Source organism: Streptomyces sp. NBRC 110028 (genome assembly GCF_001417735.1).
GTDB lineage: Bacteria > Actinomycetota > Actinomycetes > Streptomycetales > Streptomycetaceae > Streptomyces.
The window spans coordinates 1-56,693 of sequence record NZ_BBUZ01000025.1 but is presented as its reverse complement, the minus strand read 5'-3'; the positions used below and the strand labels follow the sequence as shown (position 1 = coordinate 56,693).

The 56,693-nt window shown below is 71.3% G+C and carries 52 protein-coding genes and 1 pseudogene (1 of these 53 running past the window's edge); 25 read left to right on the top strand and 28 right to left on the bottom strand.

The features are described from left to right. From pcaH to ASC60_RS12765, 7 genes are all read left to right on the top strand, one after another. A protein-coding gene (gene pcaH / locus ASC60_RS12795; RefSeq protein ID WP_055550182.1) for a protocatechuate 3,4-dioxygenase subunit beta crosses the window boundary here: on the top strand, positions 1–507 show its 3' portion. 261 nt of this gene lie to the left of the window's left edge; the window shows 507 of its 768 coding nt (coding positions 262–768); its start codon lies off the left edge, out of view; its stop codon occupies positions 505–507. Next, positions 507–1,088 (top strand): protocatechuate 3,4-dioxygenase subunit alpha, encoded by a 582-nt coding sequence (gene pcaG / locus ASC60_RS12790; RefSeq protein ID WP_055550180.1) that lies wholly within the window; start codon positions 507–509, stop codon positions 1,086–1,088. Before pcaH ends, pcaG begins: the two co-directional genes overlap by 1 nt. Continuing rightward, positions 1,075–2,361, top strand: a complete 1,287-nt coding sequence (gene pcaB / locus ASC60_RS12785; RefSeq protein WP_055550178.1) for a 3-carboxy-cis,cis-muconate cycloisomerase — start codon at positions 1,075–1,077, stop codon at positions 2,359–2,361. Before pcaG ends, pcaB begins: the two co-directional genes overlap by 14 nt. 264 nt (positions 2,362–2,625) lie before the next feature. Beyond that, positions 2,626–3,822: a 4-carboxymuconolactone decarboxylase gene (pcaC, locus tag ASC60_RS12780; RefSeq protein ID WP_055550176.1), complete on the top strand. Its 1,197-nt coding sequence runs from the start codon at positions 2,626–2,628 to the stop codon at positions 3,820–3,822. Between the two features lie 91 nt (positions 3,823–3,913). Then, positions 3,914–5,179 carry an ABC transporter substrate-binding protein gene (locus ASC60_RS12775; protein WP_199830948.1) on the top strand — a complete coding sequence of 422 codons (1,266 nt, stop codon included), beginning with the start codon at positions 3,914–3,916 and terminating at the stop codon, positions 5,177–5,179. Then, positions 5,179–6,081 carry a carbohydrate ABC transporter permease gene (locus ASC60_RS12770; RefSeq protein WP_055550174.1) on the top strand — a complete coding sequence of 301 codons (903 nt, stop codon included), beginning with the start codon at positions 5,179–5,181 and terminating at the stop codon, positions 6,079–6,081. Before ASC60_RS12775 ends, ASC60_RS12770 begins: the two co-directional genes overlap by 1 nt. Continuing rightward, entirely contained in the window at positions 6,081–6,953 is an 873-nt protein-coding gene (locus tag ASC60_RS12765) for a carbohydrate ABC transporter permease (RefSeq protein WP_055550172.1), read from the top strand. Before ASC60_RS12770 ends, ASC60_RS12765 begins: the two co-directional genes overlap by 1 nt. Before the next feature lie 2 nt (positions 6,954–6,955). Here ASC60_RS12765 and ASC60_RS12760 read toward each other — a convergent pair whose 3' ends face one another. Next, positions 6,956–7,642, bottom strand: a complete 687-nt coding sequence (locus ASC60_RS12760) for a FadR/GntR family transcriptional regulator (RefSeq protein ID WP_055550170.1) — start codon at positions 7,640–7,642, stop codon at positions 6,956–6,958. Between the two features lie 181 nt (positions 7,643–7,823). On the opposite strand from ASC60_RS12760, the gene ASC60_RS12755 reads away from it, so the two are divergent. Together ASC60_RS12755 and ASC60_RS12750 are read left to right on the top strand one after the other, a co-directional pair. Next, entirely contained in the window at positions 7,824–8,987 is a 1,164-nt protein-coding gene (locus ASC60_RS12755; RefSeq protein ID WP_234356922.1) for an aminotransferase class V-fold PLP-dependent enzyme, read from the top strand. 26 nt (positions 8,988–9,013) lie between these two features. After that, the gene (locus tag ASC60_RS12750) at positions 9,014–10,504 is read left to right on the top strand and encodes an APC family permease (protein ID WP_055550166.1); all 1,491 of its coding nucleotides are present in this window, start codon (positions 9,014–9,016) and stop codon (positions 10,502–10,504) included. Here the strand turns inward: ASC60_RS12750 and ASC60_RS12745 are convergent. The 4 genes and pseudogenes from ASC60_RS12745 to ASC60_RS44025 all read right to left on the bottom strand — a co-directional run. Then, on the bottom strand, positions 10,490–11,596 hold the full coding sequence (locus ASC60_RS12745; RefSeq protein WP_063787124.1) for a helix-turn-helix transcriptional regulator: 1,107 nt from the start codon (positions 11,594–11,596) through the stop codon (positions 10,490–10,492). The two genes, ASC60_RS12750 and ASC60_RS12745, sit on opposite strands and share 15 nt — an antisense overlap. 357 nt (positions 11,597–11,953) lie before the next feature. Further along, positions 11,954–12,670 carry a RibD family protein gene (locus tag ASC60_RS12740; RefSeq protein ID WP_055550164.1) on the bottom strand — a complete coding sequence of 239 codons (717 nt, stop codon included), beginning with the start codon at positions 12,668–12,670 and terminating at the stop codon, positions 11,954–11,956. Between the two features lie 40 nt (positions 12,671–12,710). Then, positions 12,711–13,673, bottom strand: a complete 963-nt coding sequence (locus tag ASC60_RS12735) for a hypothetical protein (protein WP_055550161.1) — start codon at positions 13,671–13,673, stop codon at positions 12,711–12,713. Positions 13,674–13,775: 102 nt separating this feature from the next. Continuing rightward, a pseudogene (locus ASC60_RS44025) lies at positions 13,776–13,913 on the bottom strand (helix-turn-helix domain-containing protein); the annotation flags it as partial. A 137-nt stretch (positions 13,914–14,050) separates the two neighbouring features. On the opposite strand from ASC60_RS44025, the gene ASC60_RS12725 reads away from it, so the two are divergent. From ASC60_RS12725 to ASC60_RS12715, 3 genes are all read left to right on the top strand, one after another. Continuing rightward, positions 14,051–14,476 carry a hypothetical protein gene (locus ASC60_RS12725; RefSeq protein ID WP_055550157.1) on the top strand — a complete coding sequence of 142 codons (426 nt, stop codon included), beginning with the start codon at positions 14,051–14,053 and terminating at the stop codon, positions 14,474–14,476. Then, the gene (locus ASC60_RS12720; protein WP_055550155.1) at positions 14,473–14,664 is read left to right on the top strand and encodes a hypothetical protein; all 192 of its coding nucleotides are present in this window, start codon (positions 14,473–14,475) and stop codon (positions 14,662–14,664) included. The genes ASC60_RS12725 and ASC60_RS12720 overlap by 4 nt, the downstream gene beginning before the upstream one ends. Before the next feature lie 474 nt (positions 14,665–15,138). After that, positions 15,139–15,939 (top strand): phosphotransferase, encoded by an 801-nt coding sequence (locus ASC60_RS12715; protein WP_055550152.1) that lies wholly within the window; start codon positions 15,139–15,141, stop codon positions 15,937–15,939. 102 nt (positions 15,940–16,041) lie between these two features. Here the strand turns inward: ASC60_RS12715 and ppdK are convergent, their stop codons facing one another. Continuing rightward, on the bottom strand, positions 16,042–18,768 hold the full coding sequence (gene ppdK / locus ASC60_RS12710; protein WP_055550150.1) for a pyruvate, phosphate dikinase: 2,727 nt from the start codon (positions 18,766–18,768) through the stop codon (positions 16,042–16,044). A gap of 491 nt (positions 18,769–19,259) precedes the next feature. Between ppdK and ASC60_RS12705 the strand changes: the two genes are divergently transcribed. Beyond that, a complete protein-coding gene (locus ASC60_RS12705) occupies positions 19,260–20,579 on the top strand; it encodes a hypothetical protein (RefSeq protein WP_055550148.1) in 1,320 nt (439 codons plus the stop codon). Positions 20,580–20,585: 6 nt separating this feature from the next. On the opposite strand, the gene ASC60_RS12700 is transcribed toward ASC60_RS12705, so the two are convergent. The 5 genes from ASC60_RS12700 to dusB all read right to left on the bottom strand — a co-directional run bounded on the left by ASC60_RS12700 (position 20,586) and on the right by dusB (position 29,847). Next, entirely contained in the window at positions 20,586–24,068 is a 3,483-nt protein-coding gene (locus ASC60_RS12700) for a tetratricopeptide repeat protein (RefSeq protein WP_055550146.1), read from the bottom strand. Beyond that, a complete protein-coding gene (locus tag ASC60_RS12695; protein ID WP_055550144.1) occupies positions 24,068–25,033 on the bottom strand; it encodes a MoxR family ATPase in 966 nt (321 codons plus the stop codon). The genes ASC60_RS12700 and ASC60_RS12695 overlap by 1 nt, the downstream gene beginning before the upstream one ends. Positions 25,034–25,048: 15 nt before the next feature. Beyond that, positions 25,049–27,277 carry a caspase family protein gene (locus ASC60_RS12690; protein WP_055550142.1) on the bottom strand — a complete coding sequence of 743 codons (2,229 nt, stop codon included), beginning with the start codon at positions 27,275–27,277 and terminating at the stop codon, positions 25,049–25,051. After that, positions 27,274–28,605, bottom strand: coding sequence for a hypothetical protein (locus ASC60_RS12685; protein WP_055550140.1), 1,332 nt, complete (start codon positions 28,603–28,605; stop codon positions 27,274–27,276). The genes ASC60_RS12690 and ASC60_RS12685 overlap by 4 nt, the downstream gene beginning before the upstream one ends. 90 nt (positions 28,606–28,695) lie before the next feature. Continuing rightward, positions 28,696–29,847 (bottom strand): tRNA dihydrouridine synthase DusB, encoded by a 1,152-nt coding sequence (gene dusB, locus ASC60_RS12680; protein WP_055550138.1) that lies wholly within the window; start codon positions 29,845–29,847, stop codon positions 28,696–28,698. 189 nt (positions 29,848–30,036) lie between these two features. Between dusB and ASC60_RS12675 the strand changes: the two genes are divergently transcribed. Continuing rightward, entirely contained in the window at positions 30,037–31,530 is a 1,494-nt protein-coding gene (locus ASC60_RS12675; protein WP_055550136.1) for an MFS transporter, read from the top strand. Here the strand turns inward: ASC60_RS12675 and ASC60_RS12670 are convergent. Then, positions 31,497–32,375 (bottom strand): helix-turn-helix transcriptional regulator, encoded by an 879-nt coding sequence (locus ASC60_RS12670; protein WP_055550134.1) that lies wholly within the window; start codon positions 32,373–32,375, stop codon positions 31,497–31,499. The genes ASC60_RS12675 and ASC60_RS12670 overlap by 34 nt on opposite strands. A 117-nt stretch (positions 32,376–32,492) precedes the next feature. Here ASC60_RS12670 and ASC60_RS12665 point away from each other — a divergent pair, with 117 nt between their 5' ends. The 3 genes from ASC60_RS12665 (at position 32,493) to ASC60_RS12655 (ending at position 35,830) form a co-directional block, all read left to right on the top strand. Further along, the gene (locus tag ASC60_RS12665) at positions 32,493–33,983 is read left to right on the top strand and encodes an MFS transporter (RefSeq protein ID WP_055551037.1); all 1,491 of its coding nucleotides are present in this window, start codon (positions 32,493–32,495) and stop codon (positions 33,981–33,983) included. A gap of 218 nt (positions 33,984–34,201) precedes the next feature. Then, entirely contained in the window at positions 34,202–35,224 is a 1,023-nt protein-coding gene (locus ASC60_RS12660) for an aldo/keto reductase (protein ID WP_055550132.1), read from the top strand. A gap of 18 nt (positions 35,225–35,242) precedes the next feature. Further along, a complete protein-coding gene (locus ASC60_RS12655) occupies positions 35,243–35,830 on the top strand; it encodes a TetR family transcriptional regulator (RefSeq protein WP_055550130.1) in 588 nt (195 codons plus the stop codon). 173 nt (positions 35,831–36,003) lie between these two features. Here the strand turns inward: ASC60_RS12655 and ASC60_RS44020 are convergent, their stop codons facing one another. From ASC60_RS44020 to ASC60_RS12640, 3 genes are all read right to left on the bottom strand, one after another. Continuing rightward, positions 36,004–36,225 (bottom strand): hypothetical protein, encoded by a 222-nt coding sequence (locus tag ASC60_RS44020; RefSeq protein WP_199830947.1) that lies wholly within the window; start codon positions 36,223–36,225, stop codon positions 36,004–36,006. An 8-nt stretch (positions 36,226–36,233) separates the two neighbouring features. After that, positions 36,234–36,536, bottom strand: coding sequence for a hypothetical protein (locus ASC60_RS12645; protein ID WP_055550125.1), 303 nt, complete (start codon positions 36,534–36,536; stop codon positions 36,234–36,236). Between the two features lie 145 nt (positions 36,537–36,681). After that, entirely contained in the window at positions 36,682–38,064 is a 1,383-nt protein-coding gene (locus ASC60_RS12640) for a glycine--tRNA ligase (protein WP_055550123.1), read from the bottom strand. A 153-nt stretch (positions 38,065–38,217) separates the two neighbouring features. Here ASC60_RS12640 and ASC60_RS12635 point away from each other — a divergent pair, with 153 nt between their 5' ends. The 4 genes from ASC60_RS12635 (at position 38,218) to ASC60_RS12620 (ending at position 41,470) form a co-directional block, all read left to right on the top strand. After that, positions 38,218–39,177, top strand: coding sequence for a metal ABC transporter substrate-binding protein (locus tag ASC60_RS12635; RefSeq protein WP_055550121.1), 960 nt, complete (start codon positions 38,218–38,220; stop codon positions 39,175–39,177). A gap of 23 nt (positions 39,178–39,200) precedes the next feature. Next, positions 39,201–40,028 (top strand): metal ABC transporter ATP-binding protein, encoded by an 828-nt coding sequence (locus tag ASC60_RS12630; RefSeq protein WP_055550119.1) that lies wholly within the window; start codon positions 39,201–39,203, stop codon positions 40,026–40,028. Position 40,029: 1 nt separating this feature from the next. Next, a complete protein-coding gene (locus tag ASC60_RS12625; RefSeq protein WP_055550118.1) occupies positions 40,030–40,905 on the top strand; it encodes a metal ABC transporter permease in 876 nt (291 codons plus the stop codon). A gap of 139 nt (positions 40,906–41,044) precedes the next feature. Further along, entirely contained in the window at positions 41,045–41,470 is a 426-nt protein-coding gene (locus ASC60_RS12620) for a Fur family transcriptional regulator (RefSeq protein ID WP_055550112.1), read from the top strand. A gap of 10 nt (positions 41,471–41,480) precedes the next feature. Here ASC60_RS12620 and ASC60_RS12615 read toward each other — a convergent pair whose 3' ends face one another. Genes ASC60_RS12615 through ASC60_RS12605 form a run of 3 tightly spaced genes read right to left on the bottom strand, consistent with a single transcriptional unit; the run spans position 41,481 to position 42,844 of the window. Beyond that, complete coding sequence (locus tag ASC60_RS12615; RefSeq protein WP_079038359.1) at positions 41,481–41,939, bottom strand: VOC family protein; 459 nt, start codon at positions 41,937–41,939, stop codon at positions 41,481–41,483. Beyond that, positions 41,908–42,375, bottom strand: a complete 468-nt coding sequence (locus ASC60_RS12610; protein WP_055551033.1) for a helix-turn-helix transcriptional regulator — start codon at positions 42,373–42,375, stop codon at positions 41,908–41,910. The genes ASC60_RS12615 and ASC60_RS12610 overlap by 32 nt, the downstream gene beginning before the upstream one ends. Before the next feature lie 10 nt (positions 42,376–42,385). After that, positions 42,386–42,844, bottom strand: coding sequence for a hypothetical protein (locus ASC60_RS12605; protein ID WP_055550109.1), 459 nt, complete (start codon positions 42,842–42,844; stop codon positions 42,386–42,388). Between the two features lie 153 nt (positions 42,845–42,997). Here ASC60_RS12605 and ASC60_RS12600 point away from each other — a divergent pair, with 153 nt between their 5' ends. Next, positions 42,998–43,672 (top strand): hypothetical protein, encoded by a 675-nt coding sequence (locus ASC60_RS12600; RefSeq protein WP_055550107.1) that lies wholly within the window; start codon positions 42,998–43,000, stop codon positions 43,670–43,672. Positions 43,673–43,704: 32 nt separating this feature from the next. Here the strand turns inward: ASC60_RS12600 and ASC60_RS12595 are convergent, their stop codons facing one another. Beyond that, positions 43,705–44,157, bottom strand: a complete 453-nt coding sequence (locus ASC60_RS12595; RefSeq protein WP_055550105.1) for a DUF2000 domain-containing protein — start codon at positions 44,155–44,157, stop codon at positions 43,705–43,707. Positions 44,158–44,206: 49 nt separating this feature from the next. Here ASC60_RS12595 and ASC60_RS12590 point away from each other — a divergent pair, with 49 nt between their 5' ends. Next, positions 44,207–45,103, top strand: coding sequence for an AraC family transcriptional regulator (locus tag ASC60_RS12590; protein WP_234356921.1), 897 nt, complete (start codon positions 44,207–44,209; stop codon positions 45,101–45,103). Here ASC60_RS12590 and ASC60_RS12585 read toward each other — a convergent pair. The 8 genes from ASC60_RS12585 to ASC60_RS41605 all read right to left on the bottom strand — a co-directional run bounded on the left by ASC60_RS12585 (position 45,084) and on the right by ASC60_RS41605 (position 54,507). Next, the gene (locus ASC60_RS12585) at positions 45,084–45,572 is read right to left on the bottom strand and encodes a hypothetical protein (RefSeq protein ID WP_055550103.1); all 489 of its coding nucleotides are present in this window, start codon (positions 45,570–45,572) and stop codon (positions 45,084–45,086) included. The two genes, ASC60_RS12590 and ASC60_RS12585, sit on opposite strands and share 20 nt — an antisense overlap. A 4-nt stretch (positions 45,573–45,576) precedes the next feature. Further along, positions 45,577–49,845 carry a DUF6531 domain-containing protein gene (locus tag ASC60_RS12580; protein WP_159043242.1) on the bottom strand — a complete coding sequence of 1,423 codons (4,269 nt, stop codon included), beginning with the start codon at positions 49,843–49,845 and terminating at the stop codon, positions 45,577–45,579. Continuing rightward, positions 49,842–50,201, bottom strand: coding sequence for a hypothetical protein (locus ASC60_RS12575; protein WP_055550101.1), 360 nt, complete (start codon positions 50,199–50,201; stop codon positions 49,842–49,844). The genes ASC60_RS12580 and ASC60_RS12575 overlap by 4 nt, the downstream gene beginning before the upstream one ends. Before the next feature lie 125 nt (positions 50,202–50,326). After that, the gene (locus ASC60_RS43705; RefSeq protein WP_055550099.1) at positions 50,327–51,748 is read right to left on the bottom strand and encodes a cytochrome P450; all 1,422 of its coding nucleotides are present in this window, start codon (positions 51,746–51,748) and stop codon (positions 50,327–50,329) included. Positions 51,749–51,821: 73 nt separating this feature from the next. Then, positions 51,822–52,682, bottom strand: a complete 861-nt coding sequence (locus ASC60_RS12565) for an isoprenyl transferase (RefSeq protein ID WP_055550097.1) — start codon at positions 52,680–52,682, stop codon at positions 51,822–51,824. A gap of 45 nt (positions 52,683–52,727) precedes the next feature. Next, positions 52,728–53,474 carry a DNA repair protein RecO gene (gene recO / locus ASC60_RS12560; protein ID WP_055550095.1) on the bottom strand — a complete coding sequence of 249 codons (747 nt, stop codon included), beginning with the start codon at positions 53,472–53,474 and terminating at the stop codon, positions 52,728–52,730. 310 nt (positions 53,475–53,784) lie between these two features. After that, a complete protein-coding gene (locus tag ASC60_RS12555) occupies positions 53,785–54,165 on the bottom strand; it encodes a beta/gamma crystallin-related protein (RefSeq protein ID WP_055550094.1) in 381 nt (126 codons plus the stop codon). 30 nt (positions 54,166–54,195) lie between these two features. Beyond that, the gene (locus tag ASC60_RS41605) at positions 54,196–54,507 is read right to left on the bottom strand and encodes a hypothetical protein (RefSeq protein ID WP_159043241.1); all 312 of its coding nucleotides are present in this window, start codon (positions 54,505–54,507) and stop codon (positions 54,196–54,198) included. Between the two features lie 82 nt (positions 54,508–54,589). Between ASC60_RS41605 and ASC60_RS12550 the strand changes: the two genes are divergently transcribed. Beyond that, positions 54,590–55,312, top strand: a complete 723-nt coding sequence (locus tag ASC60_RS12550; protein ID WP_234356920.1) for a Clp protease N-terminal domain-containing protein — start codon at positions 54,590–54,592, stop codon at positions 55,310–55,312. 17 nt (positions 55,313–55,329) lie between these two features. On the opposite strand, the gene ASC60_RS12545 is transcribed toward ASC60_RS12550, so the two are convergent. Then, positions 55,330–56,070 (bottom strand): class I SAM-dependent methyltransferase, encoded by a 741-nt coding sequence (locus ASC60_RS12545; RefSeq protein WP_055550093.1) that lies wholly within the window; start codon positions 56,068–56,070, stop codon positions 55,330–55,332. 413 nt (positions 56,071–56,483) lie between these two features. On the opposite strand from ASC60_RS12545, the gene ASC60_RS12540 reads away from it, so the two are divergent. Continuing rightward, positions 56,484–56,687 carry a hypothetical protein gene (locus ASC60_RS12540; protein WP_055550092.1) on the top strand — a complete coding sequence of 68 codons (204 nt, stop codon included), beginning with the start codon at positions 56,484–56,486 and terminating at the stop codon, positions 56,685–56,687. The last annotated feature ends 6 nt before the right edge of the window (positions 56,688–56,693 follow it).

The following is a 56,693-nucleotide window of genomic DNA, read 5'->3' as shown; positions in this document are numbered from 1 at the left end:
GAACCGCTCGGCGAGCGCATCACCGTCTCCGGGCGGCTGCTGGACAGCCACGGACGGCCGGTGCGCGGCCAGCTCATCGAGCTGTGGCAGGCCAACGCGGCCGGCCGCTACGCCCACCTCCGCGACCAGCACCCGGCGCCGCTGGACCCCCACTTCACCGGCGTCGGACGCACCTTGACCGGCGACGACGGCTCGTACCGCTTCACCACCATCAAGCCCGGCGCCTATCCATGGCGCAACCACGAGAACGCGTGGCGCCCCGCGCACCTCCACTTCTCCCTCTTCGGTACGGCGTTCACCCAGCGCCTCGTCACCCAGATGTACTTCCCTGGCGACCCGCTCTTCGCCTACGACCCGATCCTGCAGTCCGTCACGGACGAATCGGCGCGGCAGCGGCTGGTGGCCACCTACGACCACGGGCTGTCCCAGCCGGAGTGGTCGCTGGGCTACCGCTGGGACATCGTGCTGGACGGGCCGTCGGCCACCTGGATCGAGGAAGGCCGCTGATGACCCAGCTCTCCCCCACCCCCTCCCACACCGTCGGCCCCTTCTACGGCTATGCGCTCCCCTTCCCCGGCGGCGGCGACCTCGCCCCCGTGGGCCATCCCGGCACCATCACCGTGCACGGCCGGGTCCACGACGGGGCGGGCGCGCCCGTCCCGGACGCCCTGATCGAGCTGTGGCAGGCGGGCCCGGACGGCTCGCTGTCCGGCGCGCCCGGATCGATGCGCCGCGACCCGGTGACCGGCGGCTTCGCCGGGCGCAACGGTGTCGACTTCACCGGCTTCGGCCGCATAGCCACCGACGCCGACGGCCACTGGACGGCCCGTACGCTCCGCCCCGGCGCCCCCGCCCCGGCCCCCTACATCAGCGTGTGCGTCCACGCCCGCGGGCTGCTGCACCACCTCTACACCCGCCTGTACTTCCCCGAGGACGGCCAGGCCCACGCCTCCGACCCGCTCCTCGCCGCGCTGGATCCGGCGCACCGGGAGACCCTGGTGGCGACGGCTGAGCCGCAGCCGGGGACGTACCGCTTCGACATCCGCCTGCAGGGTGAGGGAGAGACGGTTTTCCTTGAGTTCAGGTGACGACGCGGGGCTGCTGGCCCCCGTACGGGCCGGATCCGCGGCCGAGGACGCCACCGGCGATACGGCGTTCCTCCAGGCCATGCTCGACGCCGAGGCCGCCCTCGCCCGGGCGCTGGCCCCGGCCGACGCGGCGGCCGCGGTGACGGGCGCGGCCCGCGCCGGGCTGTACGACGTGCACGACCTCGCCCGGCGGGCCCGCTCCGGCGGCAACCCCGTCATCCCGCTGGTCGCCGACCTCACCGCGGCGGTGGCCCGCGACGACGGCGACGCCGCGGCGTACGTCCACCGGGGCGCCACCAGCCAGGACATCCTGGACACCGCCACCATGCTGGTCGCCGCCCGCACCCTGCCGCTGATCACCGCCGACCTCGACCGTACGGCGGCGGAGCTGGCGCGGCTCGCCGCCGCCCACCGCGCCACCCCCATGCCGGGCCGCACCCTCACCCAGCACGCCGTCCCCACCACCTTCGGCCTCAAGGCGGCGGGCTGGCGTGCCGTGGTCCTCGACGCCCGCGCCCGGCTCGCGGGGCTGCGCCCGGTGGCCCAACTGGGCGGCGCGGCGGGCACGTTGGCCGCCTTCGACGACGGCATCCCGCTGCTGGCCCGCTTCGCGGCGGAGACCGGGCTCGCCGAACCCGACCTGCCGTGGCACACCCTGCGCACGCCCATCGCCGACCTGGCGTCCGCGCTGGCTTTCACCACTGGCGCGCTGGGCAAGATGGCGGCCGATGTGCTGGTGTTGTCCCGTACGGAGATCGGTGAGGTGGCGGAGGGCACGGGCGGCGGCTCGTCCGCGATGCCGCACAAATCCAACCCCGTGCGCGCCACCCTCATCGCCTCCGCCGCCCGCCAGGCCCCCGGGCTCGCCGCCACCCTGCTCGGCTCCCTCGCCGCCGAGGACGAACGCCCCGGCGGGGCGTGGCACGCGGAGTGGCAGCCGCTGCGGGACCTGCTGCGGCTCGCGGGCGGCGCCGCCGGGGACGCCGCGGAACTCGCTTCCGGCCTGCGGGTCTTCCCCGAGCGCATGGCCGCGAACCTGTCGCTGACGGACGGGCTGATCGTCAGCGAACGCCTCATCGCCGCGCTTGCCCCGGCGCTGGGCCGGGCGGGGGCGAAGCGGATGCTGACGGAAGCGGCGCGGGATGACAGGCCGCTGTCCGAGGCCCTGTCGGACGTGCTCCCGCCGGACCGCCTCCGCGAGCTGCTGGACCCCACCACCTACACAGGCGCAGCCCCAGCCCTGGTGGAGCGCGCCCTGGACCGCGATGCCTAACGCCTCCGGCGGCTGTCCCCCACCCCGCCCCTTCCCGAACCGGGGGCGTCGCCCCCGGACCCCGGGGCATCGCTGCCGGGCGCGGGCCGGTGGGCTGGGTCGTGCCCACCCGTTCCGCCCTGCGGAACGATGGCCCACAACCCAGCCTCTCCGGCGTTTGAGGAGCGGGGCCCGGGGCGGAGCCCGGTTTCGGGGAGGGGCGGGCCAGGGGACAGACACCCGCCGCAACCACCCACGCACCCGCACCCCCGAAAGAGCCACCCCGTGACCCACACACCCCAGGAACTCCACGCCACACTCGACGGCCCCGCCACCGCCCCGCCCCTCATCCTCGGCCCCTCCATCGGCACGTCCCTCGCCGTCTGGGAGCCCCAACTCCCCGCCCTCGCCCGCGCCCACCGCACCCTGCGCTGGGACCTGCCGGGCCACGGCGGGTCTCCGGCCGGGCTCCTCCCTGGCGACGGCAGCGCGAAAATCGCCGACCTCGCCGCGCTCGTGCTGCGCGGCGCCGACGCGCACGGCTGGGACCGCTTCGGCTACGCGGGCATCTCGATCGGCGGCGCCGTCGGGCTGCACCTCGCCGCGCACCACCCCGACCGCATCGCGTCCCTCGCCGTCGTGTGCTCCTCGGCGCACTTCGCCGAACCCGCCGTCTGGCGGGAGCGGGCGAAGCTCGTACGGGAGCAGGGGACGGAGGCGATGGTGGCGAGCCGGCCGGGGCTCTGGTTCTCGCAAGCGTTCGCCGACACCCCCCGCGGCCGCGCGCTGCTGCGGGACCTGCGCGACACCGACCGCGCGGGGTACGCCGCGTGCTGCGACGCGCTCGCCGACTACGACGTACGCGACGTATTGCCGTCCATCACCGCCCACACCCTGGTCGTGGCGGGCCGCGACGACCCGGCCACCCCTCCCCCGCACGCGCGGGAGATCGCGGACCGGGTGCGGGGCGCGAGCCTGGTGGAGGTCGCCCACGCGGCCCACCTGGCAGGCGTGGAGTGCCCGGAGGCAGTGACCTCCGCGCTGGTCACCCACTTCGCGCACACGACCACCACCGAAGCGGCCACGGACGACGCCTCCCGGCACGCCGCCGGAATGGCCGTCCGCCGCGCCGTCCTCGGCGACGCGCACGTGGACCGCGCGGTGGCCCGTACGACCCCGTTCACCGCCCGCTTCCAGGACTTCATCACCCGCTACGCGTGGGGCGAGATCTGGACCGGGGACGGTCTGGACCGGCGGATGCGCAGCGCCATCACCCTCACCGCGCTCATCGCGCACGGCCATGACACCGAGCTGGCCATGCACGTCCGGTCCGCGCTCACCAACGGCCTCACCCGCGACGAGATCGGCGAGGTGCTGCTGCAGAGCGCGATCTACTGCGGTGTCCCGGCGGCCAACTCAGCCTTCGCCACCGCCCAACGGGTGTTCGACCAGATCGACCAGGAGAGCGGCAGCGGCAGTTGATATACGGCCGCAACCCATCTGTCGCAATTCCGCCCCATCGTTGATCGTTGTCCCTACGGCGAGACGGAGACGAGGCATCGAGGGGGCGGACATGTCCATCAGCCGTAGGAGACTGCTCGGCACCGGCGGCGGGCTCGTCCTGGCCGGGGCGACAGGCGCGGGGTGCGGGTCCAACACCGGGCGCGACGGGGACGGCAAAGGCGGCAAGCCGGTCCTGTCGCAGTGGTACCACCAGTACGGCGAACCGGGCACCGAGCAGGCGGTGAAGCGGTACGCGGACGACTTCGACGACGCACGGGTCGAGGTGCAGTGGCGGCCGGGCAACTACGACCAGCAGACGGCCGCCGCGCTGCTCACGGACTCCGGCCCGGACGTCTTCGAGGTCAACGGCCCGACGCTGGACCAGATCCAGGGCGGCCAGGTGGTCGATCTGACGGACCTCCTCAAGGAGGCGAAGGACGACATCAACCCGGCCGTGCTCGCCACGAAGACATACGACGGCAAGATCTGGGCCATCCCACAGGTCATGGACACGCAACTGCTCTACTACCGCACGAGCATGCTGAAGGACGCCGGGGTCGCCCCGCCCCGGACCCTGGACGAGCTGGTCGACGCGGCGAGGAAGCTGACGACCGGACACGTCAAGGGGCTGTTCCTGGGCAACGACGGCGGCCCGGGCGTCCTCGGCGGCACCCCGCTGAACGCCGCCGGTCTGGAGCTGATCACCGAGGACGGGAAGGTCGGCTTCGACGACCCGGCCGCCGCCCGCGCGCTCGGCAAGCTGCGCCGGCTGTACGCGGAGAAGTCACTGCTGCTGGGGGCTCCGTCGGACTGGTCGGATCCGGCCGCGTTCACGCAGGGGCTGACGGCCATGCAGTGGTCGGGACTGTGGGCGCTGCCGCAGGTGAAGAAGGCACTGGGGGACGACTTCGGGGTGCTGCCGTTCCCCAGGGAGGGCGCGCACGGGAAGCCCGCGGTGCCGGTGGGCGCGTACGGGGCGGCGGTGAGCGCGCGCAGCAGGCACAAGCGGCTGGCGAAGGCTTATGTGAAGTGGCTGTGGGTGGAGAAGACGGTGTATCAGGAGGACTTCGCGCTCACCTACGGCTTCCACATCCCGGCCCGGATGTCGCTCGCGCAGAAGGCCGCCAAGCTGCGCCAGGGCGCGGCGGGCGAGGCGGTGCGGTTCGCCACCGAGCACGGCCACGCCGAGCCGCTGCTGTGGACCCCGGCCAGCAAGGTCGCGTACCAGGACGCGCTGAGCCGCGTCATCAAGGGCGGCGCGAACCCGGAGAGCGAACTACGGTCGGTGGTCCGCAAGACGGCCGCTGAGCTGCGCCGCGTACAGAAGAAGAGCTGATGCGGGGCCGTCGGAACCGCACGCTCTGGTTCTGGGTGTTCGTCGGCCCGTTCGTCCTCGGTCTGACGCTCTTCACGTACGTCCCCCTCGTCTGGAGCGCCTACCTCAGCTTCTTCGACGCGCACAACACGGTCTCGCCGACCCGCTTCGTCGGGCTGGACAACTACACGGCGATGCTGCGCGACGACGCGTTCACCGGCAGCCTGGTGACGTTCCTGGTCTTCACGGCCTTCATCGTCCCGGCGACGTACGTGCTCTCGCTCTCCCTCGCGCTGATGGTGAACCGGCTGCCCCGGGCGCAGGCGTTCTTCCGGTCGGTGTTCTTCCTGCCGGTGGCGTGCAGCTATGTGGTGGCGGCGCTGATCTGGAAGATGTCGCTCTTCAACGGGGTGCGGTTCGGGCTGGCCAACACGGTGCTCGGCTGGTTCGGCGCCGACCAGATCGCCTGGCTGTCGACCACCGATCCGCCCTGGTACTGGCTGGTGATCGTCACCGTGCGGCTGTGGCTCCAGGCGGGCTTCTACATGGTGCTGTTCCTGGCCGGGCTGCAGCGCGTCTCGCCGCGGCTGTACGAGGCGGCCGCCGTGGACGGGGCCCGCCCGGGGTGGCAGGTGTTCCGGCACATCACCTTTCCGCAGCTGCGGGCGACATCGGTCGCGGTGGTGCTGCTGCTGGTGATCAACGCGTTCCAGGCGTTCGACGAGTTCTACAACCTGCTGGCCGACTCGCGCGGCTATCCGCCGTACGCCCGCCCGCCGCTGGTCTACCTCTACTACACGGCCCTCGGGCAGGGGCAGAACCTGGGCCTGGGCAGCGCGGGCGCGGTGATCCTGGCGCTGATCATCGCGGTGGTGACGGTGATCCAGGCGCGCTGGTTCGGCCTCGGCCGGAAGGAGGACTGATGCGCCGCCAACACACCCGCCACGACGCGCGTGACGTACGGGACGCCTTGGTCGGCGTGGGGCGCGCGGTCCGGCTGGTGCTGCTGATCGCCCTCGCGCTGCTGTTCCTGATCCCGTTCTATCTCCTCGTCCGCAACGGCCTGTCCGGCGAGGCGGACATCACCGCGCCCGGGTGGACGTTCTTCCCCCGCGAACTGCGCTGGTCGAACGTCACCGAGCTGTTCGACGACCCCAATGTGCCGATGGCGCGCGCGCTGCTCAACTCCTCCCTGATCGCCGTCCTCACCACCCTGGGCACCGTGCTGCTCGCCTCGCTGGCCGGGTACGGGCTGGCCCGCATCCCGTACCGCCACGCCGACGCCGTCTTCTACTGGATCCTGGGCACCCTCATGGTCCCGGCCGCGGTCACCTTCGTCCCGAGCTTCGTGCTCGTCAGCTCGCTCGGCTGGATCTCCACGCTGCGCGGTCTGGTGGTGCCGACGCTGTTCAGCGCGGTCGCGGCGTTCATCTTCCGCCAGTACTTCCTGGGCTTCCCGAGGGAGCTGGAGGACGCGGCGCGGGTGGACGGGCTCGGCTACTGGCGCACGTACTGGCAGGTCGTGGTGCCGAACGCGCGGCCGGTCTTCGCGGCGGTCGGCACGATCGTCTTCATCGGCGCCTGGAACGCCTTCCTGTGGCCGCTGGTCATCGGCCAGGACCGGGAGGCGTGGACGGTCCAGGTCGCGCTGTCGACGTTCACCACGGCGCAGAGCGTCAATCTGCACGAGCTGTTCGTGGCGGCCGCGGTGTCGATCGTGCCGCTGCTGGTCGTCTTCCTCCTCCTCCAGCGTTACATCGTCGCGGGCGTCGAGCGCACCGGCATCGACGACTGAGGTCAGCCGCACGGCTGAGGCCCGTAGCGCCGCAGCCAGACCTCGGTCTGGGACAGATGGGCGGTCGCGGCCGCGGCGGCGGCCGCCGGGTCCCGCGCGGCAACGGCGTTGATCAGCGCCTCGTGCCCGAGGTCACTGGCCAGCCGGATGGTGTCGGCCTCGGCGGCGCCGTAGATGCTGTAGTGGCTACCGCGTGCGCGCAGGACATCGATGAGCGCGGCCAGCGCCTCGTTGCCGCCCGCCGCGCACAGCGTCGCGTGGAACTCGCGGTCCAGGGCGTGCCGTTCGTCCTCGGTGTCGGACTCCGCCAGCCGCTTCTGCAGCTCGCGCAGGCGGGCCACGACCTGCTCGTCGGCGCGGGCCGCGGCGAGCGCGGCGGCCTGCGCCTCCAGGGGACGGCGTACGTCGAACAGCTCCAGCAGCCCGTCCAGGGGGAGGACGTCGACGGTCGCGGCGAACCCGGCCAGCATCTGCCCGGGGCGCAGCGCCGAGACGAAGGTGCCCGCGCCATGGCGGGACTCCAGCATCCCGAGGGCCGCGAGGGCGCGCACGGCCTCGCGGAGCGAGCCGCGTGAGACGCCGAGCCGGGCGCACAGCTCGGGCTCGGCGGGGAGCTGCGCGCCGGGGGCCAGCTCCCCGCGGGCGATCATGCCGCGCAGTCCGTCGGCCGCCGCGTTGGTCGCCGCCATCGGTCTCACCCTTCCGCAAAGTCATCTGATGACTTGATGTCATCCCGCGATGCCGTTACCGCCATTTTACGCAGGGGGCCTGTTCATGGCTGGCTTCCGCCTCTACGGTTCCCCACAGCGCAATCAAAGTCATCGGACAAGTCATCGGATAACTATGCCGAGGGCCTGCCGGAAGGAGCTTATGTCTCGTATGACCGGGCTGTCGCACTGGGCCCTGGACCCCTCGGTCCGCCATCTCAACCACGGCTCGTTCGGTGCCGTCCCCCGCGTCGCCCTCACCCGGCAGCGGACGCTGCGCGAGGAGATGGAGACCAACCCGGACGCGTGGTTCCGGACGCTGCCGGAGCGGGTGGGCGAGGCGCGGGCCACCCTGGCGCGCCGGCTGCGGGTTCCGGCGGAGGCCACCGCGCTGGTGCCGAACGCGAGCGCCGGGGTGAGCACCGTACTGAACAGTCTCGCCCTGCCCCGCGACAGCGAGGTGCTGGTCACCGATCACGCGTACGGCGCCGTCGCGATGGGCGTGGCCCGGGCCGCCGACCGGGCCGGGGCCCGGACCCGTACGCTCCACATCCCGCTCACCGCGACCGCCGACGAGATCGCGGCCGTCTTCGCCGCCGCGCTCACCCCCGCCACCTCGCTGGTCGTGGTGGACCAGATCACCTCGGCCACCGCCCGGCTCTTCCCCGTCGCCGAGATCACCCGGCTCGCCCACGCCGCCGGGGCGAAGGTCCTGGTGGACGGCGCGCACGCGCCCGGAATGCTGGCCGATCCGGTCGGCGCGTCGGGGGACGCCGACTTCTGGGTGGGCAATCTGCACAAGTGGTGCTGTGCCCCGCGCGGTACGGCGGCGCTGGTCGCGCGCGGTGCGGACGCCCAGGACCTGTGGCCGCTCACCGACTCGTGGGGCGCGCCGCATCCGTTCCCGCGCCGCTTCGACGAGCAGGGCACCGTGGACCTCACCGCGTGGCTCGCGGCGCCGCGCGCGCTGGAGTTCATCGAGGAGACGTACGGCTGGGACACGGCCCGGGCCGGGATGGCGAAGCTCGCCGAGGTGGCGCAGGGAATCCTCGCGGACGCCCTGGGCGCGGACCCGGCCGAGGTCGCGGGCGCCCCGGCGCCCGCGATGCGGCTGGTCCCGCTGCCCGCCGGAGTGGCCACCGACCACGAGGCGTCCCATGCCGTCCAGCGCCACATCGCGGCCGTGACCGGCTGCGAAACCGCCATCACCTCGTGGGGCGGCCGCGGCTTCCTGCGGCTGTCCGCCCACGTCTACAACACCGTCGCCGACTACGAGTACCTGGCCGAACGCCTCCCGGAGTGTCTCCCGGGATGTCCCCCGGCTTGAGGGACGGGCAGAAAGCGAGCACCACCATGCGCACCAAATCCATCGAGGCGACCATCGAGGACGCCGCCGGCCCCGACACCCGGCTGGCGCGGGCCCTGGGTCCGCTGCAACTCACCCTCATGGGCATCGGCGTCACCATCGGCGCGGGCATCTTCGTGCTGACCGGCACCGCCGCCGCGAACTTCGCCGGGCCCAGCATCGCGCTCTCGTACACCATCGGCGCGGTCGCCACGGCGCTGGTCGCGCTGTGCTACATGGAATTCGCCAGCACCGTCCCGGTCGCGGGCAGCGCCTACACCTTCGCGTACGTCTCGCTGGGCGAGCTGGTGGCCTGGCTCATCGGCTGGGACCTCATCCTCGACATGACGATGGGCGCGGGCGCGGTGGCCAGCGGCTGGGCGCAGTACGTCACCGACCTCCTGGCCACCTTCGGGATCCACCTCCCCGCGTCGGTCTCCGGTCCGGACGCGGCGGTCAACGTACCCGCGGTGCTGGTCATCCTGGTGCTCACCGCCGTGCTGGCCTCCGGTGTGCGCACCACCTCCCGCATCAACACGGTCATGACGGTGGTGAAGCTGGCGGCCATCGTCGTCTTCCTCGCCATCGGCGCGTTCCACATCGACCCCGCCAACTGGTCGCCGTTCATCCCCGAGGCCAAACCGGTGGGCGCCGACGGCGACATGTGGCAGCAGCCGCTGCTGGGGTGGGCCGGGCTCGGGGCGGACGCCACGTTCGGCACGGCCGGGATCCTGACCGGCGGCGCGATCGTCTTCGGCGCGTACTCCGGCTTCGACATCATGGCCAGCAACGCCGAGGAGGCCAAGCGGCCGCAGCGCACCCTGCCGATCGCGCTGATGTCCACCGTCGCCGTGTGCGCCGTGCTGTACGTGGCGGTGGCGCTCACCGTGACCGGCATGCAGCACTACACCGGGCTGGACAACGCCGCGCCCATCACCGGCGCGCTGAAGGCGGCGGGGGCCGACTGGGCGGTGCGGATCGTGGGCATCGGCGCGATCTGCGGACTGACCACGGTGGTGATGATCATGCTGCTGGGGCAGAGCCGGGTGTTCCTCGCGATGAGCCGCGACCGGCTGCTGCCCGCCTGGTTCTCCCACGTCCACCCGGTCACCCGCAGCCCGCGGCGGATCACCTGGACCCTGGGGCTGCTCGTGGCCTTCATGACCGCCGTGCTGCCCATCGGCGACCTCGCCGAACTGGGCAACATCGGCATGCTGACCTCCTTCATCGTCGTGTGCGCCGGCGTCGTCCACCTGCGCCGGACCCGGCCCGAACTGCGGCGCGGCTTCCGCACCCCGTGGGTGCCGGTCGTCCCGGCCGTCGCGGTGCTGCTGTGCCTGCTGCTGGTGGGCAGCCTGCCGCTGATCACCTGGGCGCGGTTCCTCGGCTGGATGGCCGCCGGGCTGCTGATCTACTTCTGCTGGGGCCGCCGGCACAGCAAGGTGGCCACCGGCGAACTGGCCGCGGAACCGTCACGCGTGCCCTCAGCCACGCCGTGACACCCCCCGGGCCCCCGTCGCCGCGCGCGTGGCCACCTGCGGGTACGCCGCGGTCCGGTGCTCGCCGAGCGCCGCCCGGTCGGAGGGCGCGCCGCCGCGCAGCAGGGCGGCGCCCAGCGGGGTGAGGGTGTGCAGGACTGCGCCGCCCTGGCGCAGCGTGTGCACGAGCCCCGCCTCGCGCAGCACGCTGGCGTGCTGGCTGGCCGAGGCGAGCGATACGCCGACCCGGCGGGCGAGTTCGCTCGTCGTACAGCCGCCGCCGACCTCCAGCAGCACCGCCGAGCGGGTGTGGCCGACGAGTTTGCCGAGGACCCGCGTCCGGCCGGGCGCGGCGGGCGCGGGCGGCGCGGGCGCCTTGCCGGCACGGGGCTGCTGTGGAACACCACTCCGGGCGTGCTCGACGGGATAGACCAGGACCGGGGTCAGCTCCGCGTTGAGGTAGGTCACCGGCGTTCTCCGGCAGAAGAACGACGGCAGCAGCAACAGCCCCCGGCCGCGCAGCTTCAGATCCCGGTCGACGGGATAGTCCACCTCCAGCACGGGCGGCCGCCACCGCATGGTCGGCGGCAGCGAGGCCAGCAGCCCATCGGCGCCCCCGTCGAGCAGGGCCCGCCCGCGGACCACCCGGTCCGCCTCGATTCGGGCCTGTATGTGCGGCCAGTACGGCGCCACGGCGGCCTCGTGATACGACCGCAACGCCCTCACCAACCGCTCCAGCGGCCGCCGCTCCCCCTGCGCCAGCCCGCGTATCCACCCGGGCAGGGCCCGGGCCGACGGCAACCGGTCGATTTCGGAGTGCAGCCGCTCGGCGGGCGTCGCGTGCAGCGCGTCCATGGCGGCGTCGCACCCGATGACGCCTTCGGCGGGCGTCAGGAAGTCGGGGAAATAGCCCCGCGACGGAATGAGCGGGGCCAGCAGCCGCCCTTCGCCGTTGAGTCGGTTACGCGCCTCCGAGCGCCATTCCCCGTATACGGTCTCGGCGCGGCTCTCGCGCAGCCGGTGGAAACTTAGGACGGTCTCCCAGAGTGCGTCCGGGCGGATTGCCATCCGCAGCCGGGCCATATCGAGTTCACTGAAATGAACACGTAGCACCAGACCCTCACAAGTGACATGGTGACCGCCCCCCGACCACCGTTGAGTATGCACGCTGGCACGGTCAGTGACCACGCCCTTTTGGCCAGATGTGAAAGGGGGAGCGCTACGCCCCGTCCAAGAGGAAAGCTGGTCTCCGGAAGGAAAACCGGGCGCGCCGGGAAACACCACCGGCGTCCGTCCGTAATTCAACAGGCGGTGCTCTGGGCCGTATTGCTCGTTCCCGTGGGGGGTGACGAGTGTGCGACGGCGACAGGGCACTTGTTGCCGCCCGATCCGATGCCGGGCGGCAACGGCTCCCGTGGGGGGAGTGAGAGGGGGCGGCACCTCCGCACAAGGTGCCGCCCCTTCATAGGGTCATCGCCGTGGGCGCGCGATCAGCCGGACGTCCGGACCGGACCGCGAGACGTCCACCAGCTCACACCGCAGGATGTCGTCCATCGTCTCGATGGTGCCGCCTTGGAGCGCGCCCTTGCCCCGGCCGAGGAACGCGGGCGCGACGTAGGCGATGATCCGGTCGACCAGCCCGGCCGACACGAACGACGCGGCGAGGGTGGGCCCCCCTTCGAGGAACATTCCGCGCACGCCACGGTCGCACAGCTCACCGAGCAGCCTGTGGAGATCCAGCCCCTCCTTAGCCCGAGGCAGCCGGACAACGGTCGCGATGCCCTCCAGGTGGATGGCGTCCGCGTCGTCGGCGACAGCGATCATCGTCGGCGCCGCGTCATCGAGAACCCGGGCATCGGCCGGCGTCCGCGCGTTGCTGTCCACGATCACCCGCCACGGCTGCTCATCGACGGGGACGGCCACCTTCAGCTCGGGGTCGTCCTTCGCGGAGCGCACGGCGAGGTGCGGATTGTCGGCCTGCTGGGTGCCGGAGCCGACAACGGTTGCCTGACAGGCCGCGCGCAGGGCATGAACCTCTGCCCGGGACTCCGCACTCGTGATCCACTGGCTGGTGCTGTCCGCCGCGGCGATCCGGCCGTCCAGGGTGGCCGCGTACTTGTAAACGACGTACGGCCGCCCCTCGGCGGTATGCCACTCGTCCGTGCCGACCAGCTCGCTGATGCGCATGGGTCCTCCTGGCAGATCTTGGTACCGGGAAGCCTAGTCTTCACACCGCGGCGACCGCCTCGGCCAGCTCTCGCACCATTGGCGTGCGTCGCCACGGCGCCAGTCCGGTGACGGCCCGGCGCAGTTCTGCCGTGATGCGGCGCGACTCCGTCTCACCACTGATCTCCAGCGCCTTCATGGCCGTGGCGCAGGCCGCGTCCGGGGACCGGTCCGCGGCATGGGCGGTGGCGAGCCGCGCCAGATGGAGCCCGCGCTCCCGTTGGTACAGGGCGGGCCACTGATCGAGGGCCCGCTGATAGATGGTCACGGCCTCGGCGGGCTTCCCCAGGCGGAGGCAGCAGGTCGCTCGCTGCGCCTCCACGTAGGAGGGAACGCAGTAGCCTCCCAGGTCATCGCTCACCGCCTCGTGCCCCTCGATGAGTTCGCGAGCGGTGTCCAGCGCCCCTACCGCGGCGGTTTCGTGGCCCGCGAGTGCGTGGCCGTGAGCCTCCTGAAGGTGGGCGGAGGCGCGGATGCGCGCGGGCACATCGCCGCGGACGCGCAGAGCGGCGCCCGCCAGACCCAAGGCCCGCTGCTGCTGCATCATGCCGACGGACTGCTGTGCCTTGCGCATGAGGATGAACGCCTGGCGCACGCTGTCCCCGGCTTCCTGCGCCCACTCCATGGCCCGGTCGGACCACCAGAGGCCCTGTTCGGGACGGCCCAGGTCCTCATACAGCCAGCCCGCGAACTCAGCCCACTCTGAAGCCGTTTCGAGCACCTGGCGGCGCAGGCTGCCGTCGGCCGCGGGAAGCAGCTGCTCCTCGATGACGGCGAGATGGTCGCGGACGGCACTGATGGCGTAGTGCGGTCCGTACAGACTGTCCGACTGGACGAGGCTGGTGCGGAGTTGGCGGAGCTGGCCGATGACAGCGGGATTGACCGGTCGGCGGACTGGGGCTTTGGCCGGGGCGGGCAGTATGCCGAGCCCGGCAGCCGCTCCCAGGAAGCCGCGACGGTTCACGTCGGCATGGTGCGGGGCATCTCCGGCCAACCCGACATCACAAGGCGCCATACCGAGCCGGTCGGCGACGAGCGCGAGCACATCGACGTCCCGCGCGGATTGGCGACCACGCTCCAACCGGCTGATGGTGCTCTGGCTGTACCCACACAGATCGGCCAGCCGCTGTTGGGTCCACCCACGTTCACGACGGGCGGCCGCGATGGCCTCACCCGCACTACGGCGGTGTTCTGACTGCGCCATGCACCCAGCGTAGCGACACCCTCACACGCGTATGCAGGTTCCGCATATGCGCAGCGCGTGACGCATGCGCCCGGAACGGCGGCAGGGCGACCGCGTTTGCCTCTACACGCAAGACCAGACGCACCGCCGGAGGCATCATGACGAGTTCTCAACCCGCGGCCCCGCCGTGGACACCGCCGCGCGGCGACGACGTCGAGGTGGTGAGAGTCGGCCCGTACTGGGACGTCCTGCGCGCCCCCATCGACATCGGCGAACGTGCCTTGAAGTTACTCGGCGACGCGACCGGCGCCGTCATCGCCGACTACAGCCTCATGTACTGGCTCATCCCCACCGGCCACGCCCAGCACTGGCGACGGCTACGGAGCGAGATCCGTGCCCTCGGCGCACACGGAGCCGAGATCACCTACGTCGGCGTACCACCGGCCGCTCACACCACCGGCCCCCGCCTGCACTGGCGCATCCCGGTCGGCCCCGACCGGTATCTCACGGACGCGGGCCGGCTCCGCGAGGCGCTGGCGCGGGCGATCGCCACCGAGCCCGCCGAGGAGGCAGCAGCCCGATGACGCCCCAAATCTGCGCCCGCTGCCAGAAGACCACCCGGGAGCCGGTCGTCGTCGCGATCGGGCACAGCGCGAGCGGCGGCGGGGGAACCGTCTACGCCTGCCCGGGCTGCGCGCCCACCTTCCCACAGCAGCGCGACCCGTTCAGCAGCCTCCTCGCCCGCGACGAGCCCGTCGGGTGGCAGCGATGAAGGCTTGTCGGAAGAAGCCCACCCGGGAGCCCGTCATACGTCCCGTCGTCCGGACGCCTTGGAGCCGGTTCCTCGACCACGCCATGTGCTGCGGGGCCTGCCGGTCCGGCGAACGGTGCCTCTACGGGGGCGAGCTGCACAACGCGGTGCGAGCGGCCCTCGCCGCCGCGGCCCCATGACCGGGCGGGCCGCTGCTGATCCGGTTCCCCCGTACCGGACGCACCGCCGCGGCCCGCCGTCAGACTCCCGTCCGGCTGTTTGCGTGACGGTCGACGGTCGGACGGGTTGGTGAATACAGGAATACCGACAGAGAGGATTCCGCCATGCGGCATACCTTGAGCGAGTGCGATCACGAGTGGACGCAGTGGAGCGGAAAGCAGCGCTGTCGCAAGTGCGGCGCCACTCAGTAGGACGGCTCAAGGCGGTCGGGGTGCCGACCCGGTACCCCGACCGCGCACCCGAGGGAGAGGTGACGTGATCGAGCGCGTCGAATGGGACGACCTTCCGGTCGAGCTGCGCACCGCCGCGGAGGCCCGCACCGGGAAGGTGCTCACAGCGGAGCGGGTGGAGGAAGGACTCAACTGCTCCGTAGCACTGATCTTGAACACGGCGCACAACGGGCGCCTGTTCTTCAAAGGGGTGCGCCAAGCGGACGAGCCGGGAATGGCGGCCCTACGGTGCGAGGAACGCATCAACCCGACGGTGGGCGGCATCAGCCCCACCACCCGCTACAGGTTCGACGCAGGCGGCTGGTCGGCTCTGGCATTCGTCTACGTCAACGGTCGGCACGCGGACCTGGGACCCGGCTCGAAAGACCTGGACGCCGTAGCGTTCGCGCTGAAGCGCATGCACGACCTGAGGATCCCGAGCTTCCGCATTCCGCACTTCGCTGACAGGCTTCGCGAGTTCTGCGAGCCCGGCGAGGCAGAAGTCCTCGGAGGGGGCCATCTGCTGCACACGGACACCAATCCGCACAACATCATGATCGACGACAACGGCGGCGATGCTTATGTCGTGGACTGGGCCATGCCCGCCATCGGCCCGGCCTGGGTGGATCCGGCGTACACGGCGGTGCGTCTCATGGAATGCGGGCAGTCCCCCGACGAGGCCCTCGCGTGGCTGGGGCGCTTCCCAAGCTGGCGGCGGGCGAGCGCGCCAGCCGTAGGGGCGTTCGTGAACGCCACGTGCCGACACTGGACAGCGACAGTCGGCGCAGCGGGCGCGGAGCCGAGCAACGCGCGATTCCGGCACCTCCTGTCGCGTGTGAACAGGTAGCGAAAGAGGGGGCGGCACCTCCGCACAAGGTGCCGCCCCCTTTGAGAGCCGGGGTCGCCGCCGGGTGAGGGTGGGTGTTCCCCGGCGCCGACCCCGGTGGCTCTACCGGCCGTTGGCCGCCGCCCGGCCCGACTCCAGGCGGGCTACGGGGATGCGGAACGGGGAGCAGGAGACGTAGTCCAGGCCCACCTCGTGGAAGAAGTGGACGGACTCCGGGTCGCCGCCGTGCTCGCCGCAGACGCCGAGCTTGAGGTCGGGGCGGGTGGCGCGACCGGCCCGGGCGGCGTCGCGGACCAGGGAGCCGACGCCGTCCTTGTCGATGGTCTCGAACGGGCTGACGCCGAAGATGCCCTTCTCCAGGTACGCGGTGAAGAAACTGCCTTCGACGTCGTCGCGGGAGAAGCCCCAGACCGTCTGGGTCAGGTCGTTGGTGCCGAAGGAGAAGAAGTCGGCGGACTCGGCGATCTGGGCGGCGGTCAGCGCGGCCCGGGGCAGCTCGATCATGGTGCCGAGGGAGAGCTTGAGGTCCACGCCGTGGGCCCGCTCGACCTCGGCGATGACCTGCTCGGCCTCCTCGCGGACGATCTCCAGCTCCTGCACCGTGCCCACGAGCGGAATCATGATCTCGGCGCGCGGGTCGCCCTTGGCGGCCCGGCGGGCGGCGGCGGCCTCGGCGATGGCGCGGACCTGCATGGCGAACAGGCCGGGGATGACGAGTCCGAGGCGTACGCCGCGCAGGCCGAGCATCGGGTTCTGCTCGTGCAGCCGGTGGACGGCCTGGAGGAGGCGCAGGTCGTTCTCGTTGTGGTCCTTGCGGGACTCGGCGAGCGCGACGCGCACCGACAGCTCGGTGATGTCGGGCAGGAACTCGTGCAGCGGCGGGTCGAGCAGCCGGACGGTGACGGGCAGCCCGTCCATCGCCTCGAACAGCTCCACGAAGTCCTTCTGCTGGAGCGGCAGCAGCTCGCTGAGGGCGGCGTCGCGATCCTCCTCGGTGTGGGCGAGGATCAGCCGTTCGACCATCTCGCGGCGCTCGCCGAGGAACATGTGCTCGGTGCGGCACAGCCCGATGCCCTGGGCACCGAAGCGGCGGGCGCGGGCGGCGTCCTCGGCGTTGTCGGCGTTGGCCCGTACGCGCAGGCGGCGCACCCGGTCCGCGTACGCCATGATCCGGTGCACGGCGCCCACCAGCTCGTCGGCGTCGTCGGCGCCCGCGTGCATCCGGCCCTCGAAGTACTCGACCACCGGGGAGGGGACGACCGGGACCTCGCCGAGGTAGACCTTGCCGGAGGAGCCGTCGATCGAGACGACGTCGCCCTCCTCGATGACCAGGTCGTCCTTGCCGTCCGCGCTCGGCACGACCATGCGGCGGCGCTTGGTGTCGACCTCCAGGTCCTCGGCGCCGCACACACAGGTCTTGCCCATGCCGCGGGCGACGACGGCGGCGTGCGAGGTCTTGCCGCCGCGGGAGGTGAGGATGCCCTCGGCGGCGATCATGCCGTCCAGGTCGTCGGGGTTGGTCTCGCGGCGGATGAGGATGACCTTCTCACCGGAGCGGGACCACTTGACGGCCGTGTACGAGTCGAACACGGCCTTGCCGACGGCGGCGCCCGGGGAGGCGGCGATGCCGCGCCCGATCTTGCGTACGGTGTCGCCCGCCGCGACCTCCGTGTCGAAGCGCGGGAACATCAGCTGCGCGAGCTGCGCGCCGTTGACCCGGCGCAGCGCCTCCGCCTCGTCGATCAGTCCCTGGTCGACCAGCTGGGTGGCGATCCGGAAGGCGGCACCGGCGGTGCGCTTGCCGACCCGGGTCTGCAGCATCCACAGCTTGCCGCGCTCGATGGTGAACTCGATGTCGCACAGGTCCTTGTAGTGCGTCTCGAGGGTTTCCATGATCTGCATCAGCTCGTCGTACGAGCGCTTGTCGATCTGCTCCAGGTCGGCGAGCGGAACGGTGTTGCGGATGCCCGCGACGACGTCCTCGCCCTGGGCGTTCTGCAGGTAGTCGCCGTAGACGCCCTGGTGGCCGCTGGCCGGGTCACGGGTGAAGGCGACGCCGGTGCCCGAGTCGGGGCCGAGGTTGCCGAAGACCATGGAACAGATGTTGACCGCGGTGCCCAGGTCGTGCGGGATGCGCTCCTGGCGGCGGTAGAGCTTGGCGCGGTCGCCGTTCCAGGAGTCGAACACGGCCCGTACGGCGAGGTCCATCTGCTCGCGCGGCTCCTGCGGGAAGCCGCGGCCGGTCTCCTGGGCGACGATCGTCTTGAACTCCGCGACCAGTTTCTTGAGGTCGGCGGCGTCGAGGTCGATGTCGACGGTGACGCCCTTGGCCTGCTTGGCCGCGTCGATGGCCTCCTCGAAGAGGTCGCCGTTCACGCCCAGCACGGTCTTGCCGAACATCTGGATGAGGCGGCGGTAGGAGTCCCAGGCGAACCGGTCGTCGCCCGCCTGCGCGGCGAGCCCGGCGACGGACTCGTCGGAGAGGCCGATGTTGAGGACGGTGTCCATCATCCCGGGCATCGAGAACTTCGCGCCGGAGCGTACGGACACCAGGAGCGGGTCGTCGGCCTGGCCGAGCTTCTTGCCCATCTTGTCCTCAAGGGCTTCGAGGTGCGCACTCACCTCGTCGCGGAGGGCCGCGGGCTCGGAACCGCTGTCGAGGTAGACCTTGCACGCCTCGGTGGTGATGGTGAATCCCGGTGGCACGGGGAGACCGAGATTGGTCATCTCGGCGAGGTTCGCTCCCTTCCCGCCGAGGAGGTCCTTGAGATCCTTGTTGCCCTCGGTGAAGTCGTAAACGAACTTCTGCTGATCTTGTGTTTCCGGCACGGGACTCGATCTCCTCGGCTCGGCTGCCCTGACGGCGGGGAGCGTACCCAGATCGAAGGCTCCTGAGTATGTCCACTCCACCGTCATTCGGCCGTAACCACCCGCCTGCCACGTGTTCGAAAGTGCGCCGCCGGGAGAAGTGGCGCGCGCCGCTCCTTCAAGAGTCGAACACATGCACACGCCACGCACAGAACTGGGGAGGCGGTCACTACGGTGCGTTACGGCTGGTTCGAGGTCTCGAACATCGTTAGGGTGACACTGAGTGCCACGCATTGAGGAGGTGAGCGCAGCGGGCGACCGCCGCACCACCCCTTTGCTTCCGCTCATCTGAGCGGCTCCTTGATCATAGTGGCGAGAATCACCTCCTCCAGCATGGCTCATCTCACTATTTGGACATGACGAGGGAGTACTCGCTCAAATGAGCGATGTGCAGGTGAGCGACAGTGGCAGGGCCGGTAGGGTGCCCCTACACGCCAGCTGAGGAGGGCCCCGTGACCAGCGCCCGACGCGCGCTCGCGCAGGTGGTGCCCGGCGCGCGGCGCGTCCTCGACGAGAACTGGACCGGCTCCTCCACGGTCCCCTCGCGCGGCCTCTATCCCCACCAGTGGAGCTGGGATTCGGCGTTCATCGCGATCGGATCGCGTCATCTTTCGGTACGCCGCGCCCAGCGGGAACTGGAAACGCTGCTCACGGCCCAGTGGAACGACGGACGCATCCCCCACATCGTCTACAACCCCGCGGTGCCGCCGGGCGCCTACTTCCCGGGCCCGGACTTCTGGCGGCCGCCCCCGGGCGCCGGCGTCGCCCCGCCCGGCGTCGCCACATCCGGGATCATCCAGCCGCCGGTGCACGCGCTCGCCTGCCTGCTGGTGCACCGCGCCGACCCGCACGCCTCGCAGCGGTCCGGCTTCCTGGCCCGTACGTACCCCCGGCTCGCCGCCTGGCACCGCTATCTGGCCGACCGGCGCGACCTGGGCGGCGGCGGGCTGGTGTCCGTGGTCCACCCCTGGGAGCCGGGCATGGACAACAGCCCCTGCTGGGATGCCCCGCTGGCCCGCGTCGAACCCGCCCCGCCCGAGGCGTTCCGCCGCGCCGACCTCGACCACGGCGCGGCCGCCGACCGGCCCACGGATCTGGACTACGGGCGCTACGTACGGCTCGCGGCGGACTACCGGGACGGCGGCTACCAGGACCGTGCCGACACGCTCGGCTTCGTGGTCGAGGACCCGGGCGTCAACGCCCTGCTCATCGCCTCCGAACACGCCCTGGCCGAGATCGCCCGGACCGTCGGCGCGGACCCCCGCCCACACCGCGCCCGGGCCGCCCGTCTGACGGCCGCCCTGCTGGACCGCCTCTGGGACCCGGCCACCGGGCAGTTCCTGTGCCGCGATGTGCGCGGCGGGGACCTCATCCCCGAGCGGAGCGCGGCGGGCCTGCTGCCCCTGCTCGTCCCCGAGCTGCCCCGGGCCACGGTCGGGACGCTGCTGCGTACGGCCACGGGCGAGCACTTCGGACTTGGCGCCTCGGTGCGCCTGGTGCCCAGCTACGACCTGCGGGGCCACGCCTTCGACCCCGCCCGCTACTGGCGCGGCCCGGCCTGGTTCAACGTCAACTGGCTCCTGGAACGCGGCCTGCGGCTGCACGGCGCCACCCCCGAGGCGGACGCGCTCCGGTCCGCCGCCCTGGAGGCGGCCGCCGCCTCCGGGTTCGCCGAGTACGTCGACCCGTACACCGAGGAGCCGCGCGGTACCCGGGACTTCAGCTGGACGGCGGCCCTGGCGCTGGACCTGGCGGTGGCGGCCGACGGGTAAGGCCGCTCAGCCCTCTCCCCTGTCCAGCCCTGCCAGCGCCTCGCGGGTCTTCCGCGTGCAGCTGTCCTCGTCGCCCAGGACCCGCTCGCTCACCTCCAGCACCGCCCGCCACTCGGCCTCGGCCTCGTCGAGGCGGCCGAGGCCCTTGAGCGCGGTGGCGAGGTTGTAGCGGGTCCACAGGGTGTCGGCGTCCTCCGCTCCCAGAACGCGCTGCCGGCTCCGCCAGGTCTCCCGGATCTCCCGCTCCGCCTCCGCGAAGCGGTCCAGCCTGAGGAGCACATAGCCGAGGCTGTGCCGAGCCGTCAGCGTCGTCACGGCCTCCGCGCCCATCACCCGCGTACGCCCCTCGACCACCCGGCGGAACAGCGGCGCGGCCTCCTCGAAACGCTCCTGGTCACGCACCACCGTGGCCAGCTGCACCATGGTCGACAGCGCCTGCGGATCGTCCCGCCCGAGCACCCTGGCCTCGGCCTCCATGGTCACGCGGAACTCGGCCTCGGCCTCGGCCGGACGCCCCAGAAGGGCCAGCGTCTTGGCACGGCCATGGCGCGTCAGCAGGGTGGCCGACGCATCAGCCCCGAGCACCCGAATCCGGTCCTGGAGCACCCGGGTGAACTGCGCCAGCGCTTCGTCATACCGCCCCGCCATGCGCATGCTGGCCGCCATGCAATGGCGCGTCGAGAGCGTGCTGGGATGCGCATCGTCGAACACGGCGGCCTCCCGCTCCAGGAGCTGACGGTACGTCGCCTCCGCTTCCTCATAGCGCTGCTGGTCCTCCAGCAGGAACGCCCGCAGACGCAGATTGATCAAAGATTCGCTGTGCCGCTCCCCGAACACGCTGATCGTCTCCTCCGTCAGCGTGTCGAGCTCGACTTCCGCCTCGGCGAACCGTCCGAGATGGCGCAGCCGGTTGAAGCGGCCACGACGCGCCCGACGCGCCCGCCAGTCCCTGGGCCCCAGACGCGCGGCCGTCCGGTCGACCAGGTCGCTCCACAGCGCCTCGGCTTCCTCGTTGCGCAATCTGGCATCCAGCGTCTCCCCGAGACCGGAGAGCGCCCGCAGCAAGGCGGAGTCCACCTCCGACTCGGCCGGGCCGCAGTCTTCGACCGCGGACCGCATTTCGGCCTCGGCCTCGTCGAAGCGCCCCAAGTACCGCAACGCGCCGGCCAGCCAGTAACGCCCGTTGACGGTGGAGTAGTCCCGAGGCCCCTTCAGCTCCCGCCAGCCACTCACCACGGTGCGGAACTCCTGCTCGGCCTCTTCCCCGCGATGCAAGGACAGCAGGAGGGTTCCGCGCTTCCTGCGCAAGGGCAGGACCGTATCCCGGTGGTCCTCCTCCGACCGCCGTTCCCACGCCTCGATCAGGGTCCGGCACTCCTCCTCCGCCGCCGCCGTACGCTCCGCGTCGCCCAGCAGGTCGACGAGGTAGCCACGGGCGTAAAGCGTGTAGGGGTGCTCCTCGCCATGGACCCTCCCCGAGATCCCGACCACCGCACGCAACTGGGACTCCGCTTCGTCATGCTGCCCCAGCCCGTTCAGCGTGAGCGCCATGTGTCCCCGGAGGTCCCGGGATTCGAGATCCTCAGCGGATACCAGCCCGGCGATCTGCTCCCGCACCACGACACCCAGCTCATCCGCGTACGTCCGCCATCCGGCGTCGACGAGCCTCTTGGCCAGGCCCGGCAGCGTCCGCACGCCCACCCAGCCGGTTTCCTCCCGCCATTCGTCGGCCTCGGCCAGTACCTTCTCGACGCTCTCGCGAACCGACCCCGGCAGGCCCTCGTCCGCCGCGATCCGCCGCACCACCGCCATCAGCGCCGACCGGACGCGCGTGGAGGCCAAGGAGCGGGGCGGGAAGGGGGCGGCCGGTTCCGCCGGCTGCCGTACGGGCTCCTCGGCCTCCGGCGGCGGGTCCTCGTCCCGCAGCCCCAGCCGCCGCAGCAGCTCCGGGGACGCCGCCGCGAAGGGGCGTGCCTCGTCGGCGACGCGGGAGTCGCCGTGGTCGCCGGAGAGCCGGGCGCGGAACTCGGGGCCGCTGCCCTGCCGGTGCAGCAGGAACTCGGTGACCTGCGCCGCCGTCTCCAGCGCGTCCGAGGTCCGGACCGCGTCCAGCAGCAGGTCCGCGACCCCCGGGTGGAACTCGTAACTCTCCGCGCCGCCCTCCCGCCCGCGCAGCAGCCCGCCCAGGAACACCTCGGCCAGCTGCGCCGGGTGGAAGCGCTCCGCGCGGACCGCGCCCGCCTGGTGGATCAGCCGCATCACCGGCAGCGTCAGCGGATGGACGGTGGCCAGCGCCCCGGCCAGACGCTGGGCCTCGGGCGAGGCCGCCTCCCGGAAGCGGCGCAGCCGCCGCTCGGCCGTGGGCTCGGGGGCGTGGGCCGTGGCCCGCTCGGCCACCGGCTTCTCCGCCCCGTCCAGCAGCATCACCGGCAATGCCGCGCCACCGCCGCCCGTCCCGGTGAGCGCCGCCCACGCGCCCAGCTCGCCCTCGGCCAGCTCCAGCACCGGCACCGGGGTCTTGCCGTCATACGACACCAGGCCGCGCGGCAGCACCGGGTGGCGCACGGACAGCGCACGGCCCGGCGCGCCCTCCCGGCCGCCCGCGTCGACCAGCAGCCGCTGGGTGGGCATTCCGCGCTCCGGCCACATCCGCGCGGGCAGCGGCTGGAGGACCGCCACCGGCGAGTGGCGGGCCCAGCGGCGCAGCAGACGCGGAATCGCGCCGCCGCGCCACCCCGGGCCCACCCCGTCCGAGAGGACCAGCATCACGGTGCGGCCGGAGGTGTCGGTCAGCTGGCGTGCGGTGCGGCGCGGGGCGCCGGGGGCGTACGGGCGGGCCGTGAGCACCGGTTGGGCGTCCTCGGCGCTGTCCAGACCGTAGGTCCGTACCGAGCGGAAGGCGCCCTGCCGCTCCAGCAGTCCGCGCACCTCGGCGGCGAGCTGCTGCCACAGGACCATCGACGGGCCGTCGTCCACGATGAGCGCGACGCTCAGCCAGCGCTCCGGGCGGGGGCGCAGCACCACGTCCGGCAGACCGGTTTCGGCGATCCACTCGGCGGTGGCGGTCTCGTCGACGCAGAAGGAGGTGCGCGACGGCACGCTGCGCCGCAGTGGTCGCAGCGCGCGGGACAGCCCGCGCGCCGCGGGCAGCGCCCGCACGCCCCGGACGCCGACGCCGCGCGCCGGGCGGGCCGCGGTGGAACGGGCGGCACCCGCGGCGTAGAACCCGGCGGGGGCGAGGGGCCCGGACCCGGGTTCCTCCGCGGCGTGCGCCCCGGCGGGATGACGCTGGGCGGCCTTCCCCTCGTCGTCGCCGACCGCGCCGGACGCGGGAGCGGACGCGGTCCCCGGGGACGGCGCCCGTTCCTCCCCCTCCCCCTCGCCCCGCGCCGGGGCCGTGGTCGCGGCGAACCACAGGACGTCGCGCAGCTCCTCCTCGGACAGCTCGACCCCCGCGTCCTCCAGCAGCGCGCACAGCCGCTCGATCATTACGCGTCGGCTTCGTTCAACGAGCGGAACAGCTTGTCGAGGACGTCGTGGTCGACCCGCACCCCGGAGGACCGCAGCCGCACCGCGTTGAGCAGTTGGTCGGTGGCCAGCTCCCGCTCGTTCCGCCGGGCCACGAAGTCGGCGATCAGCTCCTGGGCCCGTGCGCCGACCTCCTCGCCCAAGTGCATGGTGACGATCTGCTGGAGCTGCCGCTCGTCGGGCTGCCTGAGGTCGAGCCGTACGCAGCGGCGCAGGAACGCCGGAGGGAACTCACGCTCGCCGTTGCTGGTGATGACGACGACGGGGAAGACGCGACAGCTGACCCAGCCGCTGGTGATCTCGGCCTTCTCCCGGGAGCCGGCGATCTGCACCCGGACCGTCTTCCCCTCCCCCAGCCTGGCCAGTTCCGGAATCTCGAACTCGCCCTCCTCGAAGACCGTGAGGAGGTCATTGGGCAGGTCCACATCGCCCTTGTCCAGCTCGTCCACGAGCAGGACACGCGGTGTGTCGGCGGCCAGGAGCGCGGTGCCGAGCGGGCCGAGCCGCAGATAGTCGCCGATGTCCGGCTCGGATCCGGCGGTCTCGTCGGCGTGCCGCTTGAGGGAGGCCTCGCGCAGCCGGCCCACCGCGTCGTACGAGTAGAGGCCCTCGGTGAGCGTGGAGCGGCTGTTGACCGGCCAGTGCAGCACCTCGCCCAGCATCAGTTCGCGGGCGACGGCATGGGCCAGGGTCGACTTGCCGGTGCCGGGCCGGCCGGTGACCAGCAGCGGGCGGTGCAGGTGGAGCGCCATGTTGACGACGTCGCGGTCCTCGTCGGAGATCAGATACGGCAGCCCACGCCCCGGGTCCTCGCCCTGGCGCCGCGCATCGTCGCCGAACCGCCGCCACGGCGGGGCGGGGGGCCAGGCCGTCACCTCGTGGGGCTCGGTGGCGCCGCCCTGGAAGAGCCTCCAGTCCTGTGCCATCTTCTTCGTCTCTCCTCAGGGTGCCGACAGGTCGAGTGGGTCGGGGAGCGGGCGGTGTGGATCGTCCCACAGAAGAGCCATATGCCTGCCGTGGTGGCTTTTGTAGGAGTCGCTGTCGGACCGGAGTTCGCGCAGCCGCTGGGGAAGGGACCGCAGCGGCCTCTCCTCGCCGAGCAGCTTGCGCACCTCGTCCTCCGCTATGGACGGTTCCGCCTCGCCGTGCCATATGAGGACGGGCACACCGCCGAACAGACAAGCGTTGAAGACATCCGGCCGGGACCGCAGAGGGGTGGCCGTCATCGCGCCCGGAGTGTCCACGGTCTGCTGGACGGCGGCATACACCTCACCGCAGTCCATGTGGTCCGGCAGCCAGCGCAGTTCCCTGGTGTCAGCGGCGCCGACCCGCTTCCAGCGGCGCTTCCACAGATCGTGCCGCTGGGGTTCACGGAATTCGGTGCAGCGCATGACGACCGGGTAGTCCGTGCCCAGATGCCGCTTGACGGGCTGTGCCAACTGCCAGCGGTGCACGGCCAGTTCGAGGTCAGTGGAGGAGACGAAGAACTCCACCAGGGTGTCCGGGGTGTAGGGCTGGGCGTTCAGCACGGCTTCCACGCCCTGCCGTATCTCCTCCAAGGTGGCGGGGGTATCCACCTTGGCCAGGGAGTTGACGTCCTCGCCACGCCGCGCCCACACCTCGTAGGTGCGCCGCTGGCCGGGCTCGTTGGACGGGCGCAGCCGGATCTGAACGCTCCCCCAGCTACCGCCGGGAGGTGCCCCCCGGTCCTGGGTGAGGCCGGCCGACTTGACGCTCTCGGCGTACTCCTTGGCTTCGCCGCGCCGCTCCTTCAGCTGGCCCTCCATGCCCAGTCGTTCGGCGCACCGCAGCGACCAGGCGCGCAGATCGGCGGCGACGGCCCCGTCGTCGACGGCGGCGAAGCGCTCCACGACCCTGAGCAGCTGTGGAAGCTGGTCCGGTTTGGGAAGCAGCTCCTCCAGCGCGTCGGCGAGTCCGGCCGGATCGTGGAACGCCAGATCGACCAGGCCGAACAGCGCGCGAGCCTCCGCTGCGACGTCGTACCGGCCCCGCTCGTCCAGCCGCCCCAGCAGCGCGACCAGCTCCACGTACTCGGCGCGGGTCAGCCACGTGCCCTGGAGGACGTGGCAGGCCTTGCGGATCTCCGCGCCGACCGGCCCGGGTGCGCTCAGCTCGGCCAGGAGGGTGACGGTGCCATGCGGGTTGTCCAGCGCCCAGTCGACCAGTTCCTCGGCCGAGAGGGACCTCGTGACGGGCGGGGTGGTGGTGAACTGCTCGCACAGCCGGGCGGCGGCCCTCGCCGCCGATCCGGCCGGATCGGCGGCGAGCAGCCCCGACACCTCCAGAACCAGCGCCTCCCGGAACCGCCGCTTCTCCGGATCGAGGGGCGGGGCGGGCGGGCCGAGCCGGACCGTCCGCTCCTGCTGTTCCCAGTTGCTGACGTGCATCGTCGGGTACTGCCGGCTGCTCCCGGCCTCGCGGAACCGGGCGAACTCGTCCCGCACGCCCTTCCCGACCCGGTCCAGATCCAGCGCCGCCCCGGCGTCGCCCGCCGCTTCGAGCTGCCGCAGCAGGACGGAGGTGAAGCGCCCGGATCCCTCCTGCTCCATGGCGACGGCCCCGGCCCGGCAGGCCCGCATCCAGTACACCGGCCGCTCGGGTCTGGTCTGGGTCTCGGTGGTGAGCGGCTGCGGGTCGTCGGCCAGCTCATGGATGCCGGCGGGGAGGGCCTGGCGGCACGCGTCGATGATGACGGTGACCCGGTCCACCGCGTCCCAGGGCAGATGGCCGGTGCGCACCAGGTCGACCAGGCTGTCGGCGGCCAGCCCCTGGAGGTCGGTGTCGGAGGCCTCGGGATACAGCAGGCTCCACCGGCCGCCCGGCGCCTGCACCCCGTGCCCGGCCCAGTAGATCCACAGCCAGTCGCCGTCGATCTCGCGCAGCCCCTCCCGGAAGACCTTGCGCACATCGGCGCGCTCCGCCGGGCGGTAGCCGGGGTGCGCCGCCTCCAGGGCCGCCCTGTTGCGCTCCATGGGCGAGGCCAGTAACTGGATGTTCTCCGGCGGTACGCCCCGCCCGGTCAGCCACGTGCGCATCCCGATGGCATCGTGCACCGGGCCGTCGAGGTTCAGCTCGTCGCTGCCGTTGTACCGCTCGACCGCCACGATCACGGCATGGGTGCGGCGCCAGTCGTGCTCCACCGCTGTCACTTCGGCAGCTCCGGGGCCAGCAGTTCGTACAGCCGCTGGTGGGCGAAGTACGAGGTGTGGGCGCGCGGGAAGGGCTGACGGGTGGTGACGCGCCAATCGGTGACCCGGTCGGGGAAGATCTTCTCCCCGACGAAGCCGAGCAGATCCTGCTCGTCGTAGACGTTGATCCAACGGGGGAAGCTGCCGGGCAGGGGTTCGCCGCGGCGCAGCGCGGTGAGCGCGTCCAGCTCGTAGAGGAACGGCGCCTGCGAGCCGACGGTCACCAGCAGCTCCACCTCGGGCGGGCGCTCCGTGGGATCGGCGAGCAGATCGACGCAGGCGATCCCGCCGAGGCTGTGGGCGAGCAGCACCACCGGCCCGCCGCCGCCCTCGGCGGCCTCGCGCACCGCCGTGCGGATCGCGGCGCGCACCCCGGCGCCGCGCACCTGGTAGCGGAGGATGTCGCCGCTCGCCGGGACGGATTTGCCGGTGATGCGGCCACGGAAGGTGTGGGCCAGCGAGGACAGCGGCGAGAGGTAGGAGTTGAGCGCCCGTACGGCGACGCCCTTCGCGGCGCGGGCGGCGAATCCGCCCCGGCCGGTGCCGCCCAGCTGATCGGTGAACGCGCCGACGACGGTGTCCCGGTCGGCGCCGTCCACCGCGAGCGGCTCGTCGTCGCCGTGCGGGCCCTCGGCGCGCTGGACGGCCAGGGCGTACACGGCGCGGGCCGCGATCGCCTCGATGCCGTCTGCGGGCGGAAGTCCGCCCAGGGCGCGGGAGATCTCATGGGCGACGCGGCCGGCGGCCGGGCCGAGGTGCGGGGCGAGGTCGGACACCAGCTCGTCCAGGCTCGCCCTGCCGCCGGTCACCGCTGCCGGGCTGCCCGCGTCGCCGGTCGCCGCGCCCGGGCTCTCCCCGCCGGTCACCGCCTCCAGGCTCAGCCCGCGCACCTTGCCGGCGACGGCCTGCCAGGGGTCCTGACGGCCGGGGGCGAAACCGGGCCGGGCGCCTCCGCCGCGCCGCGCCTTCGCCGCCTCCGCGAACTCCCGCAGCTCGGCGAGCGGATCGACCTCCAGCAGCGCCCAGACGGCCAGCGGATCGTCCTCGTCCAGCACCTCGCCCCGTACCTCGCCCAGCGGGGCGTCGCCGCCGACGCCGCGGCTCTTCGCCCGCGGCGGGACCGACGCCCCGCCGAGCCCCAGCGACGCCCCGTGCTCCTCGCCCCAGAAGCAGCGGACGACCCGGATGCCGGGTCTCACCCGCCCCAGGCCCGCGGCGACGCGCGCGAAACTGTTCTCGTACGACTTGGCCCGGACCCCCGTGCCGTGGACGAAGACGACGCTTGTCACCGATCCCCCCAGATCGTCCGGATCCCACCGCGACCACGAATCCATCACTTTAGCCCGTGATGACCGCGCGTGGCCCCCGAACCCCCCAGCTCAGCCGCCCGAGGTGGCCAGCTCCGCGTCCGCGGTGACGCCCGCGCAGTCGTACGGGTCCTCCAGCCAGCCGTCCGGGAGGACCACCCGGTTGCGGCCCGAGGTGCGGCCGCGGGGGCCGTCGGCGCCGGGCGGCCACTCCTGGTCCAGGTCCAGCCCGGCCAGCAGGTCGTCCAGCTCGGCCAGGGACGAGGTGATCGCGAGCCGTTTGCGCATCTCGGAGCCGACCGAGAAGCCCTTGGTGTACCAGGCGACGTGCTTACGGAAGTCGATCACGCCGCGCTCCTCGTCCTCCAGCCACTCGGCGAGCAGCTCGGCGTGGCGGCGCATCACGGCGGCGACCTCCTTGAGCGTGGGCCGGGCGGCACCGGCCCCGCCGCCCGGCGCACCGCCGGGTTCGAACGCCGCCACCAGGTCGCCGAAGAGCCACGGCCGCCCCAGGCAGCCGCGCCCGACGACCACGCCGTCACAGCCGGTCCGGGCCATCATCCGCACCGCGTCCTCGGCGGACCAGATGTCGCCGTTGCCCAGTACCGGGATCTCCGGGACGGTCTCCTTCAGCCGCGCGATGGCGTCCCAGTCCGCCGTGCCGCCGTAGTGCTGGGCGGCGGTGCGGCCGTGCAGCGCGATCGCGGTCACGCCCTCCTCGACGGCGATCCGGCCCGCGTCGAGGTAGGTGATGTGGTCGTCGTCGATGCCCTTGCGCATCTTCATCGTCACCGGCAGCGGACCCGCGCCCGTCACGGCCTCGCGCAGGATCGCGCGCAGCAGGTTCCGCTTGTACGGGAGCGCCGAGCCGCCGCCCTTACGGGTCACCTTGGGCACCGGGCAGCCGAAGTTGAGGTCGATGTGGTCGGCCAGGTCCTCGTCCACGATCATCCGTACGGCCTTGCCGACGGTCGCCGGGTCGACCCCGTACAGCTGGATGGAGCGGGGCTTCTCGGAGCCGTCGAAGTGGATCAGCCGCATGGTCTTGGCGTCCCGCTCGACCAGCGCCCGGGTCGTGATCATCTCGCTGACGAACAGCCCCTTGCCGCCGCTGAACTCCCGGCACAGGGTACGGAACGGCGCGTTGGTGATCCCGGCCATCGGTGCGAGCACCACCGGAGGCTGGACCGTATGCGGGCCGATCTGCAGCTGTGTCTGGGTCATGGGGTGAGCTTCCTCGCGGTGCGGGTAGGGGGTTCGTATGGGTGGCCGTTCCGGACCGTCGTACGCGTCGTGCGGACCGTCGTGCGGACCGTCGTGCGGGACCGGACCTCTCATTGTCCCGCACTCGCGCAGGGGATCGGCCGGGCGGTTCATACCTTCGCACCCCCGACATCGTTGTAGCGTTCAACCATGCCTGAGCTCAGCCCCCGGCGGCGCATGCTCGTGCTGGCGATCTGCTGCATGAGCCTGTTGATCGTCAGCCTCGACAACACCGTGCTGAACGTCGCCCTGCCCTCGATGCGGAGCGATCTGCACGCCTCGGTCTCCGGAATGCAGTGGACGATCGACGCGTACACGCTCGTCCTCGCCGCGCTGCTGATGCTCGCCGGGTCGACGGCCGACCGGGTGGGGCGCAAGCGCACGTTCCAGACCGGGCTGGTGATCTTCACCGTCGGCTCGGCGCTGTGCAGTGTGGCGCCCAGCCTGGGGGCGCTGGTGGGCTTCCGCATGGTGCAGGCCATCGGCGGTTCGATGCTCAACCCCGTGGCCATGTCGATCATCACCAACACCTTCACCGAGCCCCGGGAGCGGGCCCGGGCGATCGGGGTGTGGGGCGGGGTCGTCGGCATCAGCATGGCGGCCGGGCCGATCGTCGGCGGGGTGCTGGTGGAGTCGATCGGCTGGCGCTCGATCTTCTGGATAAACCTTCCGGTCGGGCTCGCGGCGGTGGCGCTGACCGCCCGCTTCGTACCGGAGTCGCGTGCCCCGAAGCCCCGCAGGCCCGATCCCATCGGCCAGCTGCTGGTCATCGCCGTCCTCGGCTCCCTGACGTACGCCATCATCGAGGCACCGGGGCACGGCTGGACCTCCCCGCTGATCACCGTCTGCGCGGTGATCGCCGTCGCCGGGCTCATCGCCCTGATCCACTACGAGCGGCGGCGCACCGAACCGCTGATCGATGTGCGCTTCTTCCACAGCGCCCCCTTCAGCGGGGCGACGGTCATCGCGGTGAGCGCGTTCGCGGCGCTCGGCGGCTTCCTCTTCATGAACACGCTCTATCTGCAGGACATCCGCGGGCTCTCGGCGCTGCAGGCCGGGCTGTGGATGCTGCCGATGGCGTTCATGTGCTTCGTCTGCGCACCGCTGTCCGGGCGGCTGGTGGGCCACGGCGGGCCCCGGCTGCCGCTGCTGCTGGCGGGGGTGACGATAGGAGCCAGCGGGGTGCTGTTCGCGGTCTTCGACGCGCAGTCCACCAATGCGCTGCTGCTGACCGGCTATCTGCTGTTCGGCATCGGCTTCGGCCTGGTCAACGCCCCCATCACCAACACGGCGGTCTCCGGGATGCCCCGTTCGCAGGCCGGGGTCGCGTCGGCCGTCGCCTCCACCAGCCGCCAAGTGGGCCAGTCGCTGGGTGTCGCGGTGATCGGCGCCGTGCTGGCCGCGGGCGCGGCCGGGATGTCGGGGGCGGCGGGCCACAAGGCATCCGCGGCGGCCGCCGCCGCGTTCGTGGACGCCGCCCGCCCCGCCTGGTGGATCATCGCCGGATGCGGTGCCGTCATCCTGCTGCTGGGCGCCCTGACCACCGGCCGGTGGGCACAGGCCACCACCCGGCACGCCGCCAAGCTGTTCGAGGAGGGCGGGCCGACGGGTCAGACCTCGGCCAGTTCGAGCGCCAGGGCGTGAAGCCGGTCCAGGCGCTCACGGGACTCCGCGTCCGCCGGGGTGTAGGTGAGCAGCTTGGGCCCCTGGTTGGGGCCGGTCCACAGACTGGTCGAGGTCAGCCGCAGCACACCCACGCTCGACTGCCGGAAGATCTTGATCCGGTCGCTGGGCCGCACCACCTCGTGGCGCGCCCAGATCTCCCGGAACTCCGGTGAGGCCTCCTCCAGCCGCCGCAGCAGCGCCTTCCAGGCGGGCTCGGCGACGTGTTCGGCCATCGCGGCGCGGAACTTGCCCGCCATCACCCGGATCGTCTCGTCCCGCTCGACCAGGCTCGCCCGCCAGTCGTCGTTGGTGAACGCCAGCCACATGCAGTTGCGGTCCTCCGGCGGCAGCGCGTCCAGATCGCACATCAGCAGCCGGTAGGAGCGGTTGTACGCGAGGAGATCGAACCGGGCGTTCTGCACGCACGCCGGGAACGGCTCCAGCTGCTCCAGCATCACCTGGAGCGACTGTGGCACCCCGGAGCACTCGCTCCCCGGGTTCGGGTCGACTTCCCCGGCGAGGACGAACAGATGCGCGCGCTCGCTGCGGTCCAGCTGCAGCGCGCGGGCGATGGCGTCGAGGACCTGCACCGAGACATGGATGTCCCGGGCCTGCTCCAGCCAGGTGTACCAGGTGACGCCCACCGCGGAGAGCTGGGCGACCTCCTCGCGGCGCAGCCCGGGGGTCCGCCGACGGCGGCCGCGGGGCAGCCCCACCTGCTCGGGGGTGATCCGCTCCCGGCGGCTGCGCAGAAAGGCCGCCAGCTCGGCCCGTCGGATGTCGGCCCCGCCACCGACCGTGGCACCCTGCACCGTGATGGTCATGGCTCCAGAGTGCCCCATGGGCTCAGCCGGTTGCCAGGTACTTCTTGTACCAGGATAAAGACACTCTGGTACCCGGCTGAGCGGGGCGCGATCGTCTGAAGCGTGACCGAAACCGAAATCCCCACCAGAACCCTCGCCCCGGCCGCCCCGGCCGCCCGGGGCGCCGCCGCGACGACGCCGGTCAGGACGCCGGCTGCCGGGACGCCGACCGGTGGGACGCCGACCGGTGGGACGCTGAGCGGCCCCGGGCTGTTCACCCTGCTGCTCGGGGCGGCCCTCCCTCTCATCGACTTCTTCATCGTCAACGTGGCCCTGCCCACCATGGACCGCGACCTGAACGCGGGCCCGGCCATCCTGGAGCTGATCGTCGCCGGGTACGGGGTGGCGTACGCGGTGCTGCTGGTCCTCGGCGGGCGGCTGGGCGACTCCTTCGGGCGGCGCCGGCTCTTCCTCGCCGGAATGGCGGCCTTCGGGCTGACGTCGCTGGCCTGCGGGCTCGCCCCGGACGCGTGGAGCCTGGTCGTGGCGCGCGTCGCACAGGGCGCCGCCGCGGCACTGATGCTGCCGCAGGTGCTCGCCACCATCCACGCCTCCACCAGCGGCCCGCGCCGCGCCCGCGCGCTCAGCATGTACGGCGCGACGGCCGGTCTCTCCATGGTGGCGGGGCAGATCCTGGGCGGGGTGCTGGTGGCCGCGGACATCGCGGGCACCGGGTGGCGCGCGGTCTTCCTGGTCAACGTCCCGGTCGCGCTCATCGGCCTGGTCCTGGCCGTCCGTACGGTGCCCGAGACCCGCTCGAACCGGCCCGCGCCGGTGGATATCCCGGGCACGGTGCTGCTGGCCGTCTCGCTGATCACGCTGATGGTGCCGCTGACCGAGGGGCGGGCGGCGGGCTGGCCGCTGTGGACCTGGCTGCTGCTGGGCGCGTTCCCGTTCGTGGCGGCGGCGTTCTACGTGATCGAGCGCCGCGCCGACCGGGCGGGTTTGGTTCCGCTGCTGCCGCCGAGTCTGTTCGCGCTGCGGGGGCTGCGGCGCGGGCTGCCGATGGTGGTGCCGTTCTCGATCGGCTTCGGCGGCTTCATGTTCGTCATCGCGGTCGCGCTGCAGCAGGGGCTGCGGTACGGGCCGGTCGCGGCCGGTCTGGCGCTGGCGCCGATGGCCGCCGCCTTCTTCGTGGCCTCGCTCATGGGTCCGCGGCTGGTGGGCCGGTACGGCAGCCGCGTGGTGACCTCCGGCGGACTGTTCCAGGCGGTGGGTCTCGGGCTGCTGATGCTGGCTGTGGCGCGCGACTGGCCGGACCTGTCCCTGGCCGGGCTGCTGCCGGGGGTCGCCCTGGCCGGTTTCGGGCAGGGGCTGCAGCTGCCGGTGCTGATCCGGATCGTGCTGGCCGAGGTGCCGAGCGAGCGGGCCGGGGTGGGCAGCGGCGTGATGGTCACGGCCCAGCAGTCCTCGCTGGCGCTGGGCGTCGCCACGCTCGGCACGCTGTTCCTCGCGCTGGCGCCGTCGATGGGGATGGGTGACGCGCTGGTGATCACGCTGGCGGCGCAGCTCGCGGCGGTGGCGCTGACGGCGCTGCTGAGCCTGCGGCTGCCGCGCGTGGTGGCGTGAGCGGGGCCGATGGGGCCGGCAGACGGGCGACGTCAGGTAGGCGGTGACAGATAGACGGTGGCAGACAGGCGATGACATGCATGCAGTGACGGGTACGCGGTAACAGGTACGCGATGACAGATATTGAAATCTGTCATCCCATATGCCACGCTCGTTGACGCATACTCACACGCACCGCTTCCGCGTCGCGCCCCCGAGTCCCCCGCAAGGAGCACCCCATGCAGATGCGCCAACTCGGCACCACCGGCCCCCATGCCTCCGCGATCGGCCTCGGCTGCATGGGCATGTCCGCCCTGTACGGCCCCGCGGACCGCGCCGAGTCCCTGGCCACCATCCACGCCGCGCTCGACGCCGGGGTCACCTTGCTGGACACCGGCGACTTCTACGCCATGGGCCACAACGAACTGCTCATCAACGAGGCCCTGCGCACCGCGCCCGCCGCCCACCGTGAAAGGGCCCTGCTCAGCGTGAAGTTCGGCGCGCTGCGCGGCCCCGACGGCGGCTGGTCCGGCTATGACGGGCGCCCGGCCGCCGTCAAGAACTTCGCCGCCTACTCGCTCCAGCGCCTCGGCACCGACCACATCGACGTCTACCGCATCGCCCGCGTCGACCCCGACGTCCCGATCGAGGAGACCGTGGGCGCCATCGCCGACCTGGTCAAGGCCGGGTACGTACGGCACATCGGGCTCTCGGAGGCGGGTGCGGAGACCATACGCCGCGCCACCGCCGTCGCCCCGATCAGCGATCTGCAGATCGAGTACTCCCTGATCTCCCGCGGCATCGAGGACGAGATCCTCCCGGTCTGCCGTGAGCTGGGCGTCGGCATCACCGCGTACGGCGTGCTCTCCCGCGGGCTGATCAGCGGCCACTGGAGCCGGGACCGCAAGCTCGCCGACACCGACTTCCGCAGCTTCAGCCCGCGCTTCGGCGGCGCGAACGTCGACCACAACCTCGGCCTCGTCGAGGCCCTGCGCAAGGTCGCCGACGACAAGGGCGTCAGCGTCGCGCAGATCGCCATCGCCTGGGTGCTCGCCCAGGGCCCCAAGCACGCCACGGCCATCGTGCCGCTGATCGGCTCTCGCACGCGCGCACAGCTGACAGAGGCTCTCGGCTCGCTGGACGCTACGCTCGACGCCGACGACCTGGCCGCGATCGAGGAGGCCGTTCCGGCCGGTGCCGCAGCGGGCGACCGCTACCGGGAGGCACAAATGGCCTTCCTCGACAGCGAGAAGAAGAAGTAGAAGAGGTACGGGACCCGAATGCCGCCGCCCGAGACACCCCTGACCCCCGACCGCGTCCTCGAAGCCACCGAGGACGTGCTGCGCCGCTACGGCCCGGCCAAGGCCACGGTCGTGGACGTGGCCCGCGCGCTCGGGGTCAGCCACGGCAGCGTCTACCGCCACTTCCGCACCAAGACGGCCCTGCGCGAGGCGGTCACCGAGCGGTGGCTCGACCAGGCACACGACGAGCTGTTCCGCATCGCCCGCGCCAAGGGCCCGGCGGCCGACCGGCTGCGCGAGTGGCTGTCCACCCTCTTCGCCGCCAAGCGGGCCAAGGCGGGGGACGATCCGGAGCTGTTCGCCACCTATCTGTCCCTCGCCGCGGAGAACAGCGGCACCGTGGCCCGGCACATCGAGACGATGATCGGTCACCTCACGAGGATCGTCGAAGGCGGCATCGCGAGCGGCGAGTTCAGGAGGTCCAACGCCCGCGACACGGCCCGGGCCCTGTGGGCCGCGACGGCCCACTTCCACGACCCGGTGTACGCGCACGAGTGGTCGGCCCCGGACGTGGAGCTGGCCTTCGCCGACCTCTTCGCACTGCTGCTGAACGGCCTGCGGGCCTAGGGGGTGTCTTGTGGATCAGGCCGGATCAGCGAGCGGCGTCCGGTGCGGTAGCTCGCAACCCGCGTGAGGAGAGCGCAGCGGCGCTGCGTGCGACGAGCGCGGGGCCGCGAGGTGCCGTGCCGGACGCCGGGAGCCCGGCAAGATCCACAAACACCCCCTGGGGGTCCCGGCGCTCAGCGCACGCCCAGGAACCGCATCACCGTCAGCACTCGGCGGTGGTCCGCGTCGGCGACCGGCGCGCTGCTGGTGGTGGACGCGTGGTTCGACACGGTGACGGCCGCTTCGGGCGGGGAACTGGCCGGCGCCGTCGCGATGGCGCTGGGCGCGGAGTTGCCGCTGGCCGCGGTGTGCGCGGCGCTCGCGCTGGGCGCCGAGTGGGGTACGCCGGAAGACACCCGCCAGGTCACCCCTGGGTCGCCGCCCACCACAGCATCACCGCGGCCACCGCGAAGCACGCGAACATGATCAGGAGTGCCTGGCGGCGGGCGGCGGGGTCGGCCGTCATGCGGGGGGAGCCGAGGGCGCCGTGGGCCTGGGCGAGGTGGTCGAGGCCCTTGTGGCGGGCCCCGCCGTAGGTGATGCGTTCCGTCCAGTCGCAGTGCCGGCAGCCGAGGAGCCGCCGCTGCCCCGGGCCGTAGCCGTAACTCACCTCGAAGACGGTGCCGTCCTCGCGGGTGGCCGTGATGTGATGCGTCACGCCTCGCATCGTTGGTGAACTCCCGTTCCTGCCGAACCCCTGCCGAACCCCTGCCGAACCGAACCTGCCAAGCCGACGGGCTCCGGCACCGCGGCATTCCCACCGCGGTGCCGGAGCCCGTCCTCCTGCTGTGCGCCCTGCCGTAACGCGCTGGTCAGCAGCCGATCAGCCGGCCGCCCAGGTACGACTGGATCTGGTCGAGGGAGACCCGCTCCTGCTTCATCGTGTCGCGCTCGCGCACGGTCACCGCGTTGTCGTCGAGCGTGTCGAAGTCGACGGTGACGCAGAAGGGCGTGCCGATCTCGTCCTGCCGGCGGTAGCGGCGGCCGATGGCGCCCGCGTCGTCGAAGTCGATGTTCCAGTGCTTGCGCAGGTCCGCCGCGAGCCCCTTGGCCTTCGGGGAGAGCTGCGGGTTGCGGGACAGCGGCAGCACCGCGACCTTGACCGGGGCGAGCCGCGGGTCGAGCCGCATCACGGTGCGCTTCTCCAGCTTGCCCTTGGCGTTGGGCGCCTCGTCCTCGATGTACGCGTCGAGCATGAAGGCCAGCATGGCGCGGCCGACGCCCGCCGCAGGCTCGATGACGTACGGGGTCCAGCGCTCCCCGGCCTCCTGGTCGAAGTACGACAGGTCCTGGCCGGACGCCGCGGAGTGCGCCTTGAGGTCGTAGTCGGTGCGGTTGGCCACGCCCTCCAGCTCACCCCACTCGGAGCCGCCGAAGCTGAAGCGGTACTCGATGTCGGCGGTGCGCTTGGAGTAGTGGGACAGCTTCTCCTTCGGGTGCTCGTACCAGCGGAGGTTGGCCTCCTGCATGCCGAGGTCGCGGTACCAGTTGAAGCGCTGCTCCATCCAGTACTCGTGCCAGGTCTCGTCCTCGCCCGGCTTGACGAAGAACTCCATCTCCATCTGCTCGAACTCACGGGTGCGGAAGATGAAGTTGCCCGGCGTGATCTCGTTCCGGAAGGACTTGCCGAGCTGCGCGATGCCGAACGGCGGCTTGCGGCGTGAGGTCTGCTGCACGGCGAGGAAGTTGGTGAAGATGCCCTGGGCGGTTTCGGGGCGCAGGTACGCGACCGAGCCGGAGTCCTGGGTCGGGCCGAGGTGGGTGGACAGCAGCCCGGAGAACTGCTTGGGCTCGGTGAAGCTGCCCTTGTTGCCGCAGTGCGGGCAGTTGAGGTCGGCCATGCCGTTCTCGGGCAGCTTGCCGTGCTTGGCCTCGTAGGCCTCCTCCAGGTGGTCCGCGCGGAACCGCTTGTGGCAGGAGGTGCACTCGGTCAGCGGGTCCGTGAAGGTGGCGACGTGGCCGGACGCCTCCCAGACCTCACGGGCGAGGATCACGGACGAGTCGAGTCCCACGACGTCGTCGCGCGAGGTGACCATGGAACGCCACCACTGGCGCTTGATGTTCTCCTTCAGCTCCACGCCGAGCGGTCCGTAGTCCCAGGCGGCGCGCTGGCCGCCGTAGATCTCGCTGCACGGATAGACGAAGCCACGGCGCTTGCTCAGGCTGACGATGGTGTCGATCTTGTCGGCGGCCACGGTGCTCTCTTCATTGATGACGACATTGGAGGACGCGAAGCGAATGCTTCAGGTTACCGGCGGCGGCACCCCCCGGATCAAATCGATACCGGAAGTGATCAAGAACAAGACTCTTGTTGACAATCGTTTCCATTTTTGTTGAAAATGAGAGTCATGAACATACGCCGCCTCTCCCCCGCTGCAGCCCTTGCCGGGGCCGCCGCGATGGGTTTGACCACCCTCACAGCCTGCTCCAACCACACCGGAGACGGAAGGACGGACGGCAAGCTCGATGTGGTGGCGTCGTTCTATCCCATGCAGTTCCTCGCCCAGCGCATCGGGGGGAACCACGTCCATGTCTCCACCCTGACCAAGCCGGGCGTCGAACCGCACGACCTGGAGATCAGCCCCCGGCAGACGGCCCAGCTCAGCAAGGCCGGGCTGGTGGTCTACCTCAAGGGGCTCCAGCCGTCCGTCGACCGGGCCATCGGCCAGGCCGGGCCGCGGCACGTCGCCGACGCCGCCTCGTACACCACCCTGGAGGACCACGGGACGGAGGTGGAGGGCGAGGAGGGCCACGAGCACGCACACGAGGCCCACGAGGGTGACGCCGCCGCCGATCCGCACATCTGGCTCGACCCGGTGCGCTACGCCCAGGTCGCCGAGGGCGTCGGCAAGGCCCTGCGGAAGGCGGACCCCGACCACGCCGCCGCCTACAAGAAGAACACCGCCGCCCTGGTGAAGCAGCTCGGCGCTCTGAACGACGACTTCAAGACCGGGTTGAAGGGCCGCGACACGGATACCTTCATCACCACCCACGCCGCGTTCGGCTATCTCTCCGAGCGCTACGGGCTGCGCCAGGAGGCCATCTCCGGGCTCGACCCGGAATCCGAGCCGAGCCCGGCACGGATGCGGGGGCTGCACACGATCGCCGAGAAGGACAAGGTCGGCACCGTCTTCTTCGAGACGCTGGTGAGCGACAAGACGGCGAAGACCCTGGCGGGCGATCTCCATCTCAAGACGGACGTCCTCGATCCCATCGAGGGGATCGGCAAGGCGTCCAAGGGCCGCGACTACTTCGAGGTCATGCGGTCGAACCTGACGGCTCTGCGCAAGGCCCTCGGCGCGGGATGACGCGCGATACGACGGAGGAATCCATGGCCAAGGAACCCGACGGCAGCGCACGGCCTGCCGCGACCGCCCCCTCGGCAGCCGCCGACGCCGACCCGGTCATATCCCTGCGCGGCGCCACCGCCTCGCTCGGCGGCCGCCCCATCCTGCGCGGCGTCGACCTGACCGTGGGGCGCGGCGAGGTCGTCGCGCTGCTCGGCGCGAACGGCTCCGGCAAGTCGACCGCCGTACGCGCCGTCGTCGGCCAGGTGCCGCTGACCGGCGGCGAGCTGGCGCTGTTCGGCACCCCCGGCCGCCGCTTCCGCGACTGGGCCCGCGTGGGCTACGTACCGCAGCGCACCACCGCGGCGAGCGGCGTCCCCGCGACCGTCCGCGAGGTCGTCTCGGCCGGGCGGCTGGCCCGCCGCCGGTTCGGACCGCCGCGCAAGGCCGACCGGGCGGCCGTGCACCGCGCCCTGGAGCTGGTCGGCATGGCCGACCGCAGCCGCGACCCGGTCGGCGCGCTCTCCGGCGGCCAGCACCAGCGGGTGCTGATCGCCCGCGCGCTGGCCGGCGAACCCGAGCTGCTGATCATGGACGAGCCGATGGCCGGGGTCGACCTGGCCAGCCAGGAGATCCTCGCCGGGACACTGCGCGAGCAGGTCGCCGCGGGGACCACCGTCCTCCTCGTCCTCCACGAGCTGGGCCCGCTGGAGCCGCTGATCGACCGCGCGGTGGTGCTCCGCGACGGCTGTGTCGTCCACGACGGCCCGCCGCCCAAGGCCGTCGGCCAGCATGCGCTGCCCGGCCATGATCACGTCCATCCCCATGCGGCGCCCGACGCCGAACCGATCCGGACAGGGTTGCTGACCTGACATGCTGGAAGTCCTCGACTACGCCTTTATGCAGCGGGCCCTGCTCGCCGCCGTCCTCGTCGGCGTCACCGCCCCCGCCGTCGGCATCTACCTCGTCCAGCGCCGCCAGGCGATCATGGGCGACGGCATCGGCCACGTCGCGCTCACCGGGGTCGCACTCGGCTTCCTGACCGGCACCAACCCGGTCTGGACCGCCATCCTCGTCTCCGCGCTCGGCGCCGTCCTGATGGAGCTGATCCGCTGGTACGGCAAGACCCGCGGCGACCTCGCGCTCGCGATGCTCTTCTACGGCGGCATGGCCGGCGGCGTCCTGCTGATCAACCTCTCGCCGACCGGTTCCAACGCCAACCTCACCACATACCTCTTCGGCTCGATCACCACCGTCTCGCAGCAGGACGTCGTCGTGATCAGCCTGCTCGCCGCCTTCGTCGTACTGATCACCCTCGGGCTGCGGAGGCAGCTGTTCGCGGTCTGCCAGGACGAGGAGTTCGCCCGCGTGACCGGGCTGCCCGTCCGTACGCTCAACCTGCTGCTGGCCGTCACCGCGGCCGTCACCGTCACCGTCGCCATGCGCGTCGTCGGCCTGCTGCTGGTCAGTGCCCTCATGGTGGTTCCGGTCGCCGCCGCCCAGCAGGCCACCCGCGGCTTCGCGATGACGCTGGCGCTGGCGGTCGGCATCGGCGTCGTGGTCACCCTGTCCGGGACGGTCTTCTCCTTCTACAAGAACGTGCCGCCCGGCGCGAGCATCGTCGTCCTCGCCATCGGCGTCTTCGCCGCGATCACCGCGCTCGCCGCGCCCCTGGCCAAACGGCGCGCCCAGAGGCCCGCCGCGGCACCCGAGGGGCAGTGCACCCTGAAGGACGACGTACTCGTCTAGGGGGCGTCTTGTGGATCATGCCGAGCTGATCCACAAGACGCCCCCTGGCGCACAGCTAGTCCGTAGCCGATCCGTTAGCTGGCACAATGGCCAGGCAGACGACAGACGCTTATGGGCAGGCGAGGTTGAGGAGGCAACTGTGGCGACCGCGGGTCCCCCAGTACGCGGCCGGTCCACCAGGCAGCGCGCCGCGGTGGCGGCGGCGTTGGACGAGGTGGACGAGTTCCGCAGTGCGCAGGAGCTTCACGACATGCTCAAGCACCGGGGCGACTCGGTCGGCCTGACCACCGTCTACCGCACCCTCCAGTCCCTCGCCGACGCCGGCGAGGTCGATGTCCTGCGCACCACCGAGGGCGAGGCCGTCTACCGCCGCTGCAACAGCGAGGAGCACCACCACCACCTGGTCTGCCGCTCCTGCGGCAAGGCGGTCGAGGTCGAGGGCCCGGCGGTCGAGAAGTGGGCCGACGCGATCGCCGCAGAGCACGGATTCGTGGACGTGGCCCACACCATCGAGATCTTCGGCACCTGCGGCGACTGCGCGGCCCCGGCGGCGTCTGGCAGCTAGCGGGTATCGGCTAGCGCTTCGGCTGGTTGAAGCGCAGCAGATTCCCGGCCGGATCGCGGAAGGCGCAGTCGCGCACGCCGTACGGCTGATCGATCGGTTCCTGCAGCACCTCGCCGCCCGCCGCCCGGATGTGCTCGAACGTGGCGTCCACGTCGTCCGTCGCGAAGAGGACCCCGCGCAGCATGCCCTTGGCGAGGAGTTCCGCCATGGCCTGCTTGTCGGCGGGCGAGGCGTTGGGATTCGCGGCGGGCGGTTCGAGGACGATGTTGACGTCCGGCTGGGACGGCGACCCGACGGTCACCCAGCGCATCCCTTCGAACCCGACGTCGTTGCGGACCTCCAGGCCCAGGATGTCGCGGTAGAAGGCGAGTGCCTTGTCATGGTCGTCGACGGCTATGAAGCACGTGGAAAGCGTGATGTTGTTCATGTCTGTCACGCTACGACCGGGCGGCGGGATCCGCTTCTCCATTCCTGACCGGATCGCCGTCCGGATTCGTGCCCGGCTTGCTGACCGCGTTCCTGACCGGCCGGGTGAAGACCTTGGCGACACAGGCCGGGATGTCCGCGCCATGCTCATGATCGCGCGCCCGGTACGCGCTCGGGCTCTCCCCCACCAGCTCCGTGAACCGCGAGCTGAACGACCCCAGCGACGTACACCCGACCGCGAAGCAGACCTCCGTCACCGACAGGTCCCCCCGCCGCAGCAACGCCTTGGCCCGCTCGATCCGCCGCGTCATCAGGTAGCTGTACGGCGTCTCCCCGAAGGCCTCCCGGAAGCTCCGCGCGAAGTGCCCCGTCGACATCAGCGCCCCACGCGCCAGCGCCGGCACGTCCAGCGGCTGCGCGTAGTCCCGGTCCATCCGGTCCCGCGCCTTCCGCAACCGGACCACATCCTCCAGATTCACCCCCACAGGATCACACGCCGCCCCAGACGGCTTCCAGATCCCGGCAGTGCACGATGATCACCGCGTCGGTCAGGGCGATCTCATGGCTGCATCCGGCGTCATGCGGAAGGATCTCGTCGAGCAGGACCGTGTCCGTCTCCATCCAGTCGATGGCGTGCGCGTAGTCGATCGAGAAGTGCCGGACCCCGGCGTAACGGATCCGCAGCCCCGTGTCGTGCTTCCACTCGCTCGGCTCGAAGGTGAGCGTCAGCCCGCCGCCCTTGCGCCCGGGGATGTCGACCCCGGCCAGCCCCAGATCCTTCACACACCGGGCGCCGGTCCCGAAGCGGTAGTGCTCCTCGTCGGAAGCAAACGCCCAGGCCCCGGGGGGCAGGGCAGCCCGCAACCGCGGCAGCTCCGCCAGATAGGCGGTCGGGTCGACCCGGAACCCATGCAGCTCCGGGTCCCATGCGGCCTTCGCGAATTCCATGATCCCAAGGCTAAGCGGCTCTCCCTTCACCGCTGGTCATGGAGGGACAACGCGTCGTGTCCGCCGTGACGGCGGCATCGGCCCTGTGAAGCCCCTGAGAAGATCGCCACCAACGCGCTTCGGCACGGGCCCCTCGGGGGGGGATCGGCCATCGTGAAGACAAAGCGCATCGGCCAGTTCGCCCTCTTCGGCGTCCTGGTGGCCTCCGCCTCCGTTCTGACGGCCCAGCTGATCTCCTCTTCCCCCGAGGAGACGTCCGTCGGAAAGGCCCCGTCACACGGGCCGCCCGCCAACGTGCCCACGCTGAAGGACGGAAAGATCCTGCCCGCCGGCGAGTGGCCGGACGCCTGCTCCTTGATGACCCAAGAGGACATCGCGGCGATCCTTCCGGACGCCGAAGAGATCCGGCAGACCGACCGCCCGATCCCCGCCCGCTCGATCAAGGAGTTCCGTGCGGACTCCTCGTGGAAGCCGAGCGACCGGGCCCCGTCCGGCGAGTGCGACTACGTCATGTGGCTGCCGGGCGAGACGTACAGCGCGACCCAGGCCTGGATCCGCATCGATGCCGTGGCCGACCCCAAGCTGATAGCCCGATACTTCGAGTCCGGCGTGCCGGGAACCCCCGGCGGGAGTACGGACGGGGCGGACAAGTGCGTCATGGCCTTCGCTTTCGACCAGAACTGGACGTGCCGCAAGGGCCCGCTCCTGTTCACGGTCGGCGGGCAGACCACCGCGACGTTCGAAGGCATGCCGGACGCGGCGCCCTTCGCCTGGCGCGACAAGGTGACCCCGGAGCTCGTCCGGACCGTGGCCGCGAAGATCACGTAGCGCGAAGCGGGCCGGTCTCGCGGTCAACCCGCTCAGTGGTGCATCCGCGCGCCCTTGAGGACCTTGTCCACCGCGTTGCGCGGCCCGTAGACGGCCATTCCGACGAGGTCGAGCTGATCGGTGCCCACCGCCCGTACGGCCGCCCGGTTGTCCCGGTCGTTGCCCGTGCCGAACAGGTCCGACGTGAACACGGCCCTCGGCAGCGCCCGGGACAGCGCGCGGCCGTGCGCGGTGGTCAGCGTCTCCTTCGTCCCCTCGAAGACCAGCACGGGCTGGCGGAACATCGGCAGGTACGCGGTGCCGTCGGCGTCCGCGTACGGCTCGCCGATCACCTCGGGTGCCAGCGTGCCGAGCCCGCTGACGACGAAGGCGGTCACATTCAGCCGCTGCCAGGTCTCCAGGTCGTCGCGCAGCAGTACGGCGATCTTCGTGTCGAAGCGGACCGGGGCGCTCTCATCGGTCGTCGTTTCAGTCGTCGTTCTCATGCTCCGAGACTGACGGCTGCGTGGCGTCGTCGTCTTGTACGTTCTTGGCATGGCGTTCCGACAGAAGATCTCTGCTTGGCGCCCGTCGGTCCCGGGCGTCAGAGAGGTCTTCCACGCCCACTTCACCGAGCACGCGTACCCCATGCACGTCCACGACGCCTGGACCCTGCTGATCGTCGACGACGGCGCGGTCCGCTACGACCTGGACCGCCATGAGCGCGGCACCCCGAACGACACCGTCAGCCTGCTGCCGCCGCAGGTCCCGCACAACGGCTCACCCGCCACCTCGCACGGCTTCCGCAAGCGGGTGATCTACCTGGACATGACGCAGCTGGACGAAAGCCTCATCGGACCGGCGGTCGACGGCCCGGACCTCACCGATCCGCTCCTGCGGCGACGCATCGGACAGCTGCACGCCGCCCTCGCCACCCCGGGAGACGAACTCGAGGCGGAGAGCCGACTGGCCCTCATCAGCCAGCGCCTGCGCGAACACCTGCGCCCCCGGCTGACCGTGGCCGGCGCGGCGCCCGACCGTGGCATCGCCCAGAACCTGCGCGACCTCCTCGACGAACGCTTCGTCGAAGCCCCCACCCTGGAAGAGGCCGCCCGCCTCCTCCACGCCCACCCCACGCATCTCGTCCGCGCCTTCAGCGCCGCGTTCGGCATCGCACCCCACCAGTACGTGACCTCCCGCCGCGTCGACCTGGCCCGCCGCCTGCTCCTCGACGGGCAGCCCCCGGGAGAGGTGGCCACCGTGGTCGGCCTCTTCGACCAGTCGCACCTGACGCGCCACTTCAAGCGGGTCGTAGGAGTCGCCCCGGGCCAATACGCCCGCACCGGGGCCACGCGGATGAGATCTTCGCGGACGGCGACCGGCGAGCAGGACACTGGCCAGGGGTGCGTCAGCGAAGACCTTCCTCACTCAGTCAACCGAAGCTCACACTGAAGATGTCACCTCGGCCAGGGCAGTCATCACGCTCCTGTTGACCACCCACGACCATCACGGAGACCTTCGTTTCGTTTGCCCAGTATTCGAGGTAATCACCTTGATGACGAAGCTCGAGGATGGGCGCACCGGGCGTTTGCGACAATTTCTCTCGCAGCTCATTCCAGGAACAGTACTCGGAGAATTCGACCCCCATGTCCCGGTACCATTCCTCCGCCATACCCTCATCATCGGCCGCCAGCCGGTGCAGTTCAATCATGCCGCTGGTCATGACCCAGCCTCCCGGTCCGCCGGAGAAGTAGAGCTCCACAAAACCGTAGTCCCTGCGCAGGGTCCCGTATCCCTCGTCCTCCACGTCGATGAAGTCGGCCTTCACCGCCCGATCGACCTCTTCGACGGAGGCTCCACGTCCGATGCCGTGAAGTCGACCAGTGGTGATGAAGTCCACCAAGAAGGAAATGCCGTCCACTTACTCAGTCCTCCAGATAATCAATGAGTTTCTGCATTTCCTCGGAACGGTTTTGCCTGTTCCCCCAGTTGTGGTCATCCATGTGCTCCTTCGCCGATTTCGCCTTCGCCAGCAAATCGGCACGAAGCTTCGCGTCGTTGTTCACGGCGTCCACAGCCGTCTTCACACTCTTGTCCGAGGCCCAACCGGTCGACTTGAGCCGGATCGGCTCTCCGGCAACCTTGCCGTCCTTGTCAATATAGACACGAACCTCGTCTTTCCCGACGTGGATATGCGCTCCCTTGGTCGCCCAGTCCGATGCCACCGGGGAGACGCTCGGCTTGCAGCCCTTGCCCTTGAGCCCCAGGGGATCGATCTCGGCATGCGGGTTATGAACGTAGGCATGGTGGTTGGGAGCGGGTTCAAGGCCGAGAGGGTCGGGGGTGATGTAGCGGGCCGTCTCGGGGTCGTAGTAGCGGAGGTAGTTGTAAGAGAGGCCGGTTTCCGGGTCGGCGTATTGGCCGGGGAAGCGGAGGGGGCAGTCGAGGGTGGCGGGTGGGGTGGGGAGGGGGGCGCCCCAGAGGGTGGTGCGGTGTTGCCAGGCCAGTTCGCCGTCCTGGGAGACCAGTTCGGTGGGCGTGCCGACCAGGTCGGTGATGATGGCGTGGAAGCGGGTCTCCGTGCCGGGGTTGTCCGCGAACTGTGTGAGCAAGGACGCGCCCTGCCGGCCGGGCAGGGTGTGGTGGTTGGTCTGGGTGAGGGGGCGGTGGGTGTCCGGAGCGTAGTCCCAGGTGGTGTGGGCGCCGTCCGGGGTGGACTCTTCCGCCGGGCGGGTGTCTTCCCAGGTGAAGTACAGGGTGTCGGCCGCGGTGCCGTCCTCGGTGAGGCGGTGCTTGGATATGCGGCGGCCCAGGGGGTCGTAGGTGTAGTGCCAGCGGTCGCCGTCCGGGGTGGTGGCGTCGGTGAGGCGGTCTTCCGCGTTCCAGGTGTAGGTCCAGGTGCGGGTCTGGCCGTTCAGGAGTTTGCGGGTGCGGCGGGTCAGGCGGCCCTGGGCGTCGTGTTCGTAGGTGGTGCGGCCGGCGCGGTGGAGGATCGTGCCGGTGAAGGCGCGGTCGCCGGGGGTTTCGTGGGCCGGGGCCGTGGCGTGGGTGAGGTTGCCCGTGGTGTCGTAAGCGTACGTCTCGGTCCAGCCATGGGCGTGGACAGCGGTGACCCGGCCGACGGGATCGAGGTCGAAGCGGCGGGTGCCGGAGGTGAGTTCGCGGATCTCGGTGAGGTAGCCGTCCGCGCGGTACGCGTAGGCGCGGTGCTGGAGGAGGTGGTCGGCGGCCTCCGGATCGCGGGTGAGGGTCTGGGCCGTGAGGCGATCGGCCTTGTCCCACGTTTGGGCGAGGGACACCCCGGCGCCCAGGCGGCGTTTTGTTTCGCGGCCTGCCGGGTCGTACGCGAAGGAGAGGCTGCCCGAACCGTTGTCGACGTTGACGGGGCGGCCTGCCGCGTCGTAAGTCCATGCGGAGCGCAGGCCGCTCGGTGTCGTCCGCTCGGTGCGTTGGCCCAGGGCGTCGTACGCGTACTGCGTCGTGCGGCCGTTGACAGTCTCGGACAGGACGCGTCCCAGGGCATCACGCTCGATGCTGACCTCGACATCGGCGTTGGCCGCGTGGAGCAAACCCCCCACGGCGTCATAGGCGTATGTGAGGGTCTCGCCTCCCTCGCTGCGTTGTTCAACGGTGCGGCCGAGCAGGTCGCGGGTGAAGTGAAGGCTCTCATCGGCGCCGTTGGTCCGGATCAGCAGGTCCCCGGCCGCGTCGTGGGTGTAGGTGAGGGTACGGCCGTTGAAGTCGGTCTCGGCGGTGAGGCGGCCCGCCTCGTCGTAGATGTACGTCCAGGTCAGGCCCTGCGGGTTGGTGACCGCGGTCAGCCGCAACTCGGTGTCGTACGCGAAGCCGTAGCTGGTCCCGTCGGGCTGGGTACGGGACGCCGGGACGTCGAAGTGGGTCGTGGTCTGGCGAGTGATGTTGCCTGACGGATCGGTATGGGTGAGGAGGTTGCCCTCGCCGTCCCAGGTCCAGCTCTCGGTCGTGCCATCGGAGTACTCACGGCGGCTCGGCTTGCCCTCGGTGGTCCACCGGGTTCGCGTGGTGCGGCCCAGGGGATCGGTGGCCTCGGTGATCCGGCCGAAGGCGTCCCGGCGGACCGTGGTGGTGTGACCCAACGGATCGGTGACGGCGGCGGGAAGCCCTGCCGTGTCGCAGGTGATGCGGCGAATATGGCCCAGCGCGTCGGTTATCCGGGCGAGGTGGCCATGATCGTCGTAACCGTATCGGGTCATCGCCCCGGCAGGGTCCGTGGTGGCGACGAGGTTCCCCGCGTCGTCGTAGGTGTGGCGCCAGATGGCCCCGCCCGGTTCGGTGACCTCGGTCGGCAGGCAGAGGTCGTTGTACGCGGCCCGGGCCTCGTTGCCGTCGGGGAGGGTGACGGTGGTGAGGTTGCCTTCCTCGTCGTAGGCGTAGCCGGTCGTGCGGCCCAGTGGGTCGGTGACCGAGAGCCTGCGGTCGCCTCGGGCGTTCCACGTGGTGAGGGTGGTGTGGCCGAGCGGGTTGCTCTCCTCGATGACCTGGCCGTCGGCGTTGTAGCGGTAGGTGGTGCGGTGACCGAGGGAGTCGGTGTAGATGGTCGTGCGCGCGTCGTCGTCGTATGCGAGGGTGCCGTTGTAGACGCCGTCGCTGCCCTCGGTGCGGATCACCCGGCCGTCCGGGCCGTAGACGTACGCGAACGACGTGCCGTTGCGGTCGGTCCAGGTGGTGACGCGGCCCTGCGCGTCGTAGGCGAAACGCAGGGGATCATCGCTGGAGTTGATGACCTCGGCGAGGTTTCCGGCTTCGTCGTACGCGTAGCGCATGACGACCGTGCCGGTGGCGTCGCGGCCGTGCGGGTCGTAGATCGAGGGCGCCTCGTCGAGCAGGCGCAGGGCGGTGACGCGCCGGTGGGCGTCGGTGTCGACGGCCACGTAGTAGCCGCCGGAGTGGCGGATCGCGAGGGGGTTGCCGGCCAGGGCGCGTTCGATGTCGACGCGGGTGCCGTTGCGGTCCTGGAGGCTGTCCAGCCACAGGTGGACGGCGCCGGACTCGTCGGTGGGGGCGGGACGGGTGAAGGTGCGGACGACGCCGGTCCGGGGGTCGGTGACGGTCATGACGCCGTCCGGCTTGCCGTCCCACTCCAGCGGCCAGCGCGCGCCCTTCTCCGGCAGCGTGGGCACGCCGGGCTCCGGCACCGGGTACACCAGCCGCATGCCGTCGGCCGCGGCGAACACCACGCCCTGGGAGTCGAGCTGGATGCGCTCGTCCAGCAGGCACGACCAGGTCGGGCCGAAGCTGGTGCCGCCCCGGTAGGACGACAGGTGGGTGCGCTCGAAGACCAGCGGGAGGGAGCCCGGGAGGGTCAGGTCGGTCTGTTCCATCAGCATCGCGCCGGTCGCGATGTCGATCGGTTCCCCGACCCTCGGGCACTCCTTCGTCGGGCGGCCGGCGGGGCCCTCCTCGATGAGGTTGGGGCGCATGCCGGGCGGTTTCAGCAGGTTGGGAACGCCACCGGTCTTGGGGAGCACACCGGGCTTGAGCACGCCCGCTCCGGCGCCGAAGATGCCGCCGTAGATCATGCCGTCCTTGGCGGCGGCGTTCACCTCGTCCAGGCTGAAGCCGTTCTGCTGCCCCAGGATGATCTTCACGGGCTGGGCGACGGCGACGTCCACGGTCACCGAGAGAACGCTGGTGAAGGCCGCGCCGACCAGCATCTCCGCGGCGATGGTGGCCACCGCCTCCTCCACCGCGATGCCCAGCCCGGCCGCCATCGCGATGATCTCCCCCGCGACCGCGTCGGACCCTCCTCCGGTGAAGGGAGTCAGCAACACGCCGCCGACGAGGGCGACGGCATCGATGCCGATCTGCGTCCACAGCTTCTCGATCGCGTCGTCGACCTGGTCGGCGAACTTGTCCAACGCCTTGGCCATGCCGCGGGCGGACTTGGCGAGGTTGCTCAGCCAGCCCTCGTCCTTGCCCTTGGCGTAGCGCTCCCAGAAGGTCTCGAAGGCGTCGATCGCCTCGCCCTTGTTGTTGTGGATGAGTGTCGTGGCCGCTTTGTCGGTGGCGGCGCGCACGTCATCCACGCTGTCGGCGAAGGTCCGCCAGGCGTCGGCGGCGTGGCGCAGGGTGCCGGAGTTGGCGTCCGGCCACCACATGCCGAGCTTCAGCAGAAGCGCCCTGGCCTTCTCCTCGATCGCGCTTCCGAAGCTCACTTGTGGCCGCCCTCACCAGGCGCGTGCCTGGCCTTGGTGAACATGCCCTCGATCAGCTTGTCGTTGTCGACGTGGCCGTCGGCCATGTCCTGCATCGCCTCATGGATGCTGGTCAGGCCGAGGACGAGGATGCCGGTGGACGACTCGATGTGCTTCTGGTTCGGCTTGTAGTGCGTCCCGAAGTCCTTGCCCGGCTTGTCGTCCCCCCACGGCTCCCCGTAGCCGTCCAGGGCGCTGATCAGGGTGGTCAGCGCCTCACTCAGCTTCACCGCCTGGTGGTGGAACGTCGGTGAGACGGACTTGATGTCCGCCACCTTGATGTCCAGGACTTTGCCCTTGCCGCGGCCGTCGCCCATGCCACGCCTCCCCCTCCGGCATACGTGTGCAAAGCCTCCAGACTAGGACGACGTTGATCATGGCCCGTTCAATGTGGGCTCTACAACGAGTAAAGAGTGCGCCGGACTTGCCCGCGGGCCGGGCACTACCTCCGGCGCAGGCTCGCCAGGAACCGCCAGAGCACGGAGCGCGGCCGTTCCGGCCGGGAGGCGGGCGCGGGCTCAAGGGCCTGCAGCCCGGGGACGGCTGCGGGCGGGGGCCCGGCTGCCGGTGCGGGCGTGGGCGCGGGCGTGGGCAGCGCGGGGGACGGTGCCGCCGGGGCCCGGTGCGCGCGCATCCGGAACCGGACCGGGAAGGACTTCAGGCCGCGTACGTACGTCGACGAACGCCACGGCAACTGGTCGGCGGGCAGTCCCAGTTCGAAGTCGCACCGCTCGAACAGCTTGCCCACCGCCGTGGTCACGATCATGTCCGCGAGTTCCCGCCCCGGGCACTGGTGCGGTCCCGTGCCCCAGGCCAGATGGGCGCGCGAACTGACCGACCGCTCATAGCTGCTGGTCGTCGTGAACAGCGGATCGCCGTGGGCGGCGGCGATCGAGGGGATGACCATGTCGCCCGCGGCGAGCCGGAAGTCCCCCAGGTCGGTGTCGGCCACCGGGAAGCGGGGGGTGAGGTTGACCCACGGCGGCGAGGCGATGTGCACGCGGTTGACCAGTTCCTCGATGGGTCCCGCCATGAGGTCGGCCTGCGCCCCCGACTCTCCGTCCAGCACCTCCAGCACACTGTTGGTGATGGCGTGGCTGACCAGCTCGGACGTGATGACGAGCATCGCGTACAGCTCGAGGCCGATCTGCTCCACCGTCAGCGGAGGGTCGATGGCGAGCAGCCGTGTGGTCAGGTCGTCGCCCGGGTTCTCCCGCTTGTACGCGGCCAGCCCGGTCGTCGCCGCCACCAGCCTCCCGATGGCCGCACCGGCGTCCGGGCCACCGTCGACCATCCGCCACGAGTCCATGAAGACGTCGTCGCCCTGGTCGACCGGAAAGCCGAACAGCCGGTTGACGACCATCAGCGGCAGCGGACGCGCGAACTGCGCGCCCAGGTCCACCCATCCGCTGTCGCCGCCGTCCGCGAAGAACGTGATCAGCTCGTCGGCGTGCCGGGAGATGGCCTTCTCCAGATCCCAGGACTGTGGCGCCCCGGTGTCCTGGAAGGGGCCGAGCGCCTCGTCGACGGCGGCGCGCGTCGCCTTGCGCTCCTGGTCGTCGCTCAGCAGCAGATGGCTGACCTGATAGGCGGGCAGATGCGGCCAGTCGGACGGCACCCCGCCCTCACGCAGCAATGTCCAGTGGTCGAGGTCCTTCTTCCACGTGCTCTCGTCACGCAGGACTTCCCGCACCTCGCGATAGCCGAGAACCAGCCACACCGGAACCCCGTACAGCTCTACGGGCGCCACCGGCCCGTACCGCCCCCGAAGCCGTGCGTAGACCGACGCGGGCCGGGTCTCGAACTCCCGGGTCATCAGCGGTTCGACGGCCAGGGAGGCCAGCTCGGACGGAGGGTGTTCCATGCGCGATGTCCTTAGTGCGGCCCGTTACGGGGCAGCCACACTATAGGCCGAAAGCGCTGGCTGAACAGCGACCTTACGCGGGCCGCGGGCCGTCCTCCTTCACGTCCTTCTCCAAGTCCTTCCGCATCTGGTCCTCGTTCGGGATCGCCCCGCCGAAGCGGCGGTCGCGGGAGGCGTACTCCAGGCAGGCGCGCCACAGGTCACGGCGGTCGAAATCCGGCCACAGGACGTCCTGGTAGACCATCTCCGCGTACGCGCTCTGCCAGATCAGGTAGTTCGAGGTGCGCTGCTCGCCGGACGGGCGCAGGAAGAGGTCCACGTCCGGCATGTCGGGGTAGTAGAGGTACTTCGCGAAGGTCTTCTCGTTCACCTTCGACGGGTCCAGCTTGCCCGAGCGGACGTCCGCCGCCAGCGCCTGCGCCGCGTCCGCGATCTCGGCGCGGCCGCCGTAGTTCATGCAGAAGTACAGCGTCATGGCGTCGTTGTCCTTGGTCTGCTCCTGCGCGACCTGGAGCTCCTGGGCCACCGACTTCCACAGCTTCGGCATCCGGCCCGCCCAGCGGATGCGGATGCCCAGCTCGTCCATCTCGTCGCGGCGACGGCGGATGACGTCACGGTTGAAGTTCATCAGGAAGCGCACCTCGTCGGGCGAGCGCTTCCAGTTCTCGGTGGAGAAGGCGTAGAGGGAGAGGTTCTTGACGCCGATCTCCAGGCAGCCCTTGAGCACGTCCAGGACGACGCCCTCGCCGACCTTGTGCCCCTCCGTGCGCGGCAGCCCGCGCTCCTTGGCCCAGCGGCCGTTCCCGTCCATCACGCAGGCCACGTGGTTCGGCAGCAGCTCGCCGGGGATCTTCGGCGGGCGGGCGCCGGACGGGTGCGGGTCCGGGGCCCGGTACTCGCGCCGCTGTCGGCCCAGAATCCCGCGTCGTGCCATGGCTTTCGCGTCTCCTCGTGTACTTCGTTGCCGTGTTGCTTCGTGCTACTTCTCTACGTACCGGAGCGACCTCAGGCCCCGCTCCAGGTGCCAGTGCAAGTACGCCGCGACGAGCCCGCTGCCCTCCCGGGCGTGGCGCGGCTCGCATGCGTCCGCCGTCTCCCAGTCCCCGGTCAGCAGCGCGCCCAGCAGCGTCAGCGACTCCGCAGAGGGTACGACGCTCCCGGGCACCCGGCACTCCCCGCAGATGACCCCGCCCGCGCCGACCGAGAAGAACCGGTTCGGACCGGGCATCCCGCACTTCGCGCAGTCGTCGAAGCTGGGTGCGTAGCCGTTCACGGCGAGTGAGCGGAGCAGAAACGCGTCCAGGATGAGATGCGGCTCGTGCTCCCCGGAGGCCAGGGTACGCAGCCCGCCGACGAGGAGCAGATACTGCTGCACGGCGGGCTCGCCCTCATGATCGGTGAACCGCTCCGCCGTCTCCAGCATCGCCGTCCCGGCGGTGTAGCGGGCGTAGTCGGTGACGATTCCGCCGCCGTACGGAGCGATGGTCTCACTCTGCGTGCACAGCGGCAGCCCGCGGCCGATCAGCTCGCCACCACGGGCGAAGAACTGCACGTCCACGTGGGAGAACGGTTCGAGGCGCGCACCGAACTTCGACTTCGTACGGCGCACCCCGCGGGCCACGGCCCGGACGCGGCCATGGTTGCGGGTGAGCAGGGTGATGATCCGGTCCGCCTCGCCCAGCTTCTGGGTGCGCAGCACGATGCCGTCGTCGCGGAACAGACTCATGCGGTTTATTGTCCCTCAGCGGGACAGGTGGTCGAACCGCCCGGCCTTGGCGGCCCGGGCCGGCGCCCGAAGGGTCATCCCTGTCCAGCACGTCACGACGTTTGAGCCGGCGGGACAGCCTGCGGCGCAGCCCGGCCGCAGTCAGGGCGGGCATCCACGCCCAACCGCAGGGCGGCCTGCGCCGCGTTCACCCCGGCATGCTCACGCGGGTTGCGAGCCTCCCCCACCTACCGCTGGGAGCTGCCCCCGCGCCGGACGCCGCTCGCTGATCCGACCTGATCCACAAGGCACCCCCTACCGCTTGCCAACGTCAGAAGGTGGGGTAGCCGGCGCAGCTGGCCGTGCCCAGGCGACGCACCGAGGAGACTTTGTCGCCGAAGTTCCACGGATCGCTGTGCAGATCACGGATGTACCGGCCGGGGGTGAGGCAGTAGCGCCGGTCCTTGTAGTTCTTGTCGTCGTAGAGAACCCACGCGCGGGAGTCCTCGTTCTTGGCCGAACTCGCCTTGTCGCCTTCCGAGGAGCCGAGGTTGGCGATGCTGGAGCTGTGCGCCCACACCGTCCCCGTGAGGTTCTGGTCCCTTCCGAGCAGCAGGTGTCCTGCGGCCGCGTCGGCTTGTGCGGCCGGGGCCGTCGTCAGAATCGCCGTCGTCGCGGCGGCCGCGACCAGCAGTGCGGTCATCGTCTTCATGCGCGTGCTCCCCTTCGTGGACTGGTCGGATCATCTCGACCACATGTCCCATTGCGGTGATTCATCATGAATTCTGCCGCAGAGCATTCCTTCCGATGGATAGATATACCGGCCAAAATGGGATGACCGAGACGGCCTGCCGGTCAGCTGCGGTTCAACACTCGCGTCCCTCCGGCCGACGATGCCGCCGGCGGCCTCCAGCCGCGAGCCGTCGAGGGCCACCGCGCCGGGGTGGGACAGCCACGCGCCCTGGAGGAGCAGGCTGCCGTCGATGCGGGCGTTCGCCAGGTTGACCACGCCCCGGATGCGGGTCCGCAACCAGCACTTCTCCAGCCGCAGCACGCAGCACGCCTCCGCGAAGACCAGCTTCAGCCGCCCCGCCACCCGGGCGCCGACGAGGCGGAGGACCGGGGTCTGGCCCGGTGTGACGCTTCCAGACCTGGACGATCTCATCGCGGAAGTCGACCGGACCTGCGACACCGCACACCGCCCCGGCGGCCAGGAACAGCCCGACTGGCTCGCGCTGCTCACCGCCGCGGCCGGGGTATCCGGGCAACTGCAGGCGCCGGCCGACGACTTGGTCGAGGACTACGTCGGACACTGCCGCATGCACGGCTGCTCGTGGACCGACATCGGGACGGCGCTCGGCGTGACCCGGCAAGCGGTCCAGCAGCGCTTCCACGCGCCCCACAAGCGCTACGCACCGGAGAACATGACCGACGGCCTGCGCCAGGCGATGACGCATGTGAAGCCGGCCGCGGTGCAGCACCGCAACAACTACATCGGGACCGAGCACCTGCTGTGGGGGCTGACCGCCGAGGAGAACAGCGCCACCCGGCCGCTGTCCGCGGCGGGGGTCTCCCCCGCCGCGGTGCACCGGGCCGTCGTCACCCGGCTGAGCATGGGCGCGTCACAGGCGGCCGAACGGATCGCCTGGACCCCGTACTCCCGTAAGGCCATGGCCATCGCCGAGGAGCGGGCGAAGGAGGCGGGGTCGGCGCGTATCGACTGCGACCATCTGCTACTGGGCCTCGCCCGGATCGGCCGCGGGGTGGCCGTGGCGGTGCTGAGCGAGGCGGGCGCCGACACGGCGGCCCCGGGCGGGGGCGGGGCGGAGGCCGAGGGGCTTCCGGCGTCGGGCGCGTAACGGCTTCGGCGGGGCCGTCACCGGTCCGCCGCGGCCGCGGCGGACTCCCGGCTCGCGCCCGGGGCCCGTTCCACGGGGCGCTGGAGCTGCCAGACGTCGGCCGGGGGCAGGTTGGCCCACACCGTGCTGCGGCCGGTGGCGTAGTGGCGCTGGTAGTCGGCCAGCACCTCTTCAGCGGCCTGCTGCCGACGCGCCTGGGCCCGGGAGGCCAGCGAGAGCAGGGTGCGGGCCTGGCGGCTGCCGCGGTACGCGAAGTAGGCCAGGACGCCGCCGGGGCGCAGCAGCTCCAGATACCGGCCCATGATCGCTTCGACCTGACGGGGGGCGAAGTTGGCGAAGGGCAGGCCCGAGATGATCGCGTCGTAGCGGTGGCCCGTGTCCAGCTCCTCGACGTACGCGTGGTGCACCCGGGCCTGACCGGGCTGTCCGGCCAGGCCCGGATGGGTCCGGACGAGGTGGCGCAGCCGATCGGTGAAGCGGGGATTGGCCTCGACGATGTCCAGGCGGCTGCCCACCGGGAGCTGGTGGATGAGGGAGCGGGTGACCGAGCCGGTACCGGCACCGGCCTCCAGGACGTTCAGCCGCCGCCCCGCCTGAGAGCGCACCGGTTCGGTCAGCGCATGGGCGAGCGCCCTGCCGCTGGGGGCGAGGGCCCCGGTGGTGCGGATGTCCCGGGCTGCCTCCAGGAAGAACATCCAGCCCCCGGCAGCGCTCTGCGCGAGGACACGATCGTGCGAGGTGGCGGTCGAGTCGTCCATGGCACGACGCTACAAACCGGCCACGTTTTGGCCATTGGTTCGACGTGTGACGGTGCCCACCCCCGGCAGTGGGCGTGTCGGTACGGAAGACCACCCCAGGGTATCCGGACGGTCGACTTCCGGTTGCTCCGGGGCGAGTTGGCGGGGAAGCCCGAGGGACGCGTACGCGGGCGCGCACGGGCACCTCGCCGGTGGTCCTCCTCACACTGTGCCCCGGTCACGACGCTCCATCGACCCACCGTGCCCCCTACCCCACCGTACGCACGCCCCCTTCCCGAGCGGCTGTGTCACAGCCCCGTGCCGGACCGGGCCTGGTCCGGTCACAACCCGGGCCGGGGTGGGACTCGGGAGGTGGTGGAGCGGGACGGGTTGCGCACACTGGACACCACGGAACCGAGACCGGGGAGGGCGCCATGGCGGCTGGTTGCCGCGATTGTGCGAGGTGTACGAAGTCCTGGCTGGGGCGGGTGCTGGAGAACGCGGCCGTGGGGCTGATGTATCTGTGCACGATCGGCATCGGCTATCTGATCAAGAGGGGCTTCAGGCGGCACTGTCCGCAGTGCGGGCACCTGCTGTCCCGGCACGCGCGCAGGGCGGACGGCTCCTTCCGGGACTAGTGCCGC

Coding starts and splice junctions, on each gene's coding strand:
- ASC60_RS12660 (WP_055550132.1), top strand. CDS start 34,202: ATGCAGATGCGCCAACTCGGCACCACCGGCCCCCATGCCTCCGCGATC.
- ASC60_RS12770 (WP_055550174.1), top strand. CDS start 5,179: ATGCGGGGCCGTCGGAACCGCACGCTCTGGTTCTGGGTGTTCGTCGGC.
- ASC60_RS12740 (WP_055550164.1), bottom strand. CDS start 12,670: ATGCGCATCAGCGAGCTGGTCGGCACGGACGAGTGGCATACCGCCGAG.
- ASC60_RS12695 (WP_055550144.1), bottom strand. CDS start 25,033: ATGGCACAGGACTGGAGGCTCTTCCAGGGCGGCGCCACCGAGCCCCAC.
- ASC60_RS12720 (WP_055550155.1), top strand. CDS start 14,473: ATGACGCCCCAAATCTGCGCCCGCTGCCAGAAGACCACCCGGGAGCCG.
- ASC60_RS43705 (WP_055550099.1), bottom strand. CDS start 51,748: ATGGAACACCCTCCGTCCGAGCTGGCCTCCCTGGCCGTCGAACCGCTG.
- ASC60_RS12590 (WP_234356921.1), top strand. CDS start 44,207: ATGGCGTTCCGACAGAAGATCTCTGCTTGGCGCCCGTCGGTCCCGGGC.
- ASC60_RS12750 (WP_055550166.1), top strand. CDS start 9,014: ATGCGCACCAAATCCATCGAGGCGACCATCGAGGACGCCGCCGGCCCC.
- recO (WP_055550095.1), bottom strand. CDS start 53,474: ATGAGTCTGTTCCGCGACGACGGCATCGTGCTGCGCACCCAGAAGCTG.
- ASC60_RS12565 (WP_055550097.1), bottom strand. CDS start 52,682: ATGGCACGACGCGGGATTCTGGGCCGACAGCGGCGCGAGTACCGGGCC.
- ASC60_RS12645 (WP_055550125.1), bottom strand. CDS start 36,536: ATGCGAGGCGTGACGCATCACATCACGGCCACCCGCGAGGACGGCACC.
- ASC60_RS12575 (WP_055550101.1), bottom strand. CDS start 50,201: ATGGGCGACGGCCGCGGCAAGGGCAAAGTCCTGGACATCAAGGTGGCG.
- ASC60_RS12635 (WP_055550121.1), top strand. CDS start 38,218: ATGAACATACGCCGCCTCTCCCCCGCTGCAGCCCTTGCCGGGGCCGCC.
- ASC60_RS12725 (WP_055550157.1), top strand. CDS start 14,051: ATGACGAGTTCTCAACCCGCGGCCCCGCCGTGGACACCGCCGCGCGGC.
- ASC60_RS12670 (WP_055550134.1), bottom strand. CDS start 32,375: ATGACCATCACGGTGCAGGGTGCCACGGTCGGTGGCGGGGCCGACATC.
- dusB (WP_055550138.1), bottom strand. CDS start 29,847: ATGACCCAGACACAGCTGCAGATCGGCCCGCATACGGTCCAGCCTCCG.
- ASC60_RS12605 (WP_055550109.1), bottom strand. CDS start 42,844: ATGGAATTCGCGAAGGCCGCATGGGACCCGGAGCTGCATGGGTTCCGG.
- ASC60_RS12555 (WP_055550094.1), bottom strand. CDS start 54,165: ATGAAGACGATGACCGCACTGCTGGTCGCGGCCGCCGCGACGACGGCG.
- ASC60_RS12545 (WP_055550093.1), bottom strand. CDS start 56,070: ATGGACGACTCGACCGCCACCTCGCACGATCGTGTCCTCGCGCAGAGC.
- ASC60_RS12625 (WP_055550118.1), top strand. CDS start 40,030: ATGCTGGAAGTCCTCGACTACGCCTTTATGCAGCGGGCCCTGCTCGCC.
- ASC60_RS12765 (WP_055550172.1), top strand. CDS start 6,081: ATGCGCCGCCAACACACCCGCCACGACGCGCGTGACGTACGGGACGCC.
- ASC60_RS12675 (WP_055550136.1), top strand. CDS start 30,037: ATGCCTGAGCTCAGCCCCCGGCGGCGCATGCTCGTGCTGGCGATCTGC.
- ASC60_RS12655 (WP_055550130.1), top strand. CDS start 35,243: ATGCCGCCGCCCGAGACACCCCTGACCCCCGACCGCGTCCTCGAAGCC.
- ASC60_RS12595 (WP_055550105.1), bottom strand. CDS start 44,157: ATGAGAACGACGACTGAAACGACGACCGATGAGAGCGCCCCGGTCCGC.
- ASC60_RS12755 (WP_234356922.1), top strand. CDS start 7,824: ATGTCTCGTATGACCGGGCTGTCGCACTGGGCCCTGGACCCCTCGGTC.
- ASC60_RS12630 (WP_055550119.1), top strand. CDS start 39,201: ATGGCCAAGGAACCCGACGGCAGCGCACGGCCTGCCGCGACCGCCCCC.
- ASC60_RS12540 (WP_055550092.1), top strand. CDS start 56,484: ATGGCGGCTGGTTGCCGCGATTGTGCGAGGTGTACGAAGTCCTGGCTG.
- pcaG (WP_055550180.1), top strand. CDS start 507: ATGACCCAGCTCTCCCCCACCCCCTCCCACACCGTCGGCCCCTTCTAC.
- ASC60_RS12700 (WP_055550146.1), bottom strand. CDS start 24,068: ATGATCGAGCGGCTGTGCGCGCTGCTGGAGGACGCGGGGGTCGAGCTG.
- ASC60_RS12775 (WP_199830948.1), top strand. CDS start 3,914: ATGTCCATCAGCCGTAGGAGACTGCTCGGCACCGGCGGCGGGCTCGTC.
- ASC60_RS12760 (WP_055550170.1), bottom strand. CDS start 7,642: ATGGCGGCGACCAACGCGGCGGCCGACGGACTGCGCGGCATGATCGCC.
- ASC60_RS12615 (WP_079038359.1), bottom strand. CDS start 41,939: ATGGAGAAGCGGATCCCGCCGCCCGGTCGTAGCGTGACAGACATGAAC.